The organism is Pseudomonas sp. GW821-FHT02B10 (assembly GCF_059421865.1).
On the sequence record NZ_JBWKVU010000008.1, the window covers coordinates 168,375 to 223,695 of the forward strand.

The 55,321-nt window shown below is 62.8% G+C and carries 53 protein-coding genes (2 of these 53 only partly in view); 24 read left to right on the plus strand and 29 right to left on the minus strand.

The genetic code is table 11. From position 1 onward, the window contains the following. The 3 genes from AC07VU_RS18630 to cysB form a co-directional block, all read left to right on the plus strand. Positions 1-795, plus strand: partial view of a 5'-nucleotidase gene (locus AC07VU_RS18630; RefSeq protein ID WP_274304262.1) — the 3' portion only. It extends 111 nt beyond the left edge of the window; the window shows 795 of its 906 coding nt (coding positions 112-906); its start codon lies beyond the left edge, outside the window; the stop codon is at positions 793-795. Positions 796-888: 93 nt separating this feature from the next. Then, positions 889-1,389, plus strand: a complete 501-nt coding sequence (locus AC07VU_RS18635) for a universal stress protein (RefSeq protein WP_007931386.1) — start codon at positions 889-891, stop codon at positions 1,387-1,389. Between the two features lie 112 nt (positions 1,390-1,501). Further along, complete coding sequence (gene cysB, locus AC07VU_RS18640) at positions 1,502-2,476, plus strand: HTH-type transcriptional regulator CysB (RefSeq protein ID WP_007931387.1); 975 nt, start codon at positions 1,502-1,504, stop codon at positions 2,474-2,476. 7 nt (positions 2,477-2,483) lie between these two features. Here the strand turns inward: cysB and AC07VU_RS18645 are convergent, their stop codons facing one another. Next, positions 2,484-2,966, minus strand: a complete 483-nt coding sequence (locus AC07VU_RS18645; RefSeq protein ID WP_009044959.1) for a GreA/GreB family elongation factor — start codon at positions 2,964-2,966, stop codon at positions 2,484-2,486. 2 nt (positions 2,967-2,968) lie between these two features. Further along, a complete protein-coding gene (locus tag AC07VU_RS18650; protein ID WP_457274556.1) occupies positions 2,969-3,364 on the minus strand; it encodes a hypothetical protein in 396 nt (131 codons plus the stop codon). A gap of 122 nt (positions 3,365-3,486) precedes the next feature. Here AC07VU_RS18650 and earP point away from each other — a divergent pair, with 122 nt between their 5' ends. Next, on the plus strand, positions 3,487-4,620 hold the full coding sequence (gene earP / locus AC07VU_RS18655) for an elongation factor P maturation arginine rhamnosyltransferase EarP (RefSeq protein ID WP_457274555.1): 1,134 nt from the start codon (positions 3,487-3,489) through the stop codon (positions 4,618-4,620). A gap of 48 nt (positions 4,621-4,668) precedes the next feature. Next, positions 4,669-5,241 carry an elongation factor P gene (locus tag AC07VU_RS18660; protein WP_007931398.1) on the plus strand — a complete coding sequence of 191 codons (573 nt, stop codon included), beginning with the start codon at positions 4,669-4,671 and terminating at the stop codon, positions 5,239-5,241. An 81-nt stretch (positions 5,242-5,322) separates the two neighbouring features. Here AC07VU_RS18660 and AC07VU_RS18665 read toward each other — a convergent pair whose 3' ends face one another. The 4 genes from AC07VU_RS18665 to AC07VU_RS18680 form a co-directional block, all read right to left on the minus strand. Next, positions 5,323-6,336 (minus strand): alpha/beta hydrolase, encoded by a 1,014-nt coding sequence (locus AC07VU_RS18665; RefSeq protein WP_495030230.1) that lies wholly within the window; start codon positions 6,334-6,336, stop codon positions 5,323-5,325. A gap of 41 nt (positions 6,337-6,377) precedes the next feature. Next, positions 6,378-6,797, minus strand: a complete 420-nt coding sequence (locus AC07VU_RS18670; protein ID WP_009044954.1) for an organic hydroperoxide resistance protein — start codon at positions 6,795-6,797, stop codon at positions 6,378-6,380. Positions 6,798-7,076: 279 nt separating this feature from the next. After that, on the minus strand, positions 7,077-7,538 hold the full coding sequence (locus AC07VU_RS18675; RefSeq protein ID WP_007931403.1) for a MarR family winged helix-turn-helix transcriptional regulator: 462 nt from the start codon (positions 7,536-7,538) through the stop codon (positions 7,077-7,079). Positions 7,539-7,613: 75 nt separating this feature from the next. Then, positions 7,614-8,564, minus strand: a complete 951-nt coding sequence (locus AC07VU_RS18680) for a LysR family transcriptional regulator (RefSeq protein WP_053262160.1) — start codon at positions 8,562-8,564, stop codon at positions 7,614-7,616. A gap of 107 nt (positions 8,565-8,671) precedes the next feature. Here AC07VU_RS18680 and AC07VU_RS18685 point away from each other — a divergent pair, with 107 nt between their 5' ends. After that, complete coding sequence (locus tag AC07VU_RS18685) at positions 8,672-9,421, plus strand: sulfite exporter TauE/SafE family protein (protein WP_274304257.1); 750 nt, start codon at positions 8,672-8,674, stop codon at positions 9,419-9,421. Here the strand turns inward: AC07VU_RS18685 and AC07VU_RS18690 are convergent. Next, positions 9,411-10,265, minus strand: a complete 855-nt coding sequence (locus AC07VU_RS18690) for a LysR substrate-binding domain-containing protein (protein WP_162136185.1) — start codon at positions 10,263-10,265, stop codon at positions 9,411-9,413. The two genes, AC07VU_RS18685 and AC07VU_RS18690, sit on opposite strands and share 11 nt — an antisense overlap. 97 nt (positions 10,266-10,362) lie before the next feature. On the opposite strand from AC07VU_RS18690, the gene AC07VU_RS18695 reads away from it, so the two are divergent. Both AC07VU_RS18695 and AC07VU_RS18700 read left to right on the plus strand, forming a co-directional pair. Further along, positions 10,363-10,584, plus strand: a complete 222-nt coding sequence (locus AC07VU_RS18695; RefSeq protein WP_009044950.1) for a DUF1127 domain-containing protein — start codon at positions 10,363-10,365, stop codon at positions 10,582-10,584. A gap of 64 nt (positions 10,585-10,648) precedes the next feature. Continuing rightward, the gene (locus AC07VU_RS18700; RefSeq protein WP_277589367.1) at positions 10,649-11,860 is read left to right on the plus strand and encodes a winged helix-turn-helix domain-containing protein; all 1,212 of its coding nucleotides are present in this window, start codon (positions 10,649-10,651) and stop codon (positions 11,858-11,860) included. A 47-nt stretch (positions 11,861-11,907) separates the two neighbouring features. On the opposite strand, the gene AC07VU_RS18705 is transcribed toward AC07VU_RS18700, so the two are convergent. Beyond that, positions 11,908-13,254 (minus strand): class II 3-deoxy-7-phosphoheptulonate synthase, encoded by a 1,347-nt coding sequence (locus tag AC07VU_RS18705; RefSeq protein ID WP_495030231.1) that lies wholly within the window; start codon positions 13,252-13,254, stop codon positions 11,908-11,910. 161 nt (positions 13,255-13,415) lie between these two features. Between AC07VU_RS18705 and AC07VU_RS18710 the strand changes: the two genes are divergently transcribed. Then, positions 13,416-14,171, plus strand: a complete 756-nt coding sequence (locus AC07VU_RS18710) for a spermidine synthase (RefSeq protein ID WP_495030232.1) — start codon at positions 13,416-13,418, stop codon at positions 14,169-14,171. A 77-nt stretch (positions 14,172-14,248) separates the two neighbouring features. On the opposite strand, the gene AC07VU_RS18715 is transcribed toward AC07VU_RS18710, so the two are convergent. Both AC07VU_RS18715 and AC07VU_RS18720 read right to left on the minus strand, forming a co-directional pair. Next, positions 14,249-15,040, minus strand: coding sequence for a crotonase/enoyl-CoA hydratase family protein (locus tag AC07VU_RS18715; protein WP_274304255.1), 792 nt, complete (start codon positions 15,038-15,040; stop codon positions 14,249-14,251). Then, positions 15,006-15,341, minus strand: a complete 336-nt coding sequence (locus AC07VU_RS18720) for a hypothetical protein (RefSeq protein WP_164486199.1) — start codon at positions 15,339-15,341, stop codon at positions 15,006-15,008. Before AC07VU_RS18720 ends, AC07VU_RS18715 begins: the two co-directional genes overlap by 35 nt. A gap of 119 nt (positions 15,342-15,460) precedes the next feature. On the opposite strand from AC07VU_RS18720, the gene AC07VU_RS18725 reads away from it, so the two are divergent. After that, positions 15,461-17,134: a DEAD/DEAH box helicase gene (locus AC07VU_RS18725; RefSeq protein ID WP_009044946.1), complete on the plus strand. Its 1,674-nt coding sequence runs from the start codon at positions 15,461-15,463 to the stop codon at positions 17,132-17,134. Between the two features lie 113 nt (positions 17,135-17,247). Here AC07VU_RS18725 and AC07VU_RS18730 read toward each other — a convergent pair whose 3' ends face one another. Beyond that, the gene (locus AC07VU_RS18730; RefSeq protein WP_495030233.1) at positions 17,248-18,015 is read right to left on the minus strand and encodes a DODA-type extradiol aromatic ring-opening family dioxygenase; all 768 of its coding nucleotides are present in this window, start codon (positions 18,013-18,015) and stop codon (positions 17,248-17,250) included. 101 nt (positions 18,016-18,116) lie between these two features. Between AC07VU_RS18730 and AC07VU_RS18735 the strand changes: the two genes are divergently transcribed. Continuing rightward, the gene (locus tag AC07VU_RS18735) at positions 18,117-18,773 is read left to right on the plus strand and encodes a thiopurine S-methyltransferase (protein WP_274304253.1); all 657 of its coding nucleotides are present in this window, start codon (positions 18,117-18,119) and stop codon (positions 18,771-18,773) included. 64 nt (positions 18,774-18,837) lie between these two features. Here the strand turns inward: AC07VU_RS18735 and htpX are convergent, their stop codons facing one another. Both htpX and AC07VU_RS18745 read right to left on the minus strand, forming a co-directional pair. Then, positions 18,838-19,728: a protease HtpX gene (gene htpX, locus AC07VU_RS18740; protein WP_007931437.1), complete on the minus strand. Its 891-nt coding sequence runs from the start codon at positions 19,726-19,728 to the stop codon at positions 18,838-18,840. A gap of 301 nt (positions 19,729-20,029) precedes the next feature. Next, on the minus strand, positions 20,030-21,241 hold the full coding sequence (locus tag AC07VU_RS18745; RefSeq protein WP_495030234.1) for a pyridoxal phosphate-dependent aminotransferase: 1,212 nt from the start codon (positions 21,239-21,241) through the stop codon (positions 20,030-20,032). A 224-nt stretch (positions 21,242-21,465) separates the two neighbouring features. On the opposite strand from AC07VU_RS18745, the gene msrB reads away from it, so the two are divergent. From msrB to AC07VU_RS18760, 3 genes are all read left to right on the plus strand, one after another. Further along, complete coding sequence (gene msrB, locus AC07VU_RS18750; RefSeq protein WP_009050114.1) at positions 21,466-21,858, plus strand: peptide-methionine (R)-S-oxide reductase MsrB; 393 nt, start codon at positions 21,466-21,468, stop codon at positions 21,856-21,858. 112 nt (positions 21,859-21,970) lie between these two features. Continuing rightward, on the plus strand, positions 21,971-22,456 hold the full coding sequence (locus AC07VU_RS18755) for a glutathione peroxidase (protein WP_274304251.1): 486 nt from the start codon (positions 21,971-21,973) through the stop codon (positions 22,454-22,456). Next, a complete protein-coding gene (locus tag AC07VU_RS18760; RefSeq protein ID WP_274304250.1) occupies positions 22,453-22,914 on the plus strand; it encodes a MarR family winged helix-turn-helix transcriptional regulator in 462 nt (153 codons plus the stop codon). Before AC07VU_RS18755 ends, AC07VU_RS18760 begins: the two co-directional genes overlap by 4 nt. Here the strand turns inward: AC07VU_RS18760 and AC07VU_RS18765 are convergent. After that, entirely contained in the window at positions 22,898-25,219 is a 2,322-nt protein-coding gene (locus AC07VU_RS18765; RefSeq protein WP_274306831.1) for a hybrid sensor histidine kinase/response regulator, read from the minus strand. The two genes, AC07VU_RS18760 and AC07VU_RS18765, sit on opposite strands and share 17 nt — an antisense overlap. A 164-nt stretch (positions 25,220-25,383) precedes the next feature. Between AC07VU_RS18765 and AC07VU_RS18770 the strand changes: the two genes are divergently transcribed. Together AC07VU_RS18770 and AC07VU_RS18775 are read left to right on the plus strand one after the other, a co-directional pair. Beyond that, entirely contained in the window at positions 25,384-26,274 is an 891-nt protein-coding gene (locus AC07VU_RS18770) for an ATP-binding protein (protein ID WP_277589364.1), read from the plus strand. Continuing rightward, positions 26,271-26,753 (plus strand): GAF domain-containing protein, encoded by a 483-nt coding sequence (locus tag AC07VU_RS18775; protein ID WP_274304249.1) that lies wholly within the window; start codon positions 26,271-26,273, stop codon positions 26,751-26,753. Before AC07VU_RS18770 ends, AC07VU_RS18775 begins: the two co-directional genes overlap by 4 nt. A gap of 6 nt (positions 26,754-26,759) precedes the next feature. On the opposite strand, the gene AC07VU_RS18780 is transcribed toward AC07VU_RS18775, so the two are convergent. The 10 genes from AC07VU_RS18780 to AC07VU_RS18825 all read right to left on the minus strand — a co-directional run bounded on the left by AC07VU_RS18780 (position 26,760) and on the right by AC07VU_RS18825 (position 44,568). After that, on the minus strand, positions 26,760-29,708 hold the full coding sequence (locus tag AC07VU_RS18780; RefSeq protein WP_495030235.1) for an HD domain-containing phosphohydrolase: 2,949 nt from the start codon (positions 29,706-29,708) through the stop codon (positions 26,760-26,762). Positions 29,709-29,914: 206 nt separating this feature from the next. Then, a complete protein-coding gene (locus AC07VU_RS18785; RefSeq protein ID WP_495030236.1) occupies positions 29,915-32,020 on the minus strand; it encodes an ATP-binding protein in 2,106 nt (701 codons plus the stop codon). 107 nt (positions 32,021-32,127) lie between these two features. After that, positions 32,128-32,754, minus strand: coding sequence for a response regulator transcription factor (locus tag AC07VU_RS18790; protein ID WP_007931447.1), 627 nt, complete (start codon positions 32,752-32,754; stop codon positions 32,128-32,130). 296 nt (positions 32,755-33,050) lie between these two features. Beyond that, entirely contained in the window at positions 33,051-38,009 is a 4,959-nt protein-coding gene (locus AC07VU_RS18795) for a hemagglutinin repeat-containing protein (RefSeq protein ID WP_495030237.1), read from the minus strand. 111 nt (positions 38,010-38,120) lie between these two features. Continuing rightward, positions 38,121-39,743, minus strand: coding sequence for a ShlB/FhaC/HecB family hemolysin secretion/activation protein (locus AC07VU_RS18800; protein WP_495030258.1), 1,623 nt, complete (start codon positions 39,741-39,743; stop codon positions 38,121-38,123). Between the two features lie 858 nt (positions 39,744-40,601). Continuing rightward, entirely contained in the window at positions 40,602-41,933 is a 1,332-nt protein-coding gene (locus AC07VU_RS18805) for a deoxyguanosinetriphosphate triphosphohydrolase (RefSeq protein WP_150052484.1), read from the minus strand. Positions 41,934-42,228: 295 nt separating this feature from the next. Continuing rightward, the gene (locus AC07VU_RS18810; protein WP_274304245.1) at positions 42,229-43,392 is read right to left on the minus strand and encodes an EAL domain-containing protein; all 1,164 of its coding nucleotides are present in this window, start codon (positions 43,390-43,392) and stop codon (positions 42,229-42,231) included. A gap of 135 nt (positions 43,393-43,527) precedes the next feature. Then, entirely contained in the window at positions 43,528-43,869 is a 342-nt protein-coding gene (locus tag AC07VU_RS18815) for a hypothetical protein (RefSeq protein WP_007923255.1), read from the minus strand. Beyond that, positions 43,866-44,252: a phage holin family protein gene (locus AC07VU_RS18820; RefSeq protein WP_009044932.1), complete on the minus strand. Its 387-nt coding sequence runs from the start codon at positions 44,250-44,252 to the stop codon at positions 43,866-43,868. The genes AC07VU_RS18815 and AC07VU_RS18820 overlap by 4 nt, the downstream gene beginning before the upstream one ends. A 1-nt stretch (position 44,253) precedes the next feature. Further along, entirely contained in the window at positions 44,254-44,568 is a 315-nt protein-coding gene (locus AC07VU_RS18825) for an ElaB/YgaM/YqjD family protein (RefSeq protein WP_274304244.1), read from the minus strand. 332 nt (positions 44,569-44,900) lie between these two features. On the opposite strand from AC07VU_RS18825, the gene AC07VU_RS18830 reads away from it, so the two are divergent. Then, positions 44,901-46,109 carry an ammonium transporter gene (locus AC07VU_RS18830; RefSeq protein ID WP_087092777.1) on the plus strand — a complete coding sequence of 403 codons (1,209 nt, stop codon included), beginning with the start codon at positions 44,901-44,903 and terminating at the stop codon, positions 46,107-46,109. A 49-nt stretch (positions 46,110-46,158) separates the two neighbouring features. On the opposite strand, the gene AC07VU_RS18835 is transcribed toward AC07VU_RS18830, so the two are convergent. Further along, complete coding sequence (locus AC07VU_RS18835) at positions 46,159-48,117, minus strand: cation:proton antiporter (RefSeq protein WP_277589357.1); 1,959 nt, start codon at positions 48,115-48,117, stop codon at positions 46,159-46,161. Positions 48,118-48,332: 215 nt separating this feature from the next. Between AC07VU_RS18835 and AC07VU_RS18840 the strand changes: the two genes are divergently transcribed. The 4 genes from AC07VU_RS18840 (at position 48,333) to AC07VU_RS18855 (ending at position 50,467) form a co-directional block, all read left to right on the plus strand. Further along, positions 48,333-48,569, plus strand: coding sequence for a glutaredoxin family protein (locus AC07VU_RS18840; RefSeq protein ID WP_053262141.1), 237 nt, complete (start codon positions 48,333-48,335; stop codon positions 48,567-48,569). Between the two features lie 113 nt (positions 48,570-48,682). After that, positions 48,683-49,111 carry a S24 family peptidase gene (locus tag AC07VU_RS18845; protein WP_007923264.1) on the plus strand — a complete coding sequence of 143 codons (429 nt, stop codon included), beginning with the start codon at positions 48,683-48,685 and terminating at the stop codon, positions 49,109-49,111. A 56-nt stretch (positions 49,112-49,167) separates the two neighbouring features. Next, positions 49,168-49,488 (plus strand): hypothetical protein, encoded by a 321-nt coding sequence (locus AC07VU_RS18850; RefSeq protein WP_007923266.1) that lies wholly within the window; start codon positions 49,168-49,170, stop codon positions 49,486-49,488. A gap of 88 nt (positions 49,489-49,576) precedes the next feature. Then, positions 49,577-50,467: a pseudouridine synthase gene (locus tag AC07VU_RS18855; protein WP_274304242.1), complete on the plus strand. Its 891-nt coding sequence runs from the start codon at positions 49,577-49,579 to the stop codon at positions 50,465-50,467. 80 nt (positions 50,468-50,547) lie between these two features. Here AC07VU_RS18855 and AC07VU_RS18860 read toward each other — a convergent pair whose 3' ends face one another. Both AC07VU_RS18860 and mobA read right to left on the minus strand, forming a co-directional pair. Next, complete coding sequence (locus AC07VU_RS18860) at positions 50,548-50,769, minus strand: YgdI/YgdR family lipoprotein (RefSeq protein WP_007923269.1); 222 nt, start codon at positions 50,767-50,769, stop codon at positions 50,548-50,550. Between the two features lie 71 nt (positions 50,770-50,840). Next, positions 50,841-51,449 (minus strand): molybdenum cofactor guanylyltransferase MobA, encoded by a 609-nt coding sequence (gene mobA / locus AC07VU_RS18865; protein ID WP_495030238.1) that lies wholly within the window; start codon positions 51,447-51,449, stop codon positions 50,841-50,843. Positions 51,450-51,528: 79 nt separating this feature from the next. Between mobA and moaB the strand changes: the two genes are divergently transcribed. Next, positions 51,529-52,068 carry a molybdenum cofactor biosynthesis protein B gene (gene moaB / locus AC07VU_RS18870; protein WP_007923271.1) on the plus strand — a complete coding sequence of 180 codons (540 nt, stop codon included), beginning with the start codon at positions 51,529-51,531 and terminating at the stop codon, positions 52,066-52,068. A 22-nt stretch (positions 52,069-52,090) separates the two neighbouring features. Then, positions 52,091-53,278, plus strand: coding sequence for a molybdopterin molybdotransferase MoeA (locus AC07VU_RS18875; protein WP_495030259.1), 1,188 nt, complete (start codon positions 52,091-52,093; stop codon positions 53,276-53,278). Between the two features lie 58 nt (positions 53,279-53,336). Here the strand turns inward: AC07VU_RS18875 and AC07VU_RS18880 are convergent, their stop codons facing one another. Next, positions 53,337-53,600, minus strand: coding sequence for a hypothetical protein (locus AC07VU_RS18880; RefSeq protein WP_009044924.1), 264 nt, complete (start codon positions 53,598-53,600; stop codon positions 53,337-53,339). Between the two features lie 224 nt (positions 53,601-53,824). Between AC07VU_RS18880 and yegS the strand changes: the two genes are divergently transcribed. Further along, positions 53,825-54,727: a lipid kinase YegS gene (gene yegS, locus AC07VU_RS18885; RefSeq protein ID WP_495030239.1), complete on the plus strand. Its 903-nt coding sequence runs from the start codon at positions 53,825-53,827 to the stop codon at positions 54,725-54,727. Here yegS and AC07VU_RS18890 read toward each other — a convergent pair. Continuing rightward, positions 54,724-55,321, minus strand: partial view of a response regulator gene (locus AC07VU_RS18890; RefSeq protein WP_009044922.1) — the 3' portion only. It continues 62 nt past the right edge of the window; the window shows 598 of its 660 coding nt (coding positions 63-660); its start codon lies beyond the right edge, outside the window; it ends in the stop codon at positions 54,724-54,726. The two genes, yegS and AC07VU_RS18890, sit on opposite strands and share 4 nt — an antisense overlap.

Sequence of the window (55,321 nt, forward strand, 5' to 3'; positions counted from 1 at the left end):
AAGTATCAGATCGATCACGAGGAGGAATCCCTCGAACCGGGCGATGCTTTTCCCCTGGTGAAAAAACTCTTGAGCCTCAATGCCAGCCTCGGCCGGGCGCGGGTCGAGGTGGTGCTGGTGTCGCGTAACAGTGCCGACACGGGCCTGCGGGTCTTCAACTCGATTCAGCATTACGGCCTGGATATTTCCCGGGCCGCGTTTGTTGGTGGGCGCAGCCCTTATCCCTACCTCGCGGCCTTTGGCTGCGACCTGTTTCTTTCCACCCATGCCGAAGATGTGCGCAGCGCACTGGACGCCGGGTTCGCCGCAGCGACCATTCTTTCCGGTGGCGCCCGACGCGCCGCCAGCGCCGAACTGCGGATCGCTTTCGACGGTGACGCCGTGCTGTTTTCCGATGAGTCGGAACGGGTCTATCAGCTCGGTGGCCTGGAAGCCTTTCAGGCCAAGGAGCGCGAGTCCGCCCGCGAGCCGTTGCGTGGGGGGCCGTTCAAAGGCTTCCTCGCCGCGCTCAATCTGTTGCAGCGCGAATTCCCCGACGATGGTTGTCCGATCCGCACCGCCCTGGTGACGGCGCGTTCGGCACCTGCCCACGAGCGGGTGATCCGCACCCTGCGCGAATGGGATATCCGTCTGGACGAATCGTTGTTCCTGGGCGGCCTGGAGAAGGCCGCCTTTCTCGAAGCCTTCGCCGCCGATGTGTTCTTCGACGATCAGGCGGGTCATTGCGAACTGGCTCGCGAAGTGGTCGCCACCGGTCACGTACCCCACGGTATCAGCAACGAAACCAAGGCTTAGCTCAATGTTCACGGGCTTGCGCGGGACGTCGTAGTCGCCTTGGCACTGCTAAGCTGAATCAATCTCCGCCATATTGGCAGTCGAGGAGGTCATATGATTCGTTCGATGCTGTATGCCACTGACCTCGGTCTGTATGCGCCCTACGTGATGCAACATGCCCTGGAGCTGGCTCGAACATTCAATGCCGAATTGCACGTGGTTCATGCGGTGGAGCCCATGGGACTGTTTGCCGAGTCGGTGTTGCAGAGTTATCTCGACGAACAGGCCCTGAATGAGTTTCACAGCCAGGGTCTGAGCACGGTGATGGCGAATATCGAGCAACGGGTACTCGACAGCTTTCGCGAAGAGTTGGGGGAGGGCATGCAGGATCTCGCGCTGATTCAGTCGGTCAGGGTCTTTCAGGGGGACCCCTCGCACGTCATTCTCGAGCAGGCGTCGAAACTCTCTGTGGATTTGTTGATCGTAGGAAGTCACAGCCATGGGGCGGGCGGTGAAACTCCATTGGGCAGGACGGCAGCCAGGGTACTGCAACTGGCCAAGGTTCCGGTTTACCTGGTGCCCTTGGTACAGCGTCGGCGTCTCGGAGATATCTGACGCGGTTGTTGGAATTTTCTTAAGAAAAGTTCTAGATTTATTCTTCGAACCATTAATATAGTTATATACCGTCGCTGATGCCCGTGGCGTCTACCTGCTTTGAGGGATTCATATGAAGCTTCAACAATTGCGCTACATCTGGGAAGTGGCGCACCACGACCTCAACGTCTCTGCTACAGCCCAAAGCCTTTATACGTCGCAACCGGGTATCAGCAAGCAGATCCGCCTGCTCGAGGACGAGCTGGGGGTCGAGGTATTCGCTCGCAGCGGCAAGCACCTGACTCGCGTCACCCCGGCTGGCGAACGCATCATCACCACCGCTGGCGAGATCCTGCGCAAGGTCGAAAGCATCAAGCAGATCGCCCAGGAATTCTCCAACGAGAAGAAAGGCACCCTGTCGATCGCCACCACCCATACCCAGGCCCGTTATGCCTTGCCGCCGGTGATCAGCAGCTTTATCAAGCAGTACCCGGATGTGGCGTTGCACATGCATCAGGGCTCGCCGATGCAGATCGCTGAAATGGCTGCCGATGGCACCGTCGACTTCGCCATCGCCACCGAAGCGCTGGAGCTGTTCGGCGATCTGGTGATGATGCCGTGCTACCGCTGGAACCGTTGCGTAGTGGTACCGCAGGGCCACCCGCTGACCAAGCTGCCGAAGCTGACCCTGGAAACCCTCGCCGAATACCCGATCGTGACTTACGTGTTCGGTTTTACCGGCCGCTCCAAGCTCGACGAAGCCTTCAGCCATCGAGGCCTGACGCCGAAGGTGGTGTTCACCGCCGCCGACGCCGACGTGATCAAGACTTACGTACGCCTGGGCCTGGGTGTGGGCATCGTTGCCAAGATGGCGGTCGATACCAAGCTTGATAGCGATCTGGTGGTACTGGATGCCAGCGAACTGTTCGAGTCGAGCATCACCAAGATCGGGTTCCGTCGCGGCACTTTCCTACGTGGCTTCATGTGCGACTTCATCGAGAAGTTCGCGCCGCACCTGACGCGCGAAGTGATGGCCAAGGCCATTCAGTGCCACAACAAGCAGGAACTCGAAGAGCTGTTCGACGGCGTCGAACTGCCTGTCCACTAAGTCGGGCTTACTTGACCTCGGTGACAGCGAACTGTTGCCGAGCGCCCGCGACGACGATCTCCAGTTCATCCCCCTCGAACTTGCCCAGCAGGCCTTTGCCCAACGGTGAACGAGGGGTGATGACTGTCACCGGTTGCCCCACCACCTCTACCTTCAGTCCCGCCCCATCCGGCGCCAGGAACAGCCATTGTTCGTGGCCGTTTTCGTCTTCGAGGCCCAGCAACGCGCCAACCTGGATACCGACCTGCTCATCGTACGGGCGCAGGGTCAGGTTCTGGCAGAGCGCCAGCGCCTGCCGGATTTCCTCGACGCGCCTGGCCTGGCCGGCGGCGAGATAGGAGGCCTCGAGCCCCAGGGTGTCGTATTTGTTTTCGGCAATGTTCTCTTCGTGGGTCGCCGCCTCATAGGCGGTCTGCGCCGCGCGCTGGGCGATCTCCAGATCGCCACGGAGTTTGTCGAGAATCAGTTGGTGGACCGTAGGTTTGTTCATGATCAATCGCAGAATTGCAGGACGTTGGCCCGGCTCTTTTCGCTCGGCGCCGTCTGGTCCTGTTGCAACCAGAACTGGCATTTCGGGTTGGACTGGTTGCGCAGGTTGCTGCGCGCATTATCCAGGGCCTGCTGCTGTTCGTTTTTACGCAGGTTTTCCTGGTACTGCTCGAACATGCGGTTGGACGCCGCCGATTCCGCGTTGGGCGGTTTTGCCAGCTGTTGCACGGCCTGGGCGACGGGCGCCAATTGCTGGTCGAACAGAAAACGCCAGGCCAGCCAGCAGGTCAGGGCAATCGCCAGAAAACCCAGCCACAATCCCAGGGCAATACTGCCGCTGAGTTGAAGTGCGTTTACGCTGATACGTAATGATCGACGGGGTGTCGGGCGATAGGGCATGGCAGCCTCCTGGCAGGCGGTGTCGGCAAGCTGCGATTGTCGCACGAAGATTATCGGCGTTGGCTCTTCTGTCAGTAGCCATTTATGCGGACAATCGGCGCCTTTGCCAAATGGAGCCCGGAATGAAAGCCTCCTGGGATATTTTCTGCAGCGTCGTCGACAACTACGGCGATATCGGCGTGACCTGGCGGCTGGCCCGGCAACTGGTGGCCGAACATCAGTGCGCGGTGCGGCTGTGGGTGGATGACCTGCGGGCCTTCGAGCGTTTGTGTCCGCCCATCGATATCGCCTTGCCTCAGCAATGGCAGGAAGGCGTCGATGTGCGTCACTGGCCAACCGAGTGGTCGCCGGTGGCGGCTGCCGATGTGGTGATCGCGGCCTTTGCCTGCCAGTTGCCAGCGGCTTATATGGAGGCGATGGCCGAGCGTGAACATACCCCTTTGTGGCTGAACCTCGATTACCTCAGCGCCGAGACCTGGGTGACCGGCTGCCACGGCCTGCCCTCGGTGAAGTTCAAGGGCGTGCAGAAGTACTTCTTTTTCCCCGGGTTTCAAGCCGGCACCGGTGGGCTGCTACGCGAGGCTGGATTGCTGGAGCGGCGCAGGGCGTTTCAGCAGGACCCCCTGGCCCGGCAACGCTTCCTGGAAGGGCTCGGCGTATTTGCTGCACCTGGCGCGCGATTGATGTCGCTGTTCGCCTATGAGAACGCCGGCCTGGCCAGTTGGCTGCAAGCGCTGGCTGCCGACTCGCGGGCTACCCATCTGCTGGTTCCCGAAGGGCGGATCCTCGGTGACGTACAACACTGGTTGGGTGTCGAGGCGCTGGCGGCGGGTGCGGTGCAGGTCCGTGGGGCCTTGACGGTACAGGTGCTGCCGTTCGTCCGACAGGAGGAATACGACCAGCTCCTGTGGTCCTGCGATTTCAACGCGGTACGCGGTGAGGACTCGTTCGTGCGTGCGCAATGGGCCGGCCGGCCGATGCTCTGGCACATTTATCAACAGGACGAAGACATTCACCTGGACAAGCTCGACGCCTTTCTCGAGCTTTATACGCAGGGGCTGTCGCCAGAGGCCAAGGCGGCGCTGATCGACCTGTGGCGGGCCTGGAATGCCGGAGGCGAGATGGCGCAAGGCTGGAAAAAGCTGCTCGAACACTGGCCGGAAGTGGCTGCTCACGCCGAAAAGTGGTGTCTGGAACAGGGCTCGCAGCCCGATCTTGCTGCGGCGCTGGTGCAGTTTTATCTAAATTGGATATGATACGCGGCCTAGATTTTTGTAAATCCCATCCAAATTCGGATATTCGCAATGAAAACTGGTAAAGAACTCAAACCCGGTACCGTGATCCGTATCGACAACGATCCTTGGCTGGTTCAGAAAGCTGAATTCACCAAGTCCGGTCGTAACAGCGCGATCATGAAGACCAAACTGAAGAACCTGCTGACCGGTTACAAGACCGAAACCGTTTACGGTGCGGACGACAAACTGGACGACGTGATCCTGGATCGCAAAGAAGCGACCCTGTCGTTCATCAGCGGCGACACCTACACGTTCATGGACACCACCGACTACACCATGTACGAGCTGAACGCTGAAGACATCGAAGCCGTTCTGCCGTTCATCGAAGAAGGCATGACCGACGTTTGCGAAGCCGTGTTCTTCGAAGACCGTCTGGTTTCCGTTGACCTGCCGACCACCATCGTGCGCCAGGTTGACTACACCGAAGGTTCCGCTCGCGGCGACACTTCGGGCAAGGTGATGAAGCCTGCCAAACTGAAGAACGGTACCGAGCTGTCGGTTGCGGACTTCATCGAAATCGGCGACATGATCGAGATCGATACTCGCGAAGGCGGCTCCTACAAAGGCCGCGCCAAGGTTTAAGCCCCTGCTTGAATCCTTAGCCACGAAAAAGCCCGACCATCGAGTCGGGCTTTTTTGTGGCCGAAGGCCTGGGTGGCAAACTTACTTCAGATGTTGCTTGAGCTCATCGGATGCCTGCAGCAGTGCCGAACGCACTGCGGGTACCTGGCTGACCACGTTGAGCAGGCCGTAGTCGTGGATCATCCCGTTGTAACGCACCGAGGTCACGGTCACGCCGGCTTCGTCCAGCTTGCGGGCATAGGCTTCGCCTTCGTCGCGCAGTACGTCGGCGCCGGCCGTCTGGATCAGCGCGGGTGGCAGGCCCTTGAGCTGGGCGCTGGTGGCGCGCAGCGGTGAAGCGTAGATCTCGTTACGCTGCTGGGCATCGGTGGTGTAGTTGTCCCAGAACCACTTCATCATGTTTTTGCTGAGAAAGTGCCCCTCGGCATATTGGTTATACGACGCCGTTTCGAAATTCGCGTCGGTCACCGGCCACAACAACAGCTGGAACCGGATCGCTGGCGTGCCCTTGTCCTTGGCCATCAGGCTGACCACGGCGGCCATATTGCCGCCGACGCTGTTGCCGGCAACCGCCAGGCGCTTGCCGTCGACGTTGATTTCCTGGCCATGCTCGGCCACCCATTGGGTGGCCGCGTAAGCCTGATTGATCGCCACCGGGTAATGCGCTTCCGGAGACGGCGTGTAATTGACGAATACCGCCGCCGCCCCGGACCCCACCACCAGGTCCCGCACCAGCCGTTCGTGGGTCGGGAAGTCTCCCAGTACCCAGCCGCCGCCGTGGAAAAACATGAACACTGGCAACGTGCCTTTCACCCCGGCCGGTCTGACGATGGTCAGGCTGATGGCCTGGCCGTCGACGTCGATGGTCTTCTGGCTGATATCCGCCTTGGGCAGCGTCAGCTTGACCCCGGCCTGGGCACCGACCAGCACGGCCCGTGCCTCTTTGGGTGTCATCTGTTCCATCGGCTTGCCGCCGCCGGCGTTCAAGGCGTCGAGGAACGCCTGGGTGTTGTGTTCGACCCCGCCTTCGGCGAACGCCGTGTTGATGGACAGGGCGAGAAGGCTACCGGTCAAGACCTTGCTGAAAGTGTTCATGTTCGTCTCCTGGGCGGTGCGGGCGCTGGCGCGCAGCTGGGTTAGACAGTCACGTGCAGACGTACGTCGACGTTGCCGCGGGTGGCGTTGGAGTAAGGGCAGACCTGGTGAGCCGCTTCGACCAGGGACTGCGCGTCGCTCTGTTCAAGACCTGGCAGGCTGATATGCAGGTCGATGTCCAGGCCGAAGCCGCCAGGAATCTGGCCGATGCCGACGTGCGCAGTGATCGACGCGTTGTCCGGGATCTTGCGCTTGCTTTGGCTGGCGACGAATTTCAGGGCGCCGATAAAGCAGGCGGAGTAGCCGGCGGCGAAGAGTTGCTCAGGGTTGGTCGCCTGGCCGCCGGCACCACCGAGTTCTTTGGGGGTGGAGAGTTTGACGTCGAGGATGTTGTCACTGGAGACGGCGCGACCATCACGGCCACCGGTTGCGGTTGCGACTGCGGTATAGAGAGTTTGCATGGTGTGAGCCTCTTGGGTTTCGAATTTCTGCGCTAAATGTTTGCGCGCTAAGTAAGTGTGAAATAAATGTATCGCTCAAATATTTTGTGCGCAAGATAATTTTTTGAAAAAAGCTCGGAAATGCTTACCAGCAGTCCATGTTTTTTGGCTAAGCGAATGATTTAAATAATATTTTTATCGAGAAATTTTTTCGTCGATACGCTGTTGTCGGCAACGAAACAGAGAGAATCGCGAGCAAGCGCTCCTGCAGAAAGGCAGGGCGTGCTCGCGAGCGCGCCGTTAAAGGCTGTCTTGCAGATGGCCGCGCAGGTTCAGCAGGTCGGCCTGCAGTTTGCGCAGTTGCTCCAGGGTCAGGCCGCTGGCGCCGAGGATGCATTGGGGAACGCCGCGCGCCCGGTCATACAGGGCCCGGCCTTGCTCGGTCAGTTCGATGATCACCACCCGTTCGTCTTCGCGGCTGCGGGTCCGGCTCAGCAATCCCTCGGCTTCCAGGCGCTTGAGCAAGGGCGTCAATGAACCGGGATCGGTCAGCAGGCGACTACTGATCTCGCCGACGGTCAGGCCGTCCTGCTCCCAGAGCACCATCATTGCCAGGTACTGGGGATACGTCAGGCCCAGCTCCTGCAGCAGTGGTTTATAGACTTTGGTCATCAGCAACGAAGTCGAGTGAAGGGCGAAACACAACTGGTTATCCAGCAGCAGATCGTCGCATTTTTCCGGGGTGGAGCCTTTGGTGTTCATGGTCGGGCCTTGATCGATACTCGCCCTGAATCTAGCGGGCGAATCTTTAATGCGCCAGATAATTCTCACGAGTGCTCAGCCCATGGCGCTCTGCAGGGCCAGATCCCAGGGCGGAATCGGACTGAAGCGAGTCTTCAGGTATTCCAGCAACAGGCGGCTGCGAGCGTTGGTGTGCTGTTCCAGGCGCAAGGCGTAGATACCGGCGCTTTCCGGTTTGGGCAGGCCGGTTTCGCAGAACAGTGGCAACAGTTCCCCTCGCAGCAGGTATTCGCTGGCCAGCCAGGTCGGCAGGTGGGCGATGCCCAGCCCGGCCAGGGCTCCGGATAGCAGGGCCTCGGCATTGTTGGCGCTCATGCGGATGCGTTGTGGGCGATGAGTCTGCAACTGCCCGTCCAGTTCGAAGCGCCAGGCGAACAGTGGGGCCAGGCCGTCCCAGTCCAGGCCGTCGTGCTGGCTCAGCTCGGCGGGATGCACCGGGGTGCCGCGCAGCTTGAGGTAGGCCGGGCTGGCGCAGGCGATGCGCACGATGCTCGCCAATGATGTCGCCACCATCCGGGTATCGACCCTTTGCCCGGCGCGCAGCACCAGATCGACCTTGCCCAGGTGCGAGCCCTGCATGTCGACGAAGCTGTCGATCAGGTGCAACTGCACATCGAGCCCCGGATAGAGCATCAGGAAATCGGCGATCGCCGGCGCCAGGTGTCGCCGGCCGAACGCCGCGGGAGCGTCGATGCGGATCAGGCCTTCCGGCGCGTGGCTCAAGGACACGGCTTCCGCCCGCGCCAGTTGCAGTTCGGCGACGATGCGCCGGGCGCGTTCGGCAAAGGCCTGGCCAGCCGCCGTCGCCACCACCGCGTGGGTGGTGCGCATGAACAGCTTGCTGCCGACGGCACTTTCCAGGCTGTCGATACGCCGGGCCACCGCCGAAGGGGTCAAGGGATGCCGGCGGGCGGCGGCGGAAAAACTCCCGGCTTCCAGCACATCGAGGAACAGGCCGAGCTGGTCGGTGAGGGCGTTGGGGTTCATGGTGGGCATTTGCCTGTGCGAATTTGGCAAAGCCATTGTGCGTTGCTGTGCGTTTCCGCACCAGAGCCGACTGCGTAGCATGCAAGGCCTGAGTGAGGAGAGCGGCGGTGATCGATTTAGCGACGTATGTGGTATTGGGCGCGGCGCTGGGCACGGTGGGCGGCTTGTTCGGGATCGGTGGAGGGCTGATTGCGATTCCGGTGCTGGGTGTGTTGTTCGGGCTGGACCAGCAGATCGCCCAAGGCACGGCGTTGGTGATGGTGGTGCCGAACGTGATGCTCGCGCTGTGGCGTTATCACCAGCGCAACCGGATCGAGGCGCGCCATGCGTTGCCGTTGGCCCTGATGGGCTTCAGTTTTGCCTGGCTCGGTTCGATCTGGGCGGTGGGCATCGATGCCCAAGTCATGCGGATCGGCTTCGTCGCGTTCCTGGTGGCCTTGTCGGCCTACAACCTGTTGCGCATGTTCCTGGCCAATGCCCCGGCTTCGGCGCAGATGCGCTATCCCTGGCCGTGGCTCGGTGTGCTGGGTGCGGCTTCCGGGGCCATGGGCGGGCTGTTCGGCGTCGGCGGCGCGGTGGTTGCCACCCCGGTGCTGACCAGCGTGTTCGGCACCACCCAGGTGGTCGCCCAGGGGCTGTCGCTGGCCCTGGCCCTGCCCAGCACCGGGGTGACCCTGGTGACCTACGGGGTGCATCAGGAGGTGGACTGGATGATCGGCCTGCCGCTGGCGGCGGGTGGGCTGTTGAGCATCAGTTGGGGGGTGAAAATCGCCCATGCGCTGCCCGAGCGAATGCTGCGCGGGCTGTTCTGCGGCTTCCTGGTGGTCTGCGCGGTGATGCTCGCCTTTAAAGTTTGAAGCCTTCGACTATGTGCTCGGCCAGGCATTCGGTGATGGGCGAAGGCGTGTTGAGGTTGCGCACCAGCATGATGCTGGCCTCGGGCAGCAGGGGCAGATCTTCGGCGGCGCCCAGGATGCGCATGTCCGGGGTGATCAGGCTTTCCAGCTGCGCGGTGATCGCTAGGCCGGCGCTGACCACGGCCATCAGTGCCGACAGGCTGGAGCTGTTGTAGGCTATGCGATAGTCGCGCCCGGCGGCGTCCAGCGCATTGCAGGCCCACTGCCTGCAGAAGCAATCGCTGTTGAACATCGCCAGGGGCAGCGGCGTCTGTTCGTGGGGGCAGAACCCCTGGGCCTCGGCCCAGACGAAACGCTCCTTGCGCAGCAACTGGCCGATTTCGCTGCCCGGCTCGCGGGTGACGATAGACAGGTCCAGATCCTGGCGCAGCAGCAGTTGCTTGGACGATTCGCAATGCACCTCGATCTGGATCAAGGGATAGGCCTGGGCAAAGCGCGACAGGATCCCCGGTAGAAAGCGCATCACGTAATCGTCCGGCGTACCGATGCGCACGGTGCCGACCATGTGCGGCTCGCGCAGGGTGTTGAACACCTCGCTGTGCAGTTTCAGGATGCGCCGTGCGTAACCCAGCAGCACCTGGCCTTCGGCGGTCAGGCGTACCTGCCGGCCCTCACGCTGGAACAATTGGCGCTGCAACACGTCTTCCTCGAGCCGCTTCATCTGCATGCTCACCGCGGACTGGGTGCGATTGACCTGCTCCCCGGCCTTGGTGAAACCGCCCTGGTCGGCGATGGCGACGAAGGTGCGCAGGACCTCGGTATCAATGCTTGGGTAGCTGGACAATTCATCAAACTCCGAGATGTATTGCATAAGAAACATTCGTTGGATTGATCTTAGCCCTGGGTGGAGACTTGAGCCATCCCCACTGGAGGGCAAGACGATGAAAGGTCAAAAAGGTTTTGTATTGGCTCACAGGTTGGCATGGCATGGCGTTTCCTTGCGGCACCTGCTGCAGAGGATTGTCCGCTGGCATGAGCTGCACCGTGAACGCAACATGCTCGCTGGCATGAGTGACGAGGCGCTGAAGGATATCGGCCTCAGTCGCGCGGATGTGGAGCGGGAGACCGTGCGACCGTTCTGGGACGATCCGATGCACAAGTGAATGTCAAAGCGCTACACAAGCCACTTCTCACTGAGGTAGTTTGCGGGCAGACAAGGAGATTGCCATGCCCGCAGAACTGTCCTTTTCCCTCAAGCAGGCTCGGCGTCTGGCGCTGGCCGCCCAAGGTTTTTCCGGGCGGCAGGCGCCTGCGACGATCAGGCCCGCACAGCTCAATCGCCTGATCGCGCGCCTGGGCATCCTGCAGATCGATTCGGTCAATGCCCTGGTGCGTTCGCACTACCTGCCGCTGTTTTCCCGCCTTGGCGACTATCCCGCGCAACTGCTGGATCAGGCTGCCTGGAGCCAGGGCCGGCAACGCACGCTGTTCGAATACTGGGGCCACGAAGCCTCGTTGCTGCCGCTGTCGCTGTACCCGCTGATGCGTTGGCGCATGCAGCGGGCCAGCCAGGGGCAGGGGATCTACCAGCAGTTGGCGCGTTTCGGCCAGGAGCAGCAGGCGACTATTCGCCGGGTGCTGGCCGCGGTCGAGGAACAGGGTGCCCTCGGGGCGGGCAGCCTGTCGACCCGCGAGGAACGCGCCGGTCCTTGGTGGGACTGGAGTGCGGAGAAGCATGCGCTGGAATGGCTGTTCGCCGCCGGTGAGGTAACGGTCGCCGGCCGGCGTGGGTTCGAGCGTTTGTACGATTTGCCGGAGCGGGTGATTCCTTCGAGCATCTTGCAGCATTCGCCGCTCAGCGAGGCCGACGCCCAGCGCGGTTTGCTGCTGCATGCCGCCAGCGCCCTGGGCGTGGCCACCGAGAAGGATCTGCGCGACTACTTTCGCCTGGAGCTGGCAGACAGCCGGGCGCGCCTGGCGGAATTGCTGGAAGGCGGCGAACTGCTGGCCTGCGAGGTGGCGGGCTGGAAGCAAGCGGCGTATTGCCTGCCAGAGGCCAAGGTGCCGCGCAGCGTGCCGGCCAGCGCCTTGCTTTCTCCCTTCGATTCGCTGATCTGGGAACGCAGTCGTACCGAGCGCCTGTTCGATTTCCGCTATCGCCTGGAGATCTACACCCCGCAGCACAAACGGGTGTATGGCTATTATGTGCTGCCGTTTCTGCACCACGAACGGATCGCCGCGCGGGTCGACCTGCGGGCAGAAAGGGCGCAGGGGCGCCTGGCGGTGCATGCCGTGCATGAGGAGGATCAGGGGTTGGACGAGCAGGGGATGCAGGCGCTGGCGAGCAGCTTGCGGAGCATGGCCGACTGGCTGGGGCTGGCCGACATCCAGCTCAATTGCCCAAGGGACAGCGCCCAGCGCTTGCGTGCGTTTCTTTGACCAGCATCGATCATCCAGCTTCCCCTGGATGATCGAATGCTAGGAGTTCAACGCTTGACCTGTTTCAAGGTCTCGGCAATCAGGAACGCCAGCTCCAGCGACTGATCGGCGTTCATCCGTGGGTCGCAATGGGTGTGGTAGCGATCCGACAAAGCATCTTCGGTAATCGGCCGCGCACCACCGATGCACTCGGTGACGTTCTGCCCGGTCATCTCGATGTGGATACCGCCGGCATAACTGCCCTCGGCTTCGTGGACCTGGAAGAACTGCTTCACCTCATTGAGGATCTGCGCGAAATCGCGGGTCTTGTAACCGCTGCTGGCTTTGATGGTGTTGCCATGCATCGGATCGGAACTCCACAGCACCTTCTTGCCTTCGCCTTCCACAGCGCGGATCAGCTGCGGCAGGTGGTCGCCGACCTTGTTCACACCCATACGCACGATCAGGTTCAGGCGGCCCGGATCGTTGTCCGGGTTGAGGATGTCGATCAGGCGGATCAGCTCCTCGGTGTTCATGCTCGGGCCCACCTTGACCCCGATCGGGTTATTCACCCCGCGCAGGAATTCGACGTGGGCGCCGTCGAGCTGGCGGGTGCGATCGCCGATCCACAGCATGTGCGCCGAGCAGTCGTAATAGTCGTTGGTCAGGCTGTCGCGACGGACGAAGGCTTCCTCATAGTTCAGCAGCAGCGCCTCGTGGGCGGTGAAGAAGCTGGTCTCGCGCAGCTGCGGCGAGCTGTCCATGCCGCAGGCGCGCATGAAGGCCAGGGTTTCGTCGATGCGGTCGGCCAGCTGGCTGTACTTCTCGGCCAGGGCGGAGTTGGCGATAAAGTCCAGGTTCCATTTGTGCACCTGGTGCAGGTCGGCAAAACCGCCCTGGGCAAAGGCGCGCAGCAGGTTCAGGGTGGCGGTGGCCTGGTGATAGGACTGCAACAGGCGGTCCGGGTCCGGCACCCGGCTTTTCGCATCGAAACCTATGCCGTTGACGATATCGCCGCGGTAGGCCGGCAGGGTCACGCCATTGATGGTTTCGTCGTTGGCCGAGCGCGGCTTGGCGAACTGGCCGGCCATGCGCCCGACTTTGACCACCGGGCAACCGGCGGCGAAGGTCATGACGATCGCCATCTGCAGCAGGACCTTGAAGGTGTCGCGGATCTTCGCCGCCGAGAACTCGGCGAAGCTCTCGGCGCAATCGCCACCCTGCAACAGAAAGGCACGACCCTGGGTCACTTCGGCAAACTGGCGGCGCAACTCCCGGGCTTCGCCGGCAAACACCAGCGGCGGGTAGCTGGCCAGGGTCTGCTCGACCTGCAACAGGTGTGTGGCGTCGGGGTAGACGGGTTGTTGCTGGATCGGCAGGGCGCGCCAGCTGTCAGGGCTCCAGGGTTGGCTCATCACGGACTCGGGGGTTTTTAAGGTCGGACAGGCATGTTATCAGCAATTAGTGCGTGACCTGTTCCCGCCGGTTCGCGGACAATCGCGCCTTTCCCGCTCGGCGCCGAGCGGCCGGTTTATCGCGACGGCGAGGTTGAGCCCCGTCGCGGCTAGGAGAAGAGATGACTGAGGAGCGCGTCGAGCGCCTGCTCGCCGAAGTGCACGATGAGTTCGGCATGATTCGGGTACTGGAAGTGGCGGATTACCGCTTCCTCGAATTTGGCGATGCCATCGAGCAGAGCTGTGTGTTTATCGCCGACCCGAGCTGGCTGGAGTACGACTACACCCGCGCCATGCTGATCGGCGCGCTGTGCCATGAGCAGCCCGAGAGCGCGCTGTTTCTCGGCCTGGGCGCCGGCACCCTGACTCAGGCCTGCCTCAAGTTCCTGCCGCTGGACGATGTCGAGGCCATCGAGCTGCGCCCCGACGTGCCGCGCCTGGCTATCGAGTACCTGGGGCTGGATGACGATCCGCGTCTGTATATCCGGGTGGGCGATGCGCTCGAACTGCTGGACAGCGCCGAGTCGGCGGACCTGATTTTCGTCGACCTGTACACCGATGTCGGGCCGGGCGTCGGACACCTGGCCTGGGGTTTCCTGGAAAACTGCCAGAAGCGCCTCAACCCGGGCGGCTGGCTGGTGATCAACCAGTGGGCCACCGACGATGGCAAGCCGCTCGGTGCAGCCTTGCTGCGCGGGCTTTACCACCGGCATTACTGGGAGCTGCCGGTGAAGGAGGGCAACGTGATTCTGATCGTGCCGTCCGATCTGGAGCAGGGTCTGGACATGGACGGCCTGAGCGCCCGGGCCGAGGCGCTGGCGCCACGTCTGGGCTATTCGTTGCAGTCGTTGATCAAGTGCATCCGGCCGGCGACCTGAGTCGGCTGGTCGAGCGTATCTGTAGGCGCGAGGCTTGCCTGCGATAGGGCCTCGCATTCACCACGGGTTCAGACCCCTCAACATCCCTTGAACACCCCCGGGCGTTTCTCGAGCATCGCTCGCACACCTTCCTTGGCGTCCTCGCTGTTCAACAGCGCCTTCACCAGCGGCGGCAGCCCCTGCGCTGCCGCGCTTTCTCCTTCGAGCCGGGCTTGTCGGGCCGACATCAGGGTCGCCTGAACCCCCAGCGGGGCCTGACAGGCGATCCGTTCGGCGAGGGCCAGGGCGCGGGGCAGCAGGTCTTCGCTGGCCATCACCTCCTGCACCAGCCCCAGGCGCAGGGCTTCATGGGCGTCGAATTCGTCGCCGGTGAGCAACCAGCGCATGGCATTGCCCCAGCCGGCGATCTGATGCAGGCGCAGGGTGGCGCCGCCAAAGGGAAAGATGCCGCGTTGCACTTCCAGCTGGGCGAAGCGGGTATTGCTGGCGCACAGGTTGATATCCGCCGCCAGCATCAGCTCGATGCCTATGGTCAGGCAGTAGCCCTGCACCGCGACTATCACCGGTTTGCTGACCCGCGGCCCGGCGAAGACACCCCAGGGGTCGCAACCGCCGGCCGGTGCCTGCCAGCCTTCGGCGAGTTTCGCCCCGACGTTGGCCAGGTCCAGCCCCGCGGTGAAGTGCTCGCCATGGCCGAACACCACGGCGACCCGGGCCTCGCTGCTGGCCTCGAACTCGCCGTAGGCCAGGCTGAGTTGATCGAGCAACTGCAGGTCGAAGGCATTGCGCTTGGCGACCCGGTCCAGGCCGATGAGGAAGAGATGACCACGTTGTTCACGGCTGACGCGACTGCAACTGGGCTGGCTCATGGGGCATTTCCTCGGACGGTAAAGAGTGTCTCGGACCGACGGTATCGGCCGGCAAGATGAACCGTTTAAGCGTCATCCCCCGACAGGCGTGGGCCTGTGCAAAATAGACCTTTGCCGGATTATCCGCAAAGCCTGTGACAACTAGGTATTCAGCGGTTTTTTCCGATAAAAAAAACTCCCTTTTTTGAGTAATTCCGGTATAGTGCGCGCCGGCCTTTAACCGGGCCTCGTTTAGGTGATGCAATTCCCCGAAGTCAGCTTCGGCTGCTTGTCCGCTGCGCGGACTATCCTTGACGTTCATTTCTTTCAATCGTTTTCGCAAATCCCCGCCGACAAAGCTGCCAGGGTGACTCTTGAGTCTTACACGGCATGCGCAGCTTTGGAGCATGGGTCTTTGCGGATGCACTTAGAGGCAGACCCATGACCCAGGAAATCGGCGGCTTCGCCGCTCTTGAACTTCATCCCAATATTGTCGCTGCAGTAGTCGCTACCGGCTATGAAGAGCCTTCGGCCATTCAGCAGCAGTCGATCCCGATCATCCTCGCCGGTCACGATATGATTGGTCAGGCGCAAACCGGTACCGGTAAGACCGCCGCGTTCGCCCTGCCTATCCTGCACCGCATTGATCCGTCCAAGCGCGAGCCGCAAGCTCTGATCCTGGCCCCAACCCGTGAGTTGGCGCTGCAAGTTGCAACCGCTTTCGAAACCTACGCCAAGCAAATGCCGGGCGTAACTGTTGTGGCTGTCTACGGCGGCGCGCCGATGGGCCCACAACTGAAAGCAATCCGTAATGGCGCACAGATCGTTGTCGCCACTCCGGGCCGTCTGTGCGACCACCTGCGTCGCGACGAAAAAGTCCTGGCTACCGTGAACCACCTGGTTCTCGACGAAGCCGACGAAATGCTGAAACTGGGCTTCATGGATGACCTGGAAGTCATCTTCAAGGCCATGCCGGAAACCCGTCAGACCGTACTGTTCTCGGCCACCCTGCCGCAGTCGATCCGTGCGATCGCCGAGCGTCACCTGAAGGACCCGAAACACGTCAAGATCCAGAGCAAGACTCAGACCGTCACCGCGATCGAACAGGCTCACCTGTTGGTTCACGCTGACCAGAAGACTTCTGCTGTTCTCAGCCTGCTGGAAGTGGAAGATTTCGACGCCCTGATCATGTTCGTGCGCACCAAGCAAGCGACCCTGGACCTGGCCAGTGCCCTGGAAGCCAAAGGCTACAAAGCTGCTGCGCTGAACGGCGACATCGCCCAGAACCAGCGTGAGCGTGTGATCGACTCCCTCAAGGATGGCCGCCTGGACATCGTTGTGGCGACTGACGTTGCCGCCCGTGGCCTGGACGTACCGCGCATCACCCACGTATTCAACGTGGACATGCCGTACGACCCGGAATCCTACGTGCACCGTATCGGCCGTACCGGCCGTGCCGGTCGCGAAGGTCGTGCGCTGCTGCTGGTGACTCCACGCGAGCGCCGCATGCTGCAAGTGATCGAGCGTGTAACCGGTCAGAAGGTTGCCGAAGTTCGCCTGCCGGACGCTCAAGCCGTTCTCGACGCGCGCATCAAGAAGCTGACCAACAGCCTGTCGCCGCTGGTCGCTGACGCTGAATCGACCCACGGTGATCTGCTGGATCGCCTGACCGCCGATATCGGTTGCAGCCCGCGTGCCCTAGCCGCGGCCCTGCTGCGCAAGGCCACCAACGGTCAGGCGCTGAACCTGGCAGCGATCGAGAAGGAACGCCCACTGGTGCCGAACAGCGCGCCACGTGGCGACCGTCCTGAGCGTTCCGGCGATCGTCCTGATCGCGGTGAGCGTGAGCGTCGCGCGCCGATGCCTCTGGCTGAAGGTCGTGCCCGTTGCCGTACCGCGCTGGGCGCGCGTGACGGTATCGCGGCCAAGAACCTGCTGGGCGCCATCCTCAATGAAGGCGGCCTGGCCCGCGAAGCCATCGGTCGCATCCAGGTGCGTGACAGCTTCAGCCTGGTCGAGCTGCCGGAGGACGGTCTGGAGCGTCTGCTGACCAAGCTGAAGGACACTCGCGTGGCCGGCAAGCAGTTGAAGCTGCGTCGCTATCGCGAAGACTGATCAGTGCTGAGCTGATTGGTTGAACGAAAAAATCCCCGCCTGGTGCGGGGATTTTTTTTGCCTGGGGGTTGGATCAGTTGTCGCATCGTGATGCGCCAGGCCCGGCAGTGGCATCAGCCGAAGCGATAGATATCCATGCCCAGCGCGCCCATGGTGAAGCCTTGATGGGCGATGCTGAAGTCGCCACCGGCGCCTCTGGCGAAGTACAGCGGCAGCAGGTGTTCATCGCTGGGGTGGCTGCGCACGGCATTCGGTGCCTGGCGACGGTAGTCGTGCAGCGCGGCTTCGTCGTTGGCGGCGAGCTTCTCGATCATCCAGTCGCGGAACGCCTTGGCCCAGGGCTCGATGCTTTCCGGGCCAGCGTGCCAATCCAGTTCGCGCAGGTTGTGGGTAATGCTGCCCGAGCCGATCAATAGCACCCCTTGTTGCCGCAGGCTGGACAGGGCATGGCCGACCTGGGTCTGCAGGGCTGGTCCAAGGCGACTGGGCAGGGACACCTGGACCACCGGAATATCCGCCTGTGGGTACATCAGCGACAGCGGCACCCAGACCCCATGGTCGAACGGGCGCTGGTCGTCGAGCTGCGCCGGCAGGCCATCGGCCCTGAGCAGCTGCGCCACCTGTTCCGCCAGTTCAGGCTGGCCGGGGGCGGGGTATTGCACGGCGAACAGCGCGGCGGGAAAGCCGCCGAAGTCATGCCAGGTTTGCGGTTGCGGGTTGCTGCTGACCCGCAGGTCCTGGCTTTCCCAGTGGGCCGACACCACCACTATGGCCTTGGGGCGCGGTAGCTCGGCGGCCAGGCGGGCGAGGGCCGGGCCGCTGGCGCCGGGTTCCAGGGCGAGCATCGGTGATCCGTGGGAGATGAACAGGCTAGGGAGCATGAATAAGGTCCTGAGCGTTAAGATGCACCATCTTCAATCAGATCATTGATCTGAATCTAATATAAGTTTTTGTGGTTTTTGATCGGATTTCAGGGTGATTTATGCAGCCGGAGTTTTGGCACAAACGGTGGGAACAGAATCAGATCGGCTTCCATTTGTCCGAGGTTAATCCTTACCTGCAACGCTACTGGCCCCAGTTGGAGCTGGCGCCGGGTTTGCGGGTACTGGTGCCGCTGTGCGGCAAGAGCCTGGACCTGAGCTGGCTGGCCAGCCAGGGTCATCAGGTGCTGGGTATCGAGTTGTCGGAGAAGGCCATCCAGGACTTTTTCAGCGAGCAGCAGGTGCAGCCGCAGGTTGAGCTTCGAGGCGGATTCAAAGTCTATGAGTACGGCCCGATCCAGCTCTGGTGCGGCGACTTCTTTGCCCTGCAGGCCACGGATGTCGCCGACTGCCAGGCGTTGTACGACCGCGCGGCGTTGATCGCCTTGCCGCCGCAGATGCGTGAGCGGTATGCGGCGCATCTGCAGTCGGTCCTGCCTCAGGGCTGCCAGGGGCTGCTGATCACCCTGGATTACGACCAGGCGCTGATGGCGGGGCCGCCTTTCGCCGTGCTCGATGACGAGGTCAAGGCCTTGCTCGGTAAGCGTTGGCAACTGCGGATCGAGGAGGCGCGGGACATTCTTGGCGAGAGCTGGAAGTTTCTCCAGGGCGGCGTGACCCGCCTCGAAGAGCGGGTCTATCGTTTGCTGGCACGCTGAGTTCCGGTTTCCACAGGTAATAAAAAGGGCGACCCAGGTCGCCCTTTTTTGTGTTGCGCCAGCGTTATCCGCGACGACGACTCAGTGCGTCGATACGCTCTTCCAGCGGAGGGTGGCTCATGAACATGCGAGCCAGGCCTTGTTTGAGGCCACCGTTGATGCCGAAGGCATTCAGGGTGTCGGGCATGTGCACCGGCAGGCCCTGTTCCGAGCGCAGGCGTTGCAGGGCGCCGATCATTGCCGCGGTACCGGCCAGTTGCGCGCCGGCTTCGTCGGCACGGAATTCGCGCTTGCGCGAGAACCACATGACGATGGCGCTGGCCAGGATGCCCAGGACCAGTTCGGCGAAGATGGTCGCGATGTAATAGGCGATACCCTGGCCTTCTTCGTTCTTGAAGATCACCTTGTCGACGAAGTTGCCGATGATGCGCGCGAAGAACATCACGAAAGTGTTCACCACGCCCTGGATCAGCGCCAGGGTGACCATGTCGCCGTTGGCCACGTGACCGATCTCGTGGGCCAGCACGGCTTTCACTTCATCGGGCGAGAAACGCTCGAGCAGGCCCTGGCTGACCGCAACCAGCGCGTCGTTCTTGTTCCAGCCGGTGGCGAAGGCGTTGGCCTCGTAGGCCGGGAAAATACCGACTTCGGGCATCTTGATCCCGGCTTCGCGGGACAGTTGCTCGACGGTTTGCAGCAGCCATTGCTCATGACGAGTACGAGGCTGGGTAATGATCTGGGTGCTGGTGCTCATTTTCGCCATCCACTTGGAGATGAACAGCGAGAACAGGGAACCGGCGAAACCAAAGACCGCACAGAAAACCAGCAGCTGATTGAGGTTGAGATCAACCCCATTGGCCGCCATGAACCCGTTGAAGCCGAAAAGGCTCAGGGTGATGCTGGCAATCAGCACGACCGCCAGGTTAGTGGCCAAGAACAGCAGGATGCGCATCATGGTTGTAGAAATCTCCTCATGCTAAAGATGTAGCGTTCTGCGGGGTATATAAGGTGCGGCACCGGCCTATTCAACCGGGTGACTATTTCAAACTGTGTCCTGCAGGCTGATTTTAGACGCTTGCATGAGCTTTCTGTCGCAGTTGGGCAGCCACCGGAAGCCGAGCCGCACTTCAGAGGCATGCAACCACTGGGCACAAGGCGCAAGGCAAAGATACAGAAGGGTAGGCGTAGCAGGGAGTACAGAAGTGTTGCTGAATTAATCGCAGTGCGACCGGGGCGGCCGCACTGCGTCGCAAGGCTTACTGGCGATACGATTTGAGGAAGCTGCCGATACGGCTGATCGCCTGTTCCAGGTCATCGACCCGTGGCAGGGTCACGACGCGGAAGTGGTCCGGCCATGGCCAGTTGAAGGCGGTGCCCTGGACCACCAGCAGTTTCTCCGAGAGCAGCAGGTCCAGGACGAACTTCTCGTCATTGTGGATCGGGCAGACTTTCGGGTCGATTTTCGGGAAGGCGTACAGCGCGCCCATAGGCTTGACGCAACTGACGCCGGGGATGTCGTTGAGCAGTTCCCAAGTGCGGTTGCGCTGTTCCAGCAAGCGGCCCGGTGGCAGCACCAGATCGTTGATGCTCTGATAGCCGCCCAGCGCCGTTTGAATGGCGTGCTGGCTCGGCACGTTGGCGCACAGGCGCATGTTGGCCAGCATGTCGATGCCTTCGATGTAGCTCTGGGCGTGGTGCTTGGGACCGGAAATGGCCACCCAGCCGGAACGGAAACCGGCCACCCGGTAGGACTTGGACAGGCCGTTGAAGGTCAGGCACAGCAGGTCCGGCGCCAGGGAGGCGGTGCAGACGTGCACGGCGTCGTCGTAGAGGATCTTGTCGTAGATCTCGTCGGAGAACACCACCAGGTTGTGCTGGCGTGCCAGTTCGAGCATGTCCAGCAACACTGCCTTGGGATACACCGCGCCGGTCGGGTTGTTCGGGTTGATGATCACCAGGGCCTTGGTGTTCGGGGTGATCTTGGCCTTGATGTCGGCGATGTCCGGCCACCAGTTGGCCTGCTCGTCGCACAGGTAGTGCACCGGGTTGCCGCCGGCCAGGCTCACGGCCGCGGTCCACAGCGGATAGTCCGGGGCCGGGACCAGCACTTCGTCACCGTTGTTGAGCAGGGCCTGCATGGCCATGACGATCAGTTCGGAAACGCCGTTGCCCAGGTAGATGTCTTCGATGCCGACGCCTTCCACCTGCTTTTGCTGGTAGTACTGCATAACGGCCTTGCGCGCGCTGAACAGGCCCTTGGAGTCGCTGTAGCCCTGTGCGGTCGGCAGGTTGCGGATCACGTCCTGGAGAATTTCGTCCGGCGCTTCGAAACCAAAAGGCGCCGGGTTGCCGATGTTCAGCTTGAGGATGCGATGGCCTTCCTCTTCCAGGCGTTTGGCGTGCTTGAGCACTGGGCCGCGAATGTCATAACAGACGTTGGCGAGCTTGTTCGATTTGCTGACCTGCATGGCGATGTGTTCCCGAAAATGAACGATCCAGACGGTGAGTGAGCTACCGTACTGGGAATCCTGCGTTTGCACACAGGCCTGAAGCCTGGGTTCGCGGCGGCAAAATCCGTTTGAACCCGTGTAACACGGCTGCCAGACTGGCGTCTAACGAGGCGCAATCATACGTGCCGCCCGATCCGTGGAAAAGATACAGATCGGGCTTTTTCAGTTGCAGAGGAAGGACCATGGAAAAGCTGGAAAAAACCCTTGAAGAATGGCGTGCCATGCTCGATCCGGAGCAGTACAACGTCTGTCGTCTCAAAGGCACCGAACGGCCGTTCTCGGGCAAGTACAACGCCACCAAGACCGACGGTGTGTATCACTGCATCTGCTGCAATGCGCCGTTATTCGACTCCAAGGCCAAATTCGACTCCGGTTGCGGCTGGCCGAGCTTCTACGAGCCGATTGGCGAGAGCGCCATGGTCGAGATCCGTGACCTGAGCCACGGCATGATCCGTACCGAAGTGGTCTGCGCCAAATGCGATGCGCACCTGGGGCATGTGTTCCCGGACGGTCCGCCGCCGACCGGCCTGCGCTACTGCATCAACTCGGTGTGCCTGGACCTGGTACCACGCTGACCGGAGCGGGCGGCCAAGGCGATTTTTCGGAATCGCTTTTCGATTTATTAAATTGCGCACAATTTAATTGGGTACTACTTTTATCGGACCTTTCATTTCTGGAGTCCGCACCATGAGTGACACATTGCTGAACATCCCGTGCACCACCATCAAGGGTGAGCAAAAGACCCTGGCCGACTTCGCCGGCAAGGCCGTGCTGGTGGTCAACACTGCGAGCAAGTGCGGTTTCACCCCGCAGTACAAGGGCCTGGAAGAACTGTGGCAGGCCTACAAGGACCGGGGCCTGGTGGTGCTGGGCTTTCCCTGCAACCAGTTCGGCAAGCAGGAGCCGGGCAACGAAGGGGCCATTTCCGAGTTCTGCGAGCTGAACTACGGCGTCAGCTTTCCGCTGTTCAAGAAGATCGACGTCAATGGCGCCGAGGCGCATCCGCTGTTCGTGCAGTTGAAAAAACGCGCGCCGGGGGTATTGGGTTCCCAGGGCATCAAGTGGAACTTCACCAAGTTCCTGATCGGCAAGGATGGTGCGCTGGTCAAGCGTTTCGCCCCGGCCACCAAGCCCCAGGACCTGACCGGTGAGATCGAAGCCCTGCTCAAATGACCGACCTGTTCGCCGATTCGCTGAAACTCGACAGCCAGCTGTGCTTCAAGCTGTACGCCGCCTCGCGGGCCGTGGTGCGGGGCTATAAGCCGATGCTCGACCAGTTGGGGCTGACCTACCCGCAGTACCTGGTGATGCTGGTGCTCTGGGAATGGCAGGCCGCGCCCCCCGAGCTGCCGACGGTCAAGGCGCTGGGGGAGCGCCTGGCGCTGGATTCCGGGACCCTGACGCCGTTGCTCAAGCGCCTTGAACAGCTGCAACTGGTGCAGCGCCAGCGATCGTCCCGCGACGAGCGCGAGGTGCACCTGAGCCTGAGCGCGGCCGGCCTGGCGCTGCGCGATCAGGTGCCGCCGCTCAAGGCGGCGCTGTTATGCGACAGCGGGGTCGACCTCGACAGCCTGAGCGAATTGCGCCATGGCCTGGACCGTCTGCTGGCCCAGGTCAAAGCGCTGTCGTAGTCGGCACCCAGAGGTCCAGCAGGGCAATCAGCTCTTCACGGCGGAAGGGCTTGGACAGGTAGTCGCTCATGCCCGCGGCCCGGCAGCGCTCGCGCTCTTCGGGCATGGCATTGGCGGTCAGGGCGACGATCGGCAGGTCCGGCCAGCGGCCGCTGCGGCGGATCTGCCGACTGGCCTCGTAGCCATCCATCACCGGCATGTTGCAGTCCATCAGCACCAGGTCGAAATGCTGGTGCTCCAGCACGTCCAGGGCTTCGGCGCCCTGAGAGGCGACTGTCACTTCGCAGCCGAGCTTGCTCAGCATGCCTTTGGCCACCAGTTGGTTCACCGGGTTGTCCTCCACCAGCAGGATGAAGGCGCGGCGCAGGGGCGCCAGGGTTTCCAGCTGGGTTTCATTGATCACCGCGGTTTCGGCCAGCAGGGCCCGGCGCAGGGTCTGATACAGGGCGTTGCGCGCCAATGGCCGCGCCTGTTGCTGCAACGGCGCCAGGGCGCTGGCTTCTTCGCTGGGCAGGAAACTGCCGTAGGCGGTGACCAGCAGAATCGGCGCGCCGATGGTCGGGCGCAGGCCGAACAGGCATTCCGGGCAGTCGGTGATCAACAGGTCCGGCTTCTGCCCGAGCAGTGACTCATCGAGATCGCAGCGCCGATACTCCAGCCCCCAGAACGGCAACTGCACGCTCAACAGTTCGGCCAGGCCGCTGCTTTCGGAGGTAATGGCCAGTACCTGGCCGTGCAGCGGCGGCGGTGGGCTGGCTGGTGTGTGGCAGGGCAGTGGCAGGTCGGCACAGAACTGGCTGCCGAAACCCACCTCCGAGCTGATGCTCAGGCGCCCCTGCATGGCTTCGCAGAGGTTGTAGGTCAGGGCCAGGCCCAGGCCGGTGCCGCCGTATTGCCGGGTGATCCCGGCACCGGCCTGGGTATAGGGCTGGAAGATCTTCACTTGGGCCTCGCGGGCGATCCCGATGCCGGTGTCGCAGACTTCGATCCTGACCCCGTCCTCGAACGTACGCAGGCGCACATCGACACGGCCGAAGCGGGTGAACTTGAGGGCGTTGGACAGCAGGTTGCTGACGATCTGCCGCACGCGCGTGGGGTCGCCGAGGACCAGGGCCGGAAACTCCGGCTCGATCAGGCAGGCCAGCTCGACGCTCGGCGCGGCGTTCTGCGACAGCAGGTTGGCGGTGTCTTCCACCAGTACCCCGAGGTCGAAGGGGATGCGCTCCAGCTCCAGCTGGCCGGCGTCGAACTTGGACATGTCGAGAATATCGTTGAGCAGCTCCACCAGCACTTTGCCGGAGTCGTGGGCGATCGACAGTTGCTGGCGTTGTTCGGCGTTCAGCGGGCTGTCCAGCGACAGGGCGATCATGCCCAGCAGGCCGTTGAGCGGCGTGCGGATTTCATGGCTCATATTGGCCAGGAAGGCGGCACGCGCCTGGGCCATGTCGAGGGCGGTGCTACGGGCGACTTCCAGTTCTTCGTTGGACTGGCTCAGCCGGTCGTTGATCGCCTTGAGCTCGGTGGTGCGCGCCGAGACGATGTTTTCCAGCTGCCCGAGATAGTCGGTCAGGCGGTTTTCGGCATTGCGCCGTTGCTGGATCTCGGTGGCCATGTTGTCGAACTGCTGGTTGGCGACCTTGACCAGCACGCCGATCTCGTCCTGTTCGTGGCTGGGCGGGAAGTCCAGCCGGGTCTGGTCGGGGCTGCGCGGATCGCGCCCGCTGAGTTCGCGAATGACGCCGACCAGGGGTTTGGTCAGCATCACGTAGAACAGCGCCAGGAGCAGCCCGGTGAGGATCAGGCTGCGCACGAAACCGTTGATCAGGGTGATTTCCGCACGGCGCAGAAAGCGGCTGCCGAACGAGTAGGTGTCGACTTCCAGGTGCAGGACGCCGAGGGATTCCGAGGGCAGGTGGTCGAGGTACAGGCGGTCCTGGAACTCGCGCTTGGCGCCGAACAGGAAGTCGCTGAGCATCCGGTAGGGGCTTTGCTGGGCCGGTCGGGTGACGTTGGCCAGCAAAGTGTCGTTGTTGTCGATCAGCCGGGCGCGGATGATCGCCGGCGAGCGCAGCAGGCCAAGCGTCAGCTCCTGGGCGAGCTCGGCGTCGATGTTATAGGCGATACGCGAGGCCGGATTGTGGCTGATTTCCAGGAGCGCGTTGATTTCCCGGTTGATGGAGGCATCTTCACTGGCATAATCGATGCCGATTTGCAGCAGACTGAGCGCCGTCCCCAGGACAAACCCGACCAGCACAGTGAGCCTGGCTTGCTTGTAAGACAGGCGGTTGGTGAACTTGATGTCCATGGGGTGTTGAACCAATTTCCGTTTCCCTTCGCTGGGCAAGCATAGCTGATCGTCAGTGTGTGCCGGCAGGGCCCGGCGCCGTTCGCCTGCGGTAGACCAGGCATGCAGAAGGTCGTTGCGTCTGCGTGCCACATCATTACTGGGAACCTGCCCGAGGAGAAGTCGTGGAATCTCGATTGAATGCTTTTCTTGAGCGCGCCGATGCGGTTCTGGCGCGTATCGAGCCGCTGTTGCCCGCGCCGCGACAAGCCATCGACTGGACCCAATGCCTGGCCGCGCGCTGGCAGCGTGAGGGCCGCAGCGGTTTCCTGCTGCCGCTGGAGGTCAGCCTGGACATGCGCCTGTCCGACCTGATCGGGGTCGATAACCAGCGCGACCAGTTGGGGCGCAATACCCGGCAGTTTCTCGACGGCCTGCCGGCCAACCACGCCTTGCTGTGGGGCTCGCGCGGCACCGGTAAATCGTCGCTGGTCCGCGCGCTGCTGGCCGAGCATGCCCGGCACGGCCTGCGCCTGATCGAGATCGAGCGCGATCACCTGGCTGACCTGCCGCGGGTGGTGGAGCAACTGGTCAAGCTGCCGCAGCGTTTCGTGCTGTTCTGCGACGACCTGTCGTTCGAGTCGGGCGAGGGCGACTACCGGGTACTCAAGAGCGTGCTCGACGGCTCGCTGGAGCAGGCCCCGGACAATGTACTGCTGTACGCCACGTCCAACCGCCGGCATCTGGTTCCGGAGAAGGAAAGCGACAACGAGAACTGGAAGCGCGTCGATGGCGAGCTGCACCCGAGCGAAGCGGTGGAAGACAAGATTGCCTTGTCGGACCGTTTTGGCCTGTGGTTGTCGTTCTACCCCTTCACCCAGGAGCACTACCTGAACGTGGTCGAGCACTGGATCGGCGAGTTGGGACGCAAGGCGGGCCTGCAATGGCAGCGTGACGAAGCCCTGGACATCCTCGCCGTGCGCTGGGCCACCGGCCGTGGCAATCGCAATGGTCGCTGCGCGTATCAGTTCGCGCGCTACTGGGTAGGTTTGAAGTTGTTGGAGCAAAAAGCATGATCGATCTGCAGAACACCGGCAAAGGCCTGGACGGCTATGCCTTGCTGTGCGCCCAGCTGGAATCGTTGCTGGCCGACGAGCGCGATTTCATCGCCAACGCCGCGCAATTCTCGGCGTTTCTATTCAACCAGCTGGACGACTTGAACTGGGCCGGGTTCTACCTCAACCGCAACGAGGAACTGGTGCTCGGCCCGTTCCAGGGCCAGATCGCCTGTGTGCGCATTCCATTCGGTCGTGGTGTGTGCGGCGCGGCCGCGGCGAGCCGGCAGACCCAGCGGGTCGAGGATGTGCACGCGTTCCCCGGGCATATCGCCTGCGACAGCGCTTCCAACAGTGAACTGGTGGTGCCCCTGGTCAAAGAAGGGCGGTTGATCGGCGTGCTGGACCTGGACAGCCCGAAAATCGCCCGCTTCACCCTCGAGGACCAGGCCGGCATCGAGCGCCTGGCGGCGATCTTCCTGCGTCTGACCGCCTGCTGAGCCTCGTCAGTCCCTGAGCCCGGCCTTGCCCAGCACGGCCTCGGGGTCTACCCCGTCGATCTGCTGCGGTTCCATGAAGCGGTCGGCGTACTGCTGGTAGATCCCGGTCTGGATGAACAGCCCGAACAGTTCCGGATCGATATGGGCAGTGCGGCACATGGTTGCCATGATGCCCAGCGCTTCGCTCAGGGTCTTGCCCTTCTTGTAGGGGCGGTCCGCCGCCGTCAGGGCTTCGAAGATATCGGCGATCGCCATCATCCGCGCCGGCAGGCTCATCTGCTCCCGTTTCAGCTGCTTGGGATAACCGCTGCCATCCATTTTCTCGTGATGGCCGCCGGCGATCTCGGGAATGCTGCTCAAGTGGCTGGGGAAGGGCAGGTGGTTGAGCATCAGGATGGTCTGCACCATGTGATGGTTGATCACGTAGCGCTCTTCCCGGGTCAGCGTGCCTTTGCCAATGCTCAGGTTGTACAGCTCGCCACGGTTGTATTTGTAAGGCGGGACATCGAGCTTGAAGCCCCAGGGATTGTCCGCCGGGATCAGCTCGGAAGGGGCGCGCTCGATCAGATGCTCGGGCTTGTCGGCCAGCAACTGTTCGGTGACCGGCAGGGTCGGCGCCGGTGTGCGTTGCTGGCGGTGGTTTTCTTCCCATGACACGCCCAGGCGGTCGTCCAGCGTCCGGCTCCAGGTGCGCTGGGCGATCCTCGCCAGCCGTTGCAGATCGGCCTCGCCCATGGCTTCGGTGCCCAGGTTGCAATGGGCGATAAAGGCAAAGTCGTCGTCCAGTTCCACCAGGCTTGCATCGCGGGTCGCGGCCAGGGAAACCTCATCGCCACCCTGGGCGCGAGCCTGCCAGTAGTCGATCCAGGCATCGCGCTTGAGTACCTCGACGCGGGTGCGGATTTCATGGATGCGGTCGTTCAGGGTTTCCAGCTTGGTGGCCTTGTCGACCACGTACTCGGGGGTGGTGATCTTGCCGCAATCGTGCAACCAGGCGGCGATATGCAAGGCCTCCCACTCATCTTCGCTGGGCTGGTAGGCGCTGAACGCCGGCTGCTGGCTGGCCGCGGCGGCTTGGGCGAGCATCAGCGTCAGCGCCGGCACCCGCTGGCAATGCCCGCCGGTGTAAGGGCTCTTGGCGTCGATCGCGCCGGCCAGCAGCTGGATGAAGGCGTCGAGCAATTGTTTTTGCCGGTTCTGCAGGCGCTGGCTGTCGATGCTGACCGCCGCGGCGCCGGAAACCGCCTGCAGGAACGCGACGCGGTCCGGGCCGAGTTTTTCCAGGTCGGCTTCCTGGCCGCTGTCGGCCAGCAGCAGCACAAGGATGCCGACGGTTTCGTTGTGGCGATTGTGCAGGCGGATACCGATCAGGTGCACGCTGGGGCAGTTCATCGCCAGCAGCACGCCTTGCAGGTCGGCCGCCTGCTCGAACCCCAGGGTCGTGACCAGGCTCTCGCCGTTCGCCAGTTGCTGCAGCCATGCGGGGCTTGCCTCGTGCTGGATGTCCTGGCTGCGTACATCGAACGCCTGCAGGTCCTGGACAACACCGGCGATGATCAGGCCGTGGGGCTTGAGGTTCATGCCATCGTTTTCGCGCAGGTAGATCAGCCCGGCCTGGGCTTGGCCGATCTTCATGGTTTCAACCAGCACCCGTTGCAGCAGCGGGTCGAAGCGGGTTTCCGCGGAAAGGCTGGCGGTGATCTCGAAAAAGCTGGCGAGGGTTTCCTTCATGCGGGCCATCGACACGCTTAACTGGTCGATTTCCAGCACGGGTGAGCGGCGGGTCAGCGGGTAATCGAAATCGAAGCTGCGGATGGCATCGGCTTCCTGCACCAGGGCGCGCAGCGGCCTGACCAGCACGCGCGAGGTCAGCCAGCCGAGCGGCAGGCACAACAGCAGAATGCCCAAGGTGATGAGCGCGCCTTGCCAGCGCAGGCGATAGGCATCCGTCAGCAGCTCGTCCTCGGGCACCAGCAGCGCCAGCTGCAACCCACCGGGTCCACCTTCCTGCAGGTGCCGGCTGGCAACTATCCATTGGCGATCCCCGAGCCGCAGGCGGTTGCCCTGGGCCTTGCCTTGCAGCAACGCGTCGAGAGCCGGGTTCAGGTCGTTGGCGCGGATCAGCCGGGCGCTCTGTTCTTCGACGATCAGGCGACGGCTGTCCGGATAAGCCACGGCATGGCCATTGCCATCCACCAGGGCGATTTCGGTGCTGGGCGTGACCCGATGCTTGGCCAGGGTCGCCGAGAGTTGTTCCAGGGTCAGGTCGGCCCCGATCACCGCCTGGTTGCCGCTGCGGCGGGCGAGGGTGGTGCCGACGTTGCGGGTCGAGAAAAAGACGTAGGGCTCGGTGGTGATCTGATTGGTGTCGTCCTTGGCGCCCGCAAACCAGTTGCGGGCGCTCGGGTCGTAGGACTCCTGGGGGTTGTCGCGGCGGCTGACGGGGCCGAGGCTGGCGTCATAGAACAGCGACTGCGAATGCAGTTGCCCGGTGTGGCGGTCACGCTCGATGCTCCAGACTTCATAGGCCGCGGCTTCAGGGGCCTGGCGAGCTTGTTTCAAAGCCTGGGTGCGCAAGGGCCGGACCATGAAAAAATCCCCATCGGTATAACCCACATAGAGTGAGGCCAGGTCGGGGTTGTCCTTGAGCGATTGGCTGAAAGGCCCAAGCAGCGTCAGGCGTTGCTCGAGGTCGCCGGCCTGGATGGCCGGGTTGCCCACCAGCAGGCTGAGCAGATGGCGAATCGGTTCGTAGGTCGCTTTCAGGTCCAGTTGCACGTCCTGTTCGATGCGCTGGAACAGTTTTTCACTGCTGGAAAGGATGATGCGGGTGGTCTGCTGGTAATTGAAAAAGCCCAGCACCACGCCGGTCAGCAGAAGCAGGCAGGTGAACATCACGCTGATATGCACATGGAGAGGAAATCGGCGTTTATCGAATGACAGCGTGCTTGGCATTGCAGCTCTCTCCAGGGGGCGCGTGATGCGCAACTCAACGTTTGAGCATAGTTAAGGTAGGTGCATTGCGCTCAGGGGAGGCAGCTCCGGGGGGCGTTGCGAATTGCATTGCCATGAGGCGTTTGGGGCCGACTGAAAAGATAGTGGCTTTTTGATATTTGCCTGGCAACTAGCCGCACCACAAGTTGCTGCGCTGGTGATGGGGATCAGGTCGTGGCCGGGCTGTGCTGTTGATCGATTTGCCACAGCAGGGCCCGTTCGAGCTTGAGCATGGCCTGTTCCAGGGCGGTTCTGCGCTGCATCAGGGTTTGCCTGTCCGCGTCTTGCAAAACAGCCTGCTCAAGGGCTTCGCACTGCGTTTCAAGGTCTTTTGCCTGCACCATCAGGGCCGAGCCCTTGATCTTGTGGGCGAGTTCCGCCAGTGCCTGGGGCGGGGGCTCGCAGGGCAGGGCCATCAGTTGCTGGCGGTCCCGGTAGCTGCAATGCAGCAGTTCGGTGAGGATGCGCAGGGCGAACTGCGGTTTGCCACGGGACAGGGTGCGCAGCGCTTTCAGGCTGAACACGCCATTCCAGGGCCGCGGTTGCAGGCCAGCCAGTTTGTGGCCGAGGGTCGCCAGGCCGACAGGCTTGAACAGGCAGTCATCGATGCCGGCCTGTTCGCACTGCTGTCTCTCTTGCGGTCGGGGGCTGGCGGTCACCCCCAATACCCGGCAAGCCGCGCGGGACTCCAGGCGTTCATGCTCGCGGATGGCGCGGATCAGCTCATAGCCGTGCATGCCCGGCATGTTGCAATCGACGATGAGCAGGTCGAAGAACCCCTTGCACCAGAGCTCGAAGCCTTGCTCGACGTCTTCGGCGGTGCGGCAGCGGTGCCCGAGAAAGTGCAGTTGTTCGCTCAGCAGCAGGCGGTCCGCCGCATGGTCATCGATCACCAGTACGTTCAAGGCCCGGGTGGCAGGGGCAATGAGTGGCTCGACGAGGGGCGCGGGTTTTCGCGCTGGCTGACAGGCCAGCGGCAACAGGACCCGGACTTCCGTGCCTATGCCCGGCTGGCTGGTCAGTTGCAGCGTGCCCTGCATGAGCTCGCAGAGGTGGCGGCAAAGGGTCAGGCCCAGCCCTGCGCCGTCAGGTCGGGAGGGGGTGCGAGCCTGGGCCTGGAAGAAGGGTTCGAACAGCCTGTGCTGATCCTGCTCGTCGATGCCGATGCCGCTGTCCGTCACTTGCAGCATCAGCCGCACCTGTTGCGGCTGCGTGGCCGCTTGCAGGTCGAGATGGATTTTGACCTGACCCTGTTCGGTGAACTTGATCGCGTTGTGCAGCAGGTTGCCCAGGACCTGCTTGAAACGCAGCGGGTCGAGCAGCACATCGGCCGGCTCGACGCTGGAGTGGAAGGTCGGTAGCAGCTTGAGGTGCTTCTCCCGGGCCTGGCTGTCGAACTCCCTGACGATGGATTCGACAAGGGCACGCGGCTCGAGCCATTCGGGCGCCAGGTCCAGGCACCCCGATTCGATGCGGGCGATATCGAGGGTGTCGTCGACCAGGCCCTGCATCGCCCGGGCCGAGCGATAAGCCATTTCAATGACCGGACGATCCTGGGACTGGCTGTCGGAGCGCTGCCGCAGCAGTTCCAGCGCCCCGATCAGGGCATTCATGGAGCGGCGCAGTTCGTGGCTGGTGCTGGCCAGGAAAGCGCTTTTCGCCAGGCTGGCCGCTTCGGCCTGTTGTAGGGAGGTCTTGAGGCTGTCGCTGAGCCGATGGCGTTCGCTGATATCGACCCAGCCGCCGATGATGCCCTGGACCTCGCCGTTCGCGTCCCGGTAGGGCAGGACCCAGTGCTGGACGGTCAGCTCCTCTGCGTTCAGGCGTAGTGGCCGGTCACGCAGCAGCGGGCTGTCTTGCGCCATGACGCGCTGGTAGTCGGTGTGATATTCGCGGGCCTGTTGGGGATCGTCCAAAAGTCCCTGCAACAGGCTTTTGCCGATGACCTCTTCGCGCCGGGCGGCGAAGCGCTCCAGGTAGCTGGCATTGCAGCTTTGCAGCAGGCCCTGGCGGTCGCGCACGTAAGTCGGATGCGGCACGCCGTCGATCCAGGCCTGCATGAAGGCGAGCTGCTGCCTGAAGTCATGGGTGGCCTGTTGCTGCTGGGTCAGTCGCCGGTGCAGCCAGGCATTCCAGCCCAGGGACGCCAGCAGCGGCACGCCGAGCCCCAGGCCTGCGAGCAGGAGCAGCCCGCGATGGCCGTTATCGAGAGGCGGGGCGGCGGCCGATTCAAGACAAGGCGCCGTGTTTGGGCACTGAGGGAGGGATGTCATTGCGGACTCTGGTTGCCCGGCCTCGACCAGGCCAAACAACAGGAACAGCGAAACTGCCGTGGCCGTCAGGGTTAAATAATAAAGAATGGGTTTGAACATCCTGTTTCTCACACCAGTTCGTGACGTTGTGCCAACTCGATAAGTTCCGCCATGGAAGTCGCGCGAAGTTTGTGCATGATTCTTTTTTTATAGGTACTGACGGTCTTGCCACTGAGAAATATGCTGTTGGCTATTTGCGTACTGGTGCTGCCCTTGGCAAAAAGTTGCAACACCATCAATTCCCGATCGCTGAGCAACATCAAGCGGCTCAGTTCGTTGTTTGCCGTTTCATCCTGACGCGGCGTTTGCAGGGCATGACTCGGAAAGTAGTTGTAACCACATAGCACCGCCTTCATGGCGCTGAGCACTTCGCTCAGGTCTTCCTGCTTGCACACATAGCCGCAGGCCCCAGCCTGCATGCAGCGCGCGGCGAACAGGGCCGGCGACTGCGCCGTCAGCACCAGCACCCGCAAGGACTTGTCCAGGGCGCCGAAACGCAGTAGCAGTTCCAGCCCGTCGAGCTTGGGGATGCTGATATCGAGCACGATCAGGTCCGGCATGCTGTCGCGAACCATTTGCAGGGCATCGACACCGTTATCGGTTTCGCCGACGACTTTATAACCCTCATGTTCCAGCAACATGCGGATGGCCAGTCGGATAACGGGATGGTCGTCGATGATGAAAACAGAACTCATGGTCAAACCCGTGGAAATAAATACAGGTCTGGACCTTAGCGCAGGCAGGACAGTGGATATATGCGGGTTAAGGCGGGGTTGGGGACAATAAGGCAGTTCTTACATGAAAGACGGTTTCGGATTACAGCGGTTTTTCAGTTGAAAGTAGGAATGGGTATCCAGCCATGTAAAAGGTAAGGAGATGTTGGAGGTTTAGTGCACTTTTTCGCAGGGCAATAAAGGGCGCTGAGAAGAGAAGGGAGCCAGGCAAGGCTGCCCCCCGTTCATGGGGGGCAGCCGATCACGGAGCGCTTGCCTCAGGGCGCTTTCTGATCGATGCCGGCCTGCAGCAGCTGGCTGTCGCTATGGCCACCGACGCGCAGCGGCCCCAGGTTGAACGCCTGGTCGTTGCGGGTGGCGTCGTCCTGCTTGCGGGTCAGCTCATCCTTGGCGCCGAGGACCAGGTTGACCGGCGACTTCGACAGGTTGAGCCCGACGTCGGCGCGGTAATCCGTGCCCGCCAGTGCGGTGCTCTTGACGGTCGAGCCGCCGAGGTCGACCTTGCCTTCGCTGGCGCCGATCCGCGCGCCGCTCAGCTGGGTTTCACCCGACACCTGCAGGTTGACCCCGCGGCTGCCGCTGATGCCAGAAGCCTCTGCCACGCTGTCCTTGCTCTGACGGCTGACATTCAGGTTCAGGGTCGGCGTGTAGGAGGTGTTGCCGCTCTTGTCGCCGAACAGCACGCCTTGCGCGGTGTTGGTCAGCTTGCTGCCAGCGCCGGTTTTCTCGCTGACGGCGTAGCTGTCGCTGGTTTTCGGCCAGACCCGTTCCTTGAGGCTGGAGAAGCGATCGCCCAAGGCTTCGGTCTTGTCGGCGAGGTAGCTCTTGGCTTTGTCCACGCCGCGACCGAAGGCGCCCTTGGGTTCCGGGTTGACGTCATAGCTGCCGCTGCGGGTGAATTTCTCGCCCAGGCGTTCCTTGACGATTTCGGCCTTGTTCACCAGGTTGTCCTTGGCCGCAGTCAGGCGTTCGGTGCCTTTGTCGACGACGTTTTCCAGCTTCTCGCGGTGCTTGTCGAAACCGCCTTCGGCCTTGGCCTGCAGCTTGTCCTTGAGCGGGCCGGTCTGTTTGGTCAGCTTGTCGACCACGCCAGGCTGGTTCTTCTCCGCGTCCAGGCGGGCGTCGAGGTTGACCGTGGTGCTGCTGAGCTGGTCCTTGCGGCTCTCTACCTTGAGATCGCCACCGATCCGCCCATCGACCTGATTGGCGTCGATGCGCGCCCCTGCCAGATGGGTGTCGCCGTTGCTATTGAGCGTCACCTGGTCGGCCTTGATCAGGCTGTTGTGCTGGGTGGTGCTGTGCAGTTGCTCGACGTCGATCTTGGCCCGGGCATGGATACCGCGATCGGTTTTCGGCGAGTCGTGTTCGCCGGCGTCGGCGCGGGTGGTCTTGCCGCCGTTGCCGCCGGCACCCAGGGTCAGGCCCCAGTTGTTGTGGGCCTGGGTGGACTGCGCCGACTCCTGGTAGATCCCGCCCTGGTCGGCGCTGAGGGTGACACCCTTGGCCTCGATCCGGGTGCCCTGCAGGTGCAGCGCGGTAGTGCTGTCGGAGCCGCTGGCGAGTGTTACCTGGCCATTGCTGTGCAGTTGCCCGCCGGTCTGGTTCTGGTCCTGTTCCGAGACCCGGCCGATGTTGAAGTTGGCGCTCAGGTTGGCGCTCTTGCCGCTGCTCTGCTCGCTGCTGGTCTTGCTGGCGCCGCCCGTCAGGCCGCCACCGAGGTTGCTGCCCTGGCTGCTATGGGTATCGACCGCGGCCTGCAGGTCGAGCTTGCCGCCGGCGTTCAGGTTGATGTCGCCGGTCTTGGCGGTCTTGCTGCCGATGGTGGTGCCCTGGAGGATCAGGTCGCCGCCGCTGGTCAACTCGATCGGCCCCTTGCCCTGGATAGTCGCCACTCGCGCCTGGCTGTCCTGCTGATCTAGGCGCTTGTGGTCCAGTTGTACGCCGGCGCCGAGGTTGAGGTTATTGCCGTTGGCGCCCGGTGCGCTGCCGACGGTGAGCGAGGCATCGCCGCGCAGGCTGGAGTCGCTGCTGTTCTGCCGGTCATTGGCCTGGTTCAGCGCCAGTTCGCCGCCGCTGTGCAGCTTGACGCCGGCGTCGCCGCCATCGAACCGGCTGCCTTCGTACTGGCCATCGCCGTTCAGCGCGATGTCCACACCCTGTTTGCCCACATAGCTGCCGACTACCGCCTTGCTGCTGTCGCTGCGCTTGTCGCTGCTGCCGCCGGCGCCGCTGCCACGTACGTTCACGTCCTCGCCAGTGGTGGTGTAGACCCGCACGCCGGCCTTGGCGTCCAGTGCCTGCTCGCTGCTGCTGTGGGTATCGCTGGCGGCCTTGGCCACCTGGCTGCCGGCGTCGATCTTCAGCGCGCCTTGAGTCGCCTCGTAGCGGCTGCCTTCATCCTGCAGCTGGCCGGCGACCTTGACCTCGACCTGGCCACCCGTGAACTGGCTGACCACGGCGGTGCTGCCTTGCTCGGTGCGCTGTTTGTTCTGGTGGCCGACTTCCACGTCCAGGCCAACATTGGGTTGTTCCAGGGCATCGAGCAGGCCCGGTTGATGGAACTTGCGCTGGGCCACGCCTTCGATGGCTTTTTCCACCGGGCGGGTCAGGCCCTTGTATTCGACGTTGGCGCCGATATCGGCGCTCCAGGTGTTTTCCTTGTGGCTGGTGGACTCACTGTCGTGCGCCGCGCGGTTGTCGACCTGTTCGGCCTTCACCAGTAGCTTGTCGCCGGCCTTGACCTGGGCCCCCTCGGTCACCAGGGCGTTGCCGGCCTTGATGGTCAGGTTGCCGGTGGCATTGATGCCGGTGGTGTTGGCGGTGCGGGTATCGCGGGTGTCCTGGGTGCTGCTGTGGGCGAACTCCACACCGTTGCCGGCGCGGTCCAGGCCGCCGGTGTAGTAGAAACCGCCGCCGGTGGTGCGGGTGTCGGTGCTGCTGCTCTTTTGGTCGTGATCGGCCAGCAGCTCGACCTGCTGGCCGCTGAGGCTGGCATCGCCGTGGGTGGCTTTCAGGTCGCCGCCCTTGACGCTCAGGTTGCCCCCCGCTGCGACTTGCAGGCTGCCGCCGCTGAGGCTCGAACCCTGCTGTTGGGTGTCGTCGGTCTTGACCGTTTTCTGCTGGTCTTCGTAACGCACGCCGGCGCGGTATTGCCGGGTGCCCGGGGCATTTTCCTTGGCATAGGCGTCGAAGCCACGGGTGTGGGTGGTGCTTTCGCTCTGCGAGCTGTTTTGCACCGAGTCGATCTTGATGTCGCCGTCGGCCTTGGCTTCGAGCTTGCCGGTCGCGGTCACTTGCGCGCCGCTGATGGCGATGTCCTGGGTGCTTTTAAGCTCGAGGTTGCTGTCCGAGCGCAGGTCGCTGGTGACGGTGGTGCTGTCTTTGCGGTTCTGCCGGCTTTCGTCCTTAGTGATGCCGAAGAACTTGCTGTCCTTGCTGTAGCTGTTGTCGTGGGAGCGGTCCTGCACGCCGTCGATGATCAGCGAGCCGTTTTCGCTGATCACGCTGGCCTGCTTGCCGCCACGGGCCTGGCTGCCGCTGATGCGGACTTCGTCGGCCTTGACGATCAGGTCGCCCTTGGCATTGACCTTGCTGCCCTTGTTCAGGGTCTTGCCCTTGTCGCCGTCGCCGTTCTTGCCGAAGAAACTACCGCCGACCAGGTCGCCGGAGTAGGACTTGTCGTTGTTGCTCTGGGTGCGGCTGGCGCTGGTGATGTCCACCTGGCGCCCGGTCAGCTCGATATTGTTGCTGGCCAGTTCGGCGCCCTGCAGTTGCAGCTGCTTGCGACTGGTCAGTTGTAACTGTTCTTTGGCCTCCAACTGGCTGGTGATACTGCGCTGTTCGCTGCTGGACTTGTCCCAGTCGGCTTTCCACAGGTGCTTGCGGTGCCGGCCCTGGTCGCGTTGTTCGTGGGTTTCGGTGGCGGCGGTCAGGCGCAGGTCGGCACCGCTGTCGACCGTCAGGTTTTTTTCCGCCTTGATCTGGCTGGCCTGGATTTCGGTGTTGGCGCGGGCCTTGAGCTCGGCATCGCGGCGGGCGGTCAGTTGGTTGCCGTGCTGACGGCTGTCGCTGTCGGTCAGGGTGCGGTCATAGGTCTCCCAGGTGATACCGATGGTGCTGTTGTGCCACTGCTCGCGCTTTTCCTGGAGCTTGCGGCTTTCGATGGCGCTCAGGGTGAGGTTGCGTCCGGCATCGAGCTTGATATCGCGAGCGCTGACATCGGTGGCGGCGAGGGTCAGGTCCTGGCCGCTGCGCAACTGCACGTCGCCCTGGCTGCTGTGCACGCCGGCACGGATGGCGTCTAGGCTGTCGGGCCTGGCCTGGCCGCTGATGTGCAGGTCGCCGGCGGAGGCGATATCCACCCCGTCGCGGCCCTTGACCTGCACCGCGCCGACCCGCACGCCCGCGCCTTCGGCGGTGCTGACAATGTTGATGCGTCCGGCCTGCATGGCGCCGAACAGGCTGGCGTCGATGCGCTGCTCCTGGGTGTTACCGGCCGGGTCGGTGCTGAGCACCTTGCCGCTGGCCGGGTCCACGCGGTTGCGCCCGACGGTGAGGTTGAGCTGGTCGCCGGCCGTAAGGTCGCCCTGGCTGTCGATGCGCGGGGCGATCAGGTTGATGCTGCCCTTGGCGTTGCTCAGGCCTCGGCCCTCGACCGTCAACTGGCCCTTGGCGTCGCGGGTGCTCAGGGCTTGCAGCTTGCCGTCGTTGAGCTCGGGGCGGCCGACCAGCAGGCTGGCGTTCGGCGTATTGATGAAGCTGCCGCCGTTGACCGAGATGCCGTTGGGGTTGGCCAGCACATAGTCGGCGGCGCGGCCGAAGATCTCCTGGGCGCCGTTGAGCGCCGAGGCGTTGCGGCTGATCACCTCGTTGAGAATCACGCTGGCGTCCTGGCCGTGGAACTGCGGGTTGGCAGCCAGCTGCCCGGCCAGTTGCGAGGCGCCGGCTTGCAGGGAGTTGTTCAGCACCACGCCCTGGCGATCGACGTTGTAGTCGAGGAACTGGTTATGGGAGAGCCCGGCGCCGTTGGGCGCGACGATGTTGACGATAGGTACGCCGTTCTGGTTCTGCAGCTGCGGGATGCCGCCCGGGCCCGGGGCCACGGTGATGCCGCCGGCCAGCGCCTGCGGCAGATGGGAGACCAGAAGCAGGCTGGCGATGGCCAGGCGCAGTTTGCCCCTGGGGGACAGGTGAAACACAGATGTGTTATCGGGCATAAGAAGCTCTCTATGTGTGGGCCGAGTGGCAGTGCGCGTTGTTCGTTGCAACGCTGCTGTGGTGTTCAGGCTCGGCTGTTTTTTTCAGGCTGATGCACGGTTCGCGGAACCTCAGATCTGCACACTCAGGCGGGTCAGCCAGGTGGGCGATTCATGGTGAAAACGCTCGGGTGTTTCCAGGCTGTGCTGGTAGTCGACGTCGACTTGCAGGTTCTTCCAGCTCAGGTTCAGGCCGATGCTGGCGCTGCTCAGGCGCTCGCTGCTGGCGCCTTCTTGCGCCTTGATCCGGCCGTGATCGAAGGCCAGGCGCGGGGTCAGCTTGACCGGCAGATCGTTCTGCAACGGCAAGCGCAGGGTGTTGCGCCAGATCCCGCCGATGGCGCCCGAGGCGCTGTTTTCGCGATAGCCGCGCACGGCGGAGTCGTCGGTGCCCAGCAGTTGTTCGATGGCCGGCAGCGGGTCGGGGCTGTACTGCAGCGACAGCTGGCTCTGCCACTGCCAGGGCTGGCTGCCGAAGCGGCCATTGCGCCATTGGCTGAGGCTGGCGCGGTACTTGCGGAACTGCGCCTGCGGCAGGTTTTTCTGCACCTGTTGCGAGTCGCGGTCGGCGCCGAACCAGGTCAGGCCCTGGGCGTAATTGACGTCGAGGTTCCACACCGCGCTGTCGAGCCAGAACAGGTTGAGCCCGGCTTCGGCCACGGTCAGGGTCGGGCTCTGGATGCCCAGGCGGACCTTCTCCAGGTAGCTGTCGACATCCTTGTGGGCCAGTTGCAGGTTGGCGCTCAACTGGTGGCCCTGGTCGCGCCACAGCACGCGGTCGGCACGCAGGCTGAGCAGGTCGGTGCGCCCGCTGTTGTAGAAGGTCACGCTGCTGAGCTTGAACGGCGCCCGGTACTCGGCATGGCTGGCGAACAGGCTGTAGGTCCAGTAGCCGTAGGGGATCGAGTAGAAAACGCTGGCGCTGCGGCTGTAGCGCGGGCCGTGATTGAGGGTGTCGCTGAAGTTCAGGTTGAGCGCGTCGTTGAGTTGCAGCGGGCTGTCGAGGCTCAGGTTGACGGAGTTGCGATCGCGCCCGGTACTGGCGCTGCCGAGGTTGTCTACACCCAGCCCCAGGGCCCAGCGCGAAGCGCCGCTGCTGCGCGAGCGCAGGATGATCCGCGAGGCGCCGGGCTGGCTGCCGGGGGCGATATCGGCGGTCAGGTCGAGGGAGCGCAGGCGATTGAGCTGGTCCAGGCCCTGTTCCAGGTCGCGTAGGTTCAGCGGTTCGCCGAGCATGCCGGGAAAGGCCCCGGCCAGGGAAACCGGCAGGCTCTGGTCGGCCAGTTCGACGGCCTCGACATACCCTTCGTCGACCACGATATCCAGCGAATGGCCGGCGGCGGGGGCGCTGCTCAGGTAAGGGCGGCTGGCGATGTAGCCGGCCTCGACATAGATCCGAGTGATCTGCGCCAACAGGCGGTTGATCCCGTTCACGCCCATGCAGGGCGCGATATAGGGTTCGAGCTGGCGGTTCAATTGGTCTTTCTTGAACAGCGTGACACCGGCGATCCGCGTGCCGCTCAGGGCCCAGCACTGTTCATCCTCGCCACCGTGGGCGGTTTCGGCGGGAGCCACCGCCGGCGTACCGAAGCTGCCGCGCTGCAACTGGCGCTGGCGCTGTTCCAGCTGCAGTTGTTGCAGGTCGCGCTGTTGCTGTTGCTGCAGGCGCAGGGCTTCCTGACCCGGTTGTGGCATATCGGCGGCGGCCACGGGCAGGGCCCCGGCCAGCAGCGAGAGCAGCAACCAGCCGCGCAGGCCAGGGTGACAGCTTGGGTGACTTGAGGACGTATAGGGCACTCGACATCCTTAATAGTGGAAAACGGATGAGGAAGTGCGGGAACAACTTATCGACACGGATTCATTCCGTGTACTCACTTCCATTTTGACGCTTGAGTCCTGGGCGTGCTCTTTGTTACAGCGAGGGGTGAAATTATTTTGCAAATGCCTGCTGAACTAACAGGTGAAGCCGAAGTTTTAGTGTGGGTACTTAGTTCGCTTGCTATTTGTTTTTTGCACCGATCATTCGGGCAGGGTCATGAAAGGGGAACGATCTGTCGCGGAGTGAAATTAATCCTGGTTAACCCATTACGGTTCGAGACTAGCGGAAACGATAAAGTCGATTTGTACGGAATTTGTAATCGTGGGGAATCCTTAGGGGCCTTGTGCTGCAAGGGTTTCTGCCTGAAGGCTAGGCAGATGTATCGAAAGGTAAAGGTAGGATGTTTGGTTGTGTCGTTAACGATCTGTTTAATTCAGCCTAGTTGGCTTGCTTATCGGGCGGCATGTATCGGTCAATGTCGCTAGTTATAGAGCAAGTGCTCTAGGTGGGTGCGGTTGCGTGGAATATTGTCGATCTGGATGGCGCCTGGCGAACTTGCTGGAAGTGAACGGCACTCTCAATGCAGTGTGAAATGGCCGGGATGTCAAAGTTGAAGTAACGGCGGTGTCCGGTTACTGCCTTACAACAGACTAGGGGAATCCCTTAGTTGTCGACTCACGAGAAACCGTTCGAACGGCCACCTCGATAACGCGAGGTAGCCGCTCGACGGCGGGTCATTGCGGGCTGGAACGCCCGGTCATTTCCCGGGCCATTTCGCTGGCGTAGCTGTCGGTCATGCCGGCGATGAAGTCGATCATGCGCAGGAAGGAGGCATGCAGCGAGCCGTTCGGATCCGGCGCGTTGTTGCCCAGCAGGTCGAGAATCCGCCGGTTCTTGAACGACGGCGTGCGTCCGCCGTGCTGTTCCAGCGCGGCGCCGCAGAACGAATTGAGGAGGATTTCCAGGGTGGTGTAGGCGCCGATCTCGTGCAGGGTCTTGCGCTTGTCCTGGAAGATCTTCTTGCGTGCGATGTCCTTGGCATTGAGCACGCAACGCTTGGCCGGGCCGTGCATATGCTCCACCAGATCGCCCGGCAGGGTGCCGCTGAGCAGGGCGTCCTGCTGTTCGACGAAGGCCCGGGCGGCGGCGTTGGTCAGGTGCTCGATGGCCTTGCCGCGCAGGATCGCCAGCTTGCGCCGGCGCGAGTCCCGCGGGCCGAGCTGGCGATAGGTTTCCGGCAGGTCGTCGCCCACCAACCCGAGCAGCAGCGACTCGACTTCGGCATAGTCGAGCAGCTCCATCTCCAGCCCGTCCTCGAGGTCGATCAGGGCGTAGCAGATGTCATCGGCGGCTTCCATCAGGTACACCAGCGGATGGCGGGCCCAGCGTTGTTCCTCGAGTTGCGGCAGGCCGAGCCTGGTGGCGATCTGTTCGAGCAACGGCAATTCGCTCTGGTAGCAGCCGAACTTGTGCTTCTTGTAGCCCAGGGAGTCGGCGTGGCGCGCGGTCCAGGGGTACTTCAGGTAGGTGCCGAGGGTGGCGTAGGTCAGCCGCGTGCCGCCGTCGAACTGGTGGTATTCCAGTTGGGTCAGCACCCGGAACCCCTGGGCATTGCCTTCGAAGTTGAGGAAGTCGTTGCGCTCGTTTTCGTGCATGGCGTCCAGCCAGCCGCGCCCGGCGGCCTGCTGGAACCAGTGGCGGATCGCGTCTTCGCCGGAGTGGCCGAACGGCGGGTTGCCGATATCGTGGGCCAGGCAGGCCGATTGCACCACCATCCCCAGGTCGCTGGGTTCGCACCACTCGGGCAGGGCGTCGCGAATGGTCTCGCCGACCCGCATGCCCAGGGAGCGACCGACACAGCTGACTTCCAGGGAGTGGGTCAGGCGCGTGTGGATGTGGTCGTTGCTGGACACCGGGTGCACCTGTGTCTTGCGGCCCAGGCGGCGGAAGGCACCGGAGAAGATGATGCGGTCGTGGTCCTTGTGGAAGGGGCTGCGGCCCAGCTCTTCAGGGCTGTGCAGCGGCTTTCCGAGGCGTTCGCGGGTAAGCAGGGTATGCCAATCCAAGGCGGGGTCTCTCCGTCGAATGACTGATGGGCTAGCTTCCCGGTTCGCGCCAGCGCCTGCAAGGGGAACACGCTGAATAACGGGGCCGACCACGCACGCCACTAGGCTCTGTACGAAAAGTGGCTGCGCGCTGGGCGCCTTCGGCGCTACGCAGGCCATGCTGCGTTAAAAACAGGCTCGTGCGCGAGTCCGATCGGAATGCTCATTTAGGCCCCTAAAGTCGAACGCGACCCCGGCCGTTCCTCGCCTGTTTTTGCCTTGCCTGACCTTCGCTCGCCGACTTTTCGTACAGACCCTAAAGCCCCGCGGCATCGATATCGATCAACAGCAGGCGCTGGCCATTGTCGAAGAACTGCCCGGCGGTCAGGCAGTACTGGTTGCTGGTGGCGTCGCGGTAGGTGTTCGACAGGGTCAGCCGCCGCTCGTCCCAGCCTTCGGCCAGCAGGTGATAGAAGTACGGACGCCACGACCAGTTGTGGCCGACGTAGCTGTGGTCGGCCTGCCAGCGGTCGTGGCGCCATTCCAGGTTCGGCGTCAGCTGGGTGCCGTGGCGATCGCACTGATAGAAACGCAGCAACCAGGGAAAGGCATCCAGCTGGGGCAACCGTTCGATCGGGGCCCGGGCCTGGGCCCAGTCCTGCAGCAGGGTCATCAGCTCCGTGAGTTGTTGGCGCATCTGCATCAGGCGTCCGCGCTCGGCCAGTTTCTGTTGCACATAGCGCTGGCGCACCCGGGCAAAAGGCGCGACGAAAGCATCGCTGGCGAAGAACGCCTGCTCGGCCCGGGCAAACAGGAAGCCCTGGACATACCGCGAGCCGCATTCCAGGGCGAAGTTGAGTTCGGTTTCGCTCTCGACCCCCTCGGCGATGATCCAGCAGCCGGTTTTCTCGGCCATCTGCGCCAGGGCCTTGACCACGTCGCTGCTGGGCCCGCCACGGGCCGCGGCCTGGAACAGGCGCATGTCGAGCTTGAGAATGTCCGGTTGCAGGGCCAGCACCCGGTCGAGCTGGGAGTAACCGGCGCCGAAGTCGTCGATGGCGATCCGCACACCGGCTTCGCGGTAGCGCGCCACCACTTCGCTCAGGCGCTGGCTGTTGCCGCTCAGTTCGGTGATTTCGAAGACCACGCGCCGCGGATCGACGCCCTGTTGCTGCAATTGCCTGAGGCTCGGCAAGGGCTGGCCGGCGCGCAGGCGGCTGATCCAGCGGGGCGAGATGTTGATGCTCAGGAACCAGTCGGCGGGCGCTTCATGCAGGCGGCTCAGGGCGTCGGCGCGAATCAGCCGGTCGAGCCGCCGCAGGGCGCTCGAGGAGGTCCGGGGATCGTTGAACAATGGGCCGACCGACAGCAGTTGGCCGTTCGGTTGGCGCAGGCGGCCCAGGGCTTCGACACCGGCAATACGGCCGGTGGCGGTGTCGATGAAGGGTTGAAAGCAGGCAAGCGGTTGCCCGTCGATCACGGGGCCTCCTTGGTTGATCTTGTTGATCCTGGCGTTGCGCCGACGCAACAGGCAGGCACGACCCGACCTCTCGTGGGAGAGGCCGGGTGCGCAGCTATTGCGGGAATGATTGCAAGAATGCAGCCAGATGGCGGCTCAGTGCTTGTTCGAAGAACCTTGCATGACCAGCTTGATCAGCGGCAACAGGCCGGCGCTGAGCCGCACCAGCCGGGCGAAGCTTCTGACGCTGCCGCTCTTGGCGCCTTTGCCGGTGAGAAATCCCAACAGGGTCACGGCAGCCACGCCCCACAACGGCGCGTGCTTGATGCCCAAGCCCTGTTGCCAGCTCTGGCCAAGGCCCCGGACCCGCTGCAAGGGTTGCAGCAACTGTTGGGATTCGTGGCGGATTTCCTGGCGGTGCATTTCCATGCGCAGGCGGATCAGCGCCTTGCGCATCTCGCGCCGGGAGTTGGTTTGCGGGATGTCAGGCAGGCTCATGGCAGCAGGCGCTCCCTGTCGTTGGCCAGCTCTTCAAGGGTGGCGTGGAAGGGCGAGGACTCGTCGAAAATCGCCGCCTTCAGGCGCAGGGCGCAGAACAGCGCCGCCAGCGTATAGAAGACGCACAGCCCGATGATGGCGGTGAGGCGATAGGTGTCCCAGAACAGGATCAGCACCAGCGCCGACAGGCCTATCAACAGCAACAGGGCGAACACCAGGGCCAGCCCGGCGAACAGCAGCAGGCTGACGGTTCTGGCTTTCTGTTCCTGCAACTCGATGCCGAACAGTTCGACGTGGCTGTGCAACAAACCCAGGAAAGCAGCGCCCAGGCGACGCGTTGAAGAGCCTTGGCCCGCCGTGGAGCCGGATTCACCGATAGCCATATCAGCGCCGGGTCGCCAGCAGGCCGATCAGAAAGCCCACGCCCGCCGCGATGCCCACTGCTTGCCAGGGGTTGCTCTGCACATAGTCTTCGGTGGCGGTGACTGCCGCCTGGCCGCGTTCGCGCAGCGATTGTTCAGTCAGTTGCAGGGTCTCGCGGGCGCGCAGCAGGCTGTCGTGAATCTGCGTGCGTAATTGGTCTGCCTGGTCGCCAGTCAGGGTGGCGGTGTGTTCCAGCAGACGTTCCGTGTCACTGACCAGTGCCTGAAAGTCCGCCATCAGTGTTTCTTGAGCTGTCTTGGTGGTTTTGCTGGCCATGGTTATCTCCGTAGTGGCGTTCTGAAGGGTTCGAGTATGAGCCTTGCGCGAAGGTTCAGTGCAATTGTCTGGTACAGCTTTTGCTTTGTCCTGGTGCGTAAACACGGGTGGTTGCGCCGAAAGCGCGCAGGATGCGCTGCCTGGCAGCTAAAACCTTACCCTAAAAAATCAACACTTATGGAAACACCCCGAGCGATACATCCCTCTCGCAAAAGCGTCGCGCCAAAATGGGTCGTAATACCTGGGTCGACAGGACCTTCGGTGCCAAGTTGGTGCAAAAAAACGTTCGAGCGGCTCGCGGCTTTTTCCTGAATATCAGGTCTGCCCATTCCATGGAAAATCTGCAAAGCGCTGTGGACACTCTGGTCCATGGTTCTAATACCCTGTTCATCCTCATCGGTGCGGTCATGGTCCTGGCCATGCATGCCGGCTTCGCCTTTCTCGAGGTGGGCACGGTGCGCCAGAAAAACCAGGTCAACGCCTTGTCGAAGATCCTCAGCGACTTTGCGGTCTCGACCCTGGCCTATTTCTTTATAGGCTATTGGATCTCCTATGGCGTCAGCTTCCTGCAACCGGCGGCGGTGATCAGCGCCGATCACGGCTACGGGCTGGTGAAGTTCTTCTTCCTGCTGACGTTTGCCGCGGCCATCCCGGCGATCATTTCCGGCGGCATTGCCGAGCGTGCGCGGTTCGTCCCGCAGCTCTGCGCCACGGCGCTGATCGTGGCCTTTATCTATCCCTTCTTCGAAGGCCTGGTGTGGAACGGCAACTATGGCCTGCAAGCCTGGTTGCAGGAGAACTTTGGCGCGGGCTTCCATGATTTCGCCGGCTCGGTGGTGGTGCATGCCATGGGCGGCTGGCTGGCGCTGGCTGCGGTGCTGTTGCTCGGGCCGCGCAACGGTCGTTATCGCGACGGCAAGCTGGTTGCGTTCGCGCCGTCGAGCATCCCGTTCCTGGCCTTGGGGTCGTGGATCCTGATTGTCGGCTGGTTCGGCTTCAACGTGATGAGCGCGCAGACCTTGCAGGCGGTCAGCGGGCTGGTGGCGGTGAATTCGCTGATGGCCATGGTCGGCGGCACCGTGGCGGCGCTGATCGTCGGGCGCAACGACCCGGGCTTCCTGCACAACGGCCCGCTGGCCGGGCTGGTGGCGATCTGCGCCGGCTCCGACCTGATGCATCCGGTGGGCGCGCTGATCACCGGGGCGATTGCCGGCGCGCTGTTCGTCTGGTGCTTTATCGCCACCCAGACCCGTTGGAAGATCGACGATGTGCTGGGTGTCTGGCCACTGCACGGGCTGTGCGGCGTGTGGGGCGGTATCGCCTGCGGGATCTTCGGCCAGAGCGCCTTGGGCGGCCTGGGCGGCGTCAGCCTGGTCAGCCAGTTGATCGGTACCGGCCTGGGCGTGCTGGTGGCGCTGGTCGGCGGCTTTATGGTGTACGGCGCGATCAAGGCGCTCTGCGGCCTGCGCCTGACGCAGGAGCAGGAGTACTACGGCGCCGACCTGTCGCTGCACAAGATCGGCGCGGTCAGCCAGGACTGAGCTCATGCGGCCCAGGCTGGAGTACCCGGCCAGGGCCGCTTGCCGCTGATCATTGGCCGCCGAGCAGGCGCGCCTCCGACGCTTCGATGGCCGCCAGCGGGCCGGACATCAACACCGTATCGCCGGCTCGCAGCAGGGTGCCGGCGGCCAGCTCCAGGTCGCGGCCATCGCGCTGCACGCCTTGCACATCCACGCCCAATTGCTCCAGCGCCAGCTCGCCGAGGGCCAGGTCGCAGGCGTGGGCTGCGCTGCCGAGATTGACAGCATGCATCAGCACCCGCGGCTGGCCGCGATTGTCCAGCAGGTCGGTCTGCGCCCCATGGTAGAAACCATGCAGCAGGCGATAGCGGTTGTGGCGGACCTCATCGACCTTGATCTGTACCTGGTGTTCCGGCAGCCCGAGCATCACCAGCGCATGGGACGCCAGCATCAGGCTCGACTCCAGCAGCTCCGGCACCACTTCGCTGGCGCCGGCGGCTTTCAGTTCGGCCAGTTGGCTGTCGTCCCGGGTGCGCACCAGGATCGGCACTTCGCTGTTGATCCGGCGCGCGCTTTTCAGCACGTTGAGGGCGATGTCGGTCTTGTCCACGGCAATCACCAGCAGCCGCGCGCGTTCGAGGCCGACCGCCGCCAGCAGCTCGGCGCGGCGGGAGTCGCCGTAATGCACGCAGCTTTCGCCGGCCGCGGCTTCCTGGACCCGCACCGGGTCGTCGTCCAGGGCAATGAAGCGCTGCTGTTCGCGGCGCAGGAAACGGCCGATCGACTGGCCGACGCGGCCATATCCACAGATCACCACATGGTCCTGCAATGCGGCGTTGAGGGCGCTGATTTCTTCCAGGTGGGCCTCCTGGTTCGGCTTGCGGTGCAGGCGCGCGGCAAGGCCCGGGGCGGCGCGCAGCAGCAGGGGCGTCAGCAGCATCGAACAGAAGGTCGCGGCCAACAGCAGGCCGCTCAGCTCGGCCGGCATCAACTGGCTCTGCTGCATCTGCGCCATCAGCGCAAAACAGAACTCGCCGCCCTGGGCCAGGGCCAGGCCACTGCGCCAGGCCGTCTCGCCGTCGCTGCCGCGCAGCTTGAGCAACAGTGCCACCACGGCGCCCTTGATCAGCATCAGGGCCAGGGTCAGGCCGAGGACCAACAGGGCATGGCTGGCGAACAATTGCAGGTCGATCAGCATGCCGATGCTGACGAAAAACAGCCCCAGCAGAATGTCGCGGAACGGCCGGATATCGGCCTCGATCTGGTGCCGGTAGCGGCTCTCCCCAAGCAGCATGCCGGCGAGGAACGCACCAAGGGCGGGGGACAGGCCGAGCAGGTGGGTCAGCCAGGCGGTCAGCAGGACGATGACCAGGGCCAGCAGCACGAACAGCTCGGCGGAATGGGAGGCGGCCACCTCGTGGAACAGCCGTGGCAGCAACCAGCGGCTGGCCAGCGCCAGGCCGATGAACAGCAGGGCGGTCTTGCCCAGGGTCAGGGGCAGGGCCCAGTACCAGGCCTGTTCGGTGTTGCCGGCGAATACCGGTACCAGGGTCAGCAACAGCACGGCCACCACGTCCTGGAACAGCAACACGCCGATCGCATTCTGCCCGTGGCTGCTGAAGATTTCCCCGAGGCTGCCCAGCTCCTTGCTGACGATGGCGGTGGAGGACAGCGCCAGGCCTGCACCAAGCAGCAGCGCCGGGATCAGCGGTACGCCGGCGAGAATCAGCAGGCCGCCAAGGACGGCGCCGCTGCACAGCACTTGCAGGCTGCCCAGGCCGAATACCACCTGGCGCAGGGCCAGCATTTTCGATACGGAAAACTCCAGTCCCAGGGAAAACAGCAGGAACACCACCCCCAACTCCGCCAGATCTGGCAGGTTTTCGTTGTCGTTGACCCAGCCGAAGGCGGTCGGCCCCACCAGCAGGCCCACGCACAGGTAGCCCAGCACGGGCGGCAGGCGCAGGCGGCGGAACAGGGCGATCACCACCAGGGATGAAGCGAGGATGATCAACAGATTGGCGAACACAGACATCTCCGGGCGGCGGTTGTAATGACAGAGCGTAGAGGCAAAAAAAGCCGCGAGGGTCGCTCAACCGCAAGTTGGCGGCGCTGACCTGCATCAGCTGTTTGGCAGAATGCTCGACGATGGCCATTGTTGGCCGCAGGGTGCTGCGTTCATCGGTCGACGGCTTTTTCTCGCGGGCCTAGAATAAGCGCCTGTCTCTTTTCGGTCTGTATGTCATGCCTCCTGAATGTCAGCTGTTCGGCACCCTGGGCTGCCACCTGTGCGAACTCGCCGAGGCGGAGTTGATGCCGCTGGTGGAGCACGGGCTGATGGTCGAGCTGGTGGATATCGCGGAAGACGAAACCCTGTTCGAGGCGTATGGCCTGCGTATCCCGGTCCTGCGCCGGGTGGACAACGGCGCCGAGCTGGGCTGGCCGTTCGATGCCGAGCAGGTGGTGGCCTTCCTGCGCTGAGCCGGCCTGTCGCTGGCACGACCCTTTCCGTTTGTCGCCTGCGCTGCAATCCCTTGGCGGGATCCCGATTATTCGGTTACTGTATATGCGTACAGTTATCGGGATGGTTCGTCATGTCTCTCACAATCCTCGCCCGCGCCGAGCGTTTGCAACACCTGTCGCCCGAGCATGCAGGGCACGACGGGTTTGCCGCCGGGCTCACGTTCGAAGGCGGTTTTTCCCTGGATCGTACCGTGGGGCTCGGAGCGCCGCAGATCCGCGCGGTGCTGGTGGATGACGACAGCCTGCTGGGCTTCGGGATCTATCCCGGCGACCGGCTGATCGTCGATCGTTCGGCGGCCCCGGCGGTGGATCAGTACGTGGTGGCCCATCTCGATGGCGAAGACGCCTATGGCGTGCGCCTGCTGGCGCCCGATCCCAAGGGTGGGCTGCTGCTCAAGGCGGCGCGACCTTCGATTGCACCGATCCCTCTGGACGATCGGGACTCGGCGCAAATCTGGGGCGTGGTGTTGTGGGTGGTCAGTTATGTCGGCCGTGGCTGATATCGATGCGCAGGGCGTGTGCTCAGTGGATGAATGAGAGGGTAGAAGGACTGATGATGGTCAATGTCGAACAATTGAAGAGCAGTGTGAACCGCATGTCCGCCGATGTGGTGCGCGAAGCGGTACTCGAACTGCGCCTGGACGGCCTGGTCACGGAAGGCAAGACACCGTTCAACAAGCTGCATTTCAATACCTGCTTTGCCGAAATCGAAGCCCTGTTCCAGCGTGCGGGTTATCACCGGCAACTGGACGTGGTGGGGTATCAGGGGTTGTTGTATGCGCTGTATGACCCGGCCCGCTGGGAGGCGGTCGATGTGCTGCGTTGGCTGAAGGAGTTCACCGATGCCGCCGCGCAAGCCGGCGTGGCCCGGGCTTAGTCGCAGGTTCCGGAGGGGGAAACTCTCCTAGGCTCCCCGGGACCCATGTTGGATAATGTCGCTCTGCATTGTCCGTTCGAGCTTTTGTATGTCTTCCGTACCTTTTTTTGCCGCACAGCATCAGGCCAGCACCCTGTACCTGCCCCCCGGTTCATGGCCAACCGTACTGGATTGCCTGTGTGACCATTTCAGCACCATCAGCCGTGAGCAGTGGCTGAGCCGGATCGCCCGCGGCCGGGTGCTCGATGGACAGGGACTACCGATCGGTGTCGACCTGGCATACCGCGAAGGCCTGCGCATTCATTATTTTCGCGAAGTGCCCGACGAAAAGATCATCCCGGTGCAGGAGTCGATTCTTTACGTCGATGAGCACCTGGTGGTGGCGGACAAGCCGCATTTCCTGCCGGTCACCCCGGCGGGGGAATATGTCGAGCAAACCTTGCTGCGCCGCTTGATCCGCAGCCTGGACAATCCCCATCTGGTGCCTCTGCATCGCATCGACCGGCATACGGCGGGCCTGGTGTTGTTTTCGGCCAATCCGCAAAGCCGCTCGGCCTATCAGTCGCTGTTCCCGACGCGCAGGATCGACAAGCGCTACGAGGCCATCGCACCGGCCTTGCCCGGTCTTGAGTTTCCACGGGTGCATAAAAGCCGCCTGATCGATGGCGAGCCCTTTTTCCGCATGCAGGAAGGGCCTGGTACGCCTAATACGGAAACGGCACTGGAGGTCCGGGAAAAGAACGGTGACCTCTGGCGTTATGGGCTGTATCCGGTGACCGGCAAAAAGCACCAGTTGCGGGTGCACATGAGTGCGCTGGGGGCGGCGATCTGCAACGACCCGTTTTATCCCGATGCGCTCAAGGATGTGGAGGACGATTACGCCAAGCCGCTCAAGCTGCTGGCCCAGGGCCTGCGTTTTACCGACCCGCTGACAGGGGAGGAGCGCGAGTTCGAGAGTCGGATCACCTTGCAGTGGTAATCCAGGCAACTGCTTGCTGCTGCCAGAAACGATAAAGCCCGCGAAAGCGGGCTTTATCGTTTCTGGCGTAACGGTATGGATTACAGCTCTTTTACCGTACGAACCTGATCCTTGTTGATGCGGGTTTGTTTGCCGTCTAGTTGCTCGAACTCGTAGAAACCGGAATCCTCATCGTATTTCGGCGTATCGACGGCCTGGATTTCGCGACCGTCATTCAGGGTGATCACAGTAGGCGATGCGCAACCGGCGAGAGTGGCAAGGCCCAGTGCAAGCATGAGAGTGGCGAGAGTCCGCTGAATCATTATGTGTCTCCGAGATGAATACTTTTAGTTGCTGTGCTTGAGACGTATACAACGCCTGCAAGTTCCTTGAGTTAAGGGCATTCTGACACGCCGTGCTGCTGGCTTAACAGCTCTGGTGTATTCAGATTAGCCAATCGGGGATCGTTTGCCGGACATTGCAGGGCCTGAGCATCCAGCCCGCGCATGATACGTCCGGGGCTGCGCTCACCGTTCTGCCAGGCTCCGTCGAAGGTGCCGAGCAGCGTGCGCGGAATAATACACAGCAAGGGTTCCCAGTGCTCGCCATGGCGCAGCATCAGTGGTTTGTCCGGATGCAGGGCGGCGCTTTGCCGCATGACGTCGATCAGTTGCGCATCGATGCGCGGCACGTCGCAAGGCAACACCAGCAGTCGGGCATGCCGGGCGACGGCTAATCCGGCACGAATACCTGCCAACGGCCCCGGGAAGTCATTGCTTTCGTCCTGCACCAGTTGGTCGGCATAAGGCGCGTACTGCCGGCGATTGCGGTTGCAGGAAATGACCAGGTCATCGCTCAGGCCGCGGGTCAGTCGATGCAGATGGGCGATCAATGGCCGGCCCTGCCACTCGATCAGCCCCTTGTCCCTTCCGCCCATGCGTTGGCCGCGTCCACCGGCCAGGAGCAGAATGGAGCAGGGTGGCAAATCTGTGCGCGGGGTCATGGCACGTCTCCACAGGGGCGGTCAAAGAGAGCGCTGTGATATAACACCGGGCTGTTTCTCCTACAACTGGATCGAGCCTATGAAAGCCAAGGCTGATGTACCTTTTGCACCCTTGAATATCGCGGTGCTGACTGTCAGTGATACCCGGACCCTGGAGACCGATACCTCCGGCCAGGTCTTCGTCGATCGACTGAGCGCAGCAGGCCATAACCTGGCCGCGCGCGTCCTGCTCAAGGACGATCTCTACAAGATTCGCGCACAAGTGGCGACCTGGATCGCCGACGACCTGGTCCAGGTGGTGCTGATCACTGGCGGCACCGGTTTTACCGGCCGCGACAGCACCCCGGAAGCCGTGTCTTGCCTGCTCGACAAACAGGTCGACGGTTTTGGCGAGTTGTTCCGTCAGATCTCGGTGGCCGACATCGGCACTTCCACCGTGCAGTCCCGGGCCCTGGCCGGGCTGGCCAACGGCACGCTGGTGTGCTGCCTGCCGGGCTCGACCAACGCGGTGCGTACCGGTTGGGACGGTATCCTCGCCGAGCAGCTGGATTCGCGGCACCGGCCGTGCAATTTCGTCACGCATCTGAAACAGGCGGCACCTTGTGAATCCCGTGGGTAAGCCGGGCAAGACCGGTGCCTTGATGCCGGTCGAGGTCGCATTGGCCCGTTTGCTGGAGATGGCCGAGGCTACTCCCATTCTCGAGCGCGAGCGGCTGCCGCTGGCGGCAGCTCAAGGCCGGGTCTTGGCCGACGATTTGATTTCCACCCTGGATCTTCCGCCCTGGCCCAACAGCGCCATGGACGGTTATGCCTTGCGTGCCGCGGATTGGAGCGGTGAGGCCCTTGTGGTCAGCCAGCGCATTTTCGCCGGCCAGGCGCCCGAGCCTTTGGCGCCCGGTACCTGCGCACGTATCTTCACCGGGGCGCCGGTCCCGGCGGGGGCCGACTGCGTGGAAATGCAGGAGAACGCCGAGGTTCAGGCCGATGGGCGGGTGTCCTTTACCGAGCCGCTCAGCGCCGGGCAGAACATTCGTCCCCAAGGCCAGGAAACCACGGTCGGCGAGTGTGTATTGGTGGCCGGAACGCAGCTGGGGCCGATCGAGCTGGGGCTCGCTGCTTCCTTGGGGGGCGCGGAGCTGGAGGTGGTGCGTCGAGTGCGGGTCGCCGTGCTCTCCACCGGCGACGAGCTGATAGAACCTGGGCAAGCGCTGGGTCCCGGGCAGATCTACAACAGTAACCGTGTCCTGCTGTGCAGTTGGTTGCAGCGGCTGGGCTGTGAAGTGGTCGACGGTGGAATCCTGCCCGACGATCTGCCCACGACCCGGCGGCGCCTTGCCGAACTGGCGGATGTGGACCTGATCCTGTCCACCGGTGGTGTATCGGTGGGCGAGGCGGATTTCCTGGGCATCGCCTTAAGAGAAGAGGGCGAGCTTGCGCTCTGGAAGCTGGCGATCAAGCCGGGCAAGCCGTTGACCTTCGGGCATTTCCGCGGCGTGCCGGTGATCGGCCTGCCGGGTAACCCGGCCTCGACACTGGTGACCTTTGCCTTGCTGGCTCGCCCCTATATTTTGCGGCGCCAGGGAGTGAAGGAGCTGCAGCCCTTGCAGTTCCAGGTTCCAGCCGGGTTTGCCTGGTCGAAACCGGGGAATCGACGAGAGTATCTGCGTGGGCGTCTGGAGCAGGGCAGGGCAATCATCTACCGGAACCAGAGTTCCGGGGTCTTGCGCAGTGCCGCCTGGGCCGAGGGGCTGGTCGAGGTACTGGAAGAGCGAACGCTGGTTGAGGGCGATTGGGTCAACTTCATCCCATTGAGTGAGGTCCTGGGCTGACTCCAGGGGAGGCGGACCTGGTCGGCAGCGCCGGGTCCATCCTCCAGGGCCCTGCCTATCAACGCAGGAGTAAAAGGATCAGCAAGCCAAAACGGCTGTTCAGTCCCCAGGACAGCAGTGCCGATATAAACCCGGCATAGGCCAACACCCACGCGAGCTTCTTGAGCAAGGCATGAAGCTTGCTGTCGGGCTTATGCTCGGGGTCACGGGTATGTACTTGATGGACACTCAGTTCCGGGTGTTTGCCTGTACTGAGCAGGATGCTCCCTTCCAGCCGAGTGAGCGCGGAGTTCGAGCGTTCAAAGCATTTCTTGTCATCCATGTGTTTCGCTTCCCTGTTTGAGGCGTCGTTCGCCTGCCATGAACATTCTCCGATTGTCTGTTTCGGGTCAATTCAGGTGATTCTCAATCTGCGGTCAGAAAAGTTACCGGTCAGCCAGCAGACGGCCTGATGGGGACAAGTTGATTACAACCCGGTCGGACTTTTTCTCATGGACCGAGGGTCAACATCCTTCAATGGCCCTCGAATGACAGGAGTGATGAGCGATGAGCGAACGCAAGGCGATGCTGATACTGCACGGCAAGCAGGCCCTCAACGAAGAGGTTCGCGAGGCTGTCGAGCGCAAGCGTGAAGAGGGTTGGGAGCTGGCAGTCCGCCTGACCTGGGAAGCGGGCGACGCCCAGCGCCTGGTGGATGAAGCCCTCGTGACTGGTTACACCCGCCTGATCGCGGGAGGCGGTGATGGCACCTTGCGTGATATCGCCGAGGCCATGGCAGCGCAGGCCAACGATGCCAGTCTGGTGTTGCTGCCGCTGGGGACGGCCAATGATTTCGCGCGGGCGGCCGGCGTGTCGTTACTGCCCCATGAGGCATTGAACCTGCTCGACGTGCCGGCACGGACGATCGACCTCGGCGAGGTCGGTGGCCAGGTATTTCTCAACATGGCCACGGGCGGGTTCGGCAGCCAGGTGACGGCCAATACCTCCGAGGACCTGAAAAAGATTCTGGGGGGCGCGGCCTATCTGTTCACTGGTTTGTCCCGTTTCAACGAACTGCATGCGGCGTACGGTGAACTGCAGGGGCCGGATTTTCATTGGCGCGGCGAGCTGTTGGCCCTGGGGATCGGCAACGGGCGCCAGGCCGGTGGTGGTCATCTGCTGTGCCCTGAGGCGATGGCCGATGACGGATTGCTGGATGTCAGTATCCTGCCGGCCCCCCAGGAGTTGGTGGGCACCTTGAAGGACCTGCTGGCCGGCGGCTGGGGGATCGACAACCTGTTTGTGCGCACGCGCCTGCCCTGGGTTGAAATCAAGGTGTCCGAGGGGCTGGATATCAATCTCGACGGTGAGCCCCTGCAAGGCGAAAACCTGCGTTTTCGCGCGCTCCCAGGGGCATTGCGGGTGCATTTGCCGGAAGACTCCCCGCTGTTGGCGGCTTCGGCGTCTTAATCGTCGAGGCTGATGATCTGTTCGCGGACGGCAAACAGGACCAGGCCGGCCACATCATAGATCTGCAGGCGTTTCATGATCTGCGAGCGGTGGGTTTCCACGGTCTTGATGCTCAGGCCAAGCCCATGAGCGATTTCGCGGGTTGATTTGCCGCGAACGATCAGGCGCAGGATCTCCAGCTGGCGTGCGGTCAGGTTATGGGTTTCGACGGGTTCCGGATGGGGCTTCTGCACGCGGATCAGCGCCTGGTTGATCACCGTGTGGGCAATGGCCGGGCTGAGATAACGCTCGTTGTTGCGCAAGGCGTCGAGCGCGTGCTCGAGCTCGTTGGCGGTGGTGTCCTTGAGCAGATAACCATGAGCACCGGATTCCAGGGCCTGCATGATCAGCGCCGGATCGGTGTGCATCGAGAGAATCAGTACTTTGCTCTGCGGATGCACCACCTTGAGTCTCTTCAGGGCTTCAAGGCCACCGATATCCTTCATGGAAATATCCAGAAGGATAATGTCCGGCGACAGCCTCTCGACCATTTCCAGTACTTGTGCGCCATCGTTGGCTTCGCCGATCACGGCATAGCCAGGAATGTCCATGACC

Excerpts from the sequence above, each read along its gene's own strand:
- AC07VU_RS18715 (WP_274304255.1), bottom strand. The coding sequence starts at position 15,040 with ATGAGCCAGCCCAGTTGCAGTCGCGTCAGCCGTGAACAACGTGGTCAT.
- mobA (WP_495030238.1), bottom strand. The coding sequence starts at position 51,449 with ATGACCCCGCGCACAGATTTGCCACCCTGCTCCATTCTGCTCCTGGCC.
- AC07VU_RS18850 (WP_007923266.1), top strand. The coding sequence starts at position 49,168 with ATGGTCAATGTCGAACAATTGAAGAGCAGTGTGAACCGCATGTCCGCC.
- AC07VU_RS18670 (WP_009044954.1), bottom strand. The coding sequence starts at position 6,797 with ATGCAAACTCTCTATACCGCAGTCGCAACCGCAACCGGTGGCCGTGAT.
- AC07VU_RS18880 (WP_009044924.1), bottom strand. The coding sequence starts at position 53,600 with ATGGATGACAAGAAATGCTTTGAACGCTCGAACTCCGCGCTCACTCGG.
- AC07VU_RS18725 (WP_009044946.1), top strand. The coding sequence starts at position 15,461 with ATGACCCAGGAAATCGGCGGCTTCGCCGCTCTTGAACTTCATCCCAAT.
- AC07VU_RS18795 (WP_495030237.1), bottom strand. The coding sequence starts at position 38,009 with ATGCCCGATAACACATCTGTGTTTCACCTGTCCCCCAGGGGCAAACTG.
- AC07VU_RS18845 (WP_007923264.1), top strand. The coding sequence starts at position 48,683 with ATGTCTCTCACAATCCTCGCCCGCGCCGAGCGTTTGCAACACCTGTCG.
- AC07VU_RS18785 (WP_495030236.1), bottom strand. The coding sequence starts at position 32,020 with ATGACATCCCTCCCTCAGTGCCCAAACACGGCGCCTTGTCTTGAATCG.
- AC07VU_RS18760 (WP_274304250.1), top strand. The coding sequence starts at position 22,453 with ATGACCGACCTGTTCGCCGATTCGCTGAAACTCGACAGCCAGCTGTGC.
- AC07VU_RS18840 (WP_053262141.1), top strand. The coding sequence starts at position 48,333 with ATGCCTCCTGAATGTCAGCTGTTCGGCACCCTGGGCTGCCACCTGTGC.
- AC07VU_RS18825 (WP_274304244.1), bottom strand. The coding sequence starts at position 44,568 with ATGGCCAGCAAAACCACCAAGACAGCTCAAGAAACACTGATGGCGGAC.
- earP (WP_457274555.1), top strand. The coding sequence starts at position 3,487 with ATGAAAGCCTCCTGGGATATTTTCTGCAGCGTCGTCGACAACTACGGC.
- AC07VU_RS18820 (WP_009044932.1), bottom strand. The coding sequence starts at position 44,252 with ATGGCTATCGGTGAATCCGGCTCCACGGCGGGCCAAGGCTCTTCAACG.
- AC07VU_RS18765 (WP_274306831.1), bottom strand. The coding sequence starts at position 25,219 with ATGGACATCAAGTTCACCAACCGCCTGTCTTACAAGCAAGCCAGGCTC.
- AC07VU_RS18635 (WP_007931386.1), top strand. The coding sequence starts at position 889 with ATGATTCGTTCGATGCTGTATGCCACTGACCTCGGTCTGTATGCGCCC.
- AC07VU_RS18680 (WP_053262160.1), bottom strand. The coding sequence starts at position 8,564 with ATGAACCCCAACGCCCTCACCGACCAGCTCGGCCTGTTCCTCGATGTG.
- AC07VU_RS18710 (WP_495030232.1), top strand. The coding sequence starts at position 13,416 with ATGACTGAGGAGCGCGTCGAGCGCCTGCTCGCCGAAGTGCACGATGAG.
- AC07VU_RS18830 (WP_087092777.1), top strand. The coding sequence starts at position 44,901 with ATGGAAAATCTGCAAAGCGCTGTGGACACTCTGGTCCATGGTTCTAAT.
- AC07VU_RS18660 (WP_007931398.1), top strand. The coding sequence starts at position 4,669 with ATGAAAACTGGTAAAGAACTCAAACCCGGTACCGTGATCCGTATCGAC.
- AC07VU_RS18650 (WP_457274556.1), bottom strand. The coding sequence starts at position 3,364 with ATGCCCTATCGCCCGACACCCCGTCGATCATTACGTATCAGCGTAAAC.
- AC07VU_RS18695 (WP_009044950.1), top strand. The coding sequence starts at position 10,363 with ATGAAAGGTCAAAAAGGTTTTGTATTGGCTCACAGGTTGGCATGGCAT.
- AC07VU_RS18700 (WP_277589367.1), top strand. The coding sequence starts at position 10,649 with ATGCCCGCAGAACTGTCCTTTTCCCTCAAGCAGGCTCGGCGTCTGGCG.
- yegS (WP_495030239.1), top strand. The coding sequence starts at position 53,825 with ATGAGCGAACGCAAGGCGATGCTGATACTGCACGGCAAGCAGGCCCTC.
- moaB (WP_007923271.1), top strand. The coding sequence starts at position 51,529 with ATGAAAGCCAAGGCTGATGTACCTTTTGCACCCTTGAATATCGCGGTG.
- AC07VU_RS18735 (WP_274304253.1), top strand. The coding sequence starts at position 18,117 with ATGCAGCCGGAGTTTTGGCACAAACGGTGGGAACAGAATCAGATCGGC.
- AC07VU_RS18800 (WP_495030258.1), bottom strand. The coding sequence starts at position 39,743 with ATGCCACAACCGGGTCAGGAAGCCCTGCGCCTGCAGCAACAGCAACAG.
- AC07VU_RS18780 (WP_495030235.1), bottom strand. The coding sequence starts at position 29,708 with ATGCCAAGCACGCTGTCATTCGATAAACGCCGATTTCCTCTCCATGTG.
- AC07VU_RS18645 (WP_009044959.1), bottom strand. The coding sequence starts at position 2,966 with ATGAACAAACCTACGGTCCACCAACTGATTCTCGACAAACTCCGTGGC.
- AC07VU_RS18675 (WP_007931403.1), bottom strand. The coding sequence starts at position 7,538 with ATGAACACCAAAGGCTCCACCCCGGAAAAATGCGACGATCTGCTGCTG.
- AC07VU_RS18745 (WP_495030234.1), bottom strand. The coding sequence starts at position 21,241 with ATGCAGGTCAGCAAATCGAACAAGCTCGCCAACGTCTGTTATGACATT.
- AC07VU_RS18755 (WP_274304251.1), top strand. The coding sequence starts at position 21,971 with ATGAGTGACACATTGCTGAACATCCCGTGCACCACCATCAAGGGTGAG.
- AC07VU_RS18665 (WP_495030230.1), bottom strand. The coding sequence starts at position 6,336 with ATGAACACTTTCAGCAAGGTCTTGACCGGTAGCCTTCTCGCCCTGTCC.
- AC07VU_RS18855 (WP_274304242.1), top strand. The coding sequence starts at position 49,577 with ATGTCTTCCGTACCTTTTTTTGCCGCACAGCATCAGGCCAGCACCCTG.
- htpX (WP_007931437.1), bottom strand. The coding sequence starts at position 19,728 with ATGATGCGCATCCTGCTGTTCTTGGCCACTAACCTGGCGGTCGTGCTG.
- AC07VU_RS18775 (WP_274304249.1), top strand. The coding sequence starts at position 26,271 with ATGATCGATCTGCAGAACACCGGCAAAGGCCTGGACGGCTATGCCTTG.
- AC07VU_RS18875 (WP_495030259.1), top strand. The coding sequence starts at position 52,091 with ATGCCGGTCGAGGTCGCATTGGCCCGTTTGCTGGAGATGGCCGAGGCT.
- cysB (WP_007931387.1), top strand. The coding sequence starts at position 1,502 with ATGAAGCTTCAACAATTGCGCTACATCTGGGAAGTGGCGCACCACGAC.
- AC07VU_RS18790 (WP_007931447.1), bottom strand. The coding sequence starts at position 32,754 with ATGAGTTCTGTTTTCATCATCGACGACCATCCCGTTATCCGACTGGCC.
- AC07VU_RS18815 (WP_007923255.1), bottom strand. The coding sequence starts at position 43,869 with ATGAGCCTGCCTGACATCCCGCAAACCAACTCCCGGCGCGAGATGCGC.
- AC07VU_RS18860 (WP_007923269.1), bottom strand. The coding sequence starts at position 50,769 with ATGATTCAGCGGACTCTCGCCACTCTCATGCTTGCACTGGGCCTTGCC.
- msrB (WP_009050114.1), top strand. The coding sequence starts at position 21,466 with ATGGAAAAGCTGGAAAAAACCCTTGAAGAATGGCGTGCCATGCTCGAT.
- AC07VU_RS18705 (WP_495030231.1), bottom strand. The coding sequence starts at position 13,254 with ATGAGCCAACCCTGGAGCCCTGACAGCTGGCGCGCCCTGCCGATCCAG.
- AC07VU_RS18720 (WP_164486199.1), bottom strand. The coding sequence starts at position 15,341 with ATGAACGTCAAGGATAGTCCGCGCAGCGGACAAGCAGCCGAAGCTGAC.
- AC07VU_RS18730 (WP_495030233.1), bottom strand. The coding sequence starts at position 18,015 with ATGCTCCCTAGCCTGTTCATCTCCCACGGATCACCGATGCTCGCCCTG.